The sequence below is a fragment of the Drancourtella sp. An12 genome (assembly GCF_002160935.1).
Classification (GTDB): domain Bacteria; phylum Bacillota; class Clostridia; order Lachnospirales; family Lachnospiraceae; genus Sellimonas; species Sellimonas catena.
On the sequence record NZ_NFLO01000013.1, the window covers coordinates 1 to 56,290 of the forward strand.

Genomic DNA, 56,290 nt, shown 5'->3' on the forward strand with positions numbered 1-56,290 from the left:
TTACTCACCCGTCCGCCACTCAGTCACAGTCTTCTTCATCCGAAGAATCTAAAGAAAGTGCTTCGTTCGACTTGCATGTGTTAGGCACGCCGCCAGCGTTCATCCTGAGCCAGGATCAAACTCTCGTTAAAAGTGTTTGTTCCGGTCAAGATCAACTCTCGCTAATCCATCCCGTTACTGTTGTCTGGTTTGTGGAACTTGAAGTTCCTTGTTCTGAATAATTCTCATGAATTTTCAGGGATCGTTGTCTATTGTTCAGTTATCAAAGTTCTTAGTTTTCGTTGCCGCTCTCTCGCGACAGCTATATTAGGTTATCACATCCGCTCGTTTCTGTCAAGCACTTTTTTTATTTTTTTCAAGCACGCTCGTCAGTAAACTGTTGTGATTCCGCTTTTCTGCATCAGCAGTGTAAGCTTGTTTATTTTACCATCGCAGTTGTGTAATGTCAAGAGTTTTTTGACATTTTTATTCCTGCGAAACGGAGAAAGAGGGATTTGAACCCTCGCGCCGCTATTAACGACCTACTCCCTTTCCAGGGGAGCCCCTTCAGCCTCTTGGGTATTTCTCCAGGACTGTCTGTATAAAGCGGAGAGGGTGGGATTCGAACCCACGCGCCCTTGCGGACAAACGGTTTTCAAGACCGCCTCGTTATGACCACTTCGATACCTCTCCATACTGCCGTATTTACAAACATTTTCTGTTCGCTCAGCGAACAATGATTATTCTATCAGAAGTGATTCTCCTTGTCAACAAATAATTTACATATTTTGCAACTTTCTTTTCCGGCCTGAAAATGTCTTTCTTCTCAGGGCGCAAACACGTTTTATTTTAAAAACACTTTCGCAATTTTCAGATCTTCCGGCGTTGTTATTTTAATATTTTTATAGGATCCTTCCACCATCTTTACAGGGTGCTTCATCACCATTTCCACAGCCATGGCATCATCTGTCACATGACTGTGCGGGACAGCCATCATCTTCCGATATGCTTCTATAATCAGCGGCGCCTTGAAAACCTGTGGTGTCTGTATCATCCACATCTTTTTTCTGTCAGGTGTTTCTTCTGTTTCCAGATTCTCATTAACAATTTTGATCGTGTCTTTTACCGGCATTCCCGCTACACATGCCCCGCTTCGTCTCACCTCTTCATAGGTACGTTTTAATATAGAATCGTCTACAAGAGGTCTGGCTCCGTCATGGATAAATACATAGCTCTCTTCCTTATCTTCCATCTTGTCAACTATCTGAAGCGCATTCCAGACAGAATCATACCGTTCTTTTCCGCCTTCTGTAATCTGTGTCACTTTCTGAAATCCATAAAAGTCTACAATTGATTCTCTTACCTGGTCTTTTTCTTCTTTTCCTGATACAAGTATGATCTGATCGATCACTTCTGATTCTTCAAACGCCTTCAATGTATAATAAAGTACCGGTTTCCCGCACAAATCCATATACTGCTTTTGAATGGTTCCGCCCATTCTCTTTCCCTGTCCTGCCGCAAGCACGACCGCAATCCCTTTTGCTTTCATGGCTCCTCCTGCTTTCTAACGCTCTCCCAGTTTCAGATTCGGCACTGCGTTGAGATCCCATCCGCTTCGGATTCCGTTTTTATAATCATAATATCCCGCTGCTCCGATCATAGCCGCATTATCCGTGCAGAGAATCGGAGAAGGATGGTAAAATTCGATTCCTCTTTCCTGACATGCCTGACCCATAGCTGCGCGCAGAGCAGAATTGGATGCGACGCCGCCTGCAATCGCCAATTTCTTCAATCCATAGTTTTCGACTCCGATCATGGCATGGTCTACCAGCACATCGGTCACCGCTTTCTGGAAGGATGCCGCAATATCTGCCCGGTTATATTCAATCTGTTTCATTTTACACCCATTGATATAATTAAGCACTGCAGATTTTACTCCGCTGAAACTGAAGTCGTATACCGAGTCTCCGACATGCGCTCTTGGAAATTCAATAGCATTCGGATCTCCCTCTTTTGCAAGCTTGTCGATTTTCGGGCCTCCCGGATAGCCAAGATCAATGGCACGGGCTACTTTGTCAAACGCTTCCCCTGCCGCATCATCCTTCGTTTTTCCGAGAATTTTATATTTTCCATAGTCTTCCACACATACAAGATGTGTATGCCCTCCGGATACCACCAGACACAGAAACGGTGGTTCCAATTCTTTATTCTCAATATAGTTTGCCGAGATATGCCCTTCAATATGGTGCACTCCGATCAGAGGAAGGTTTCTGGCGTAGGCAATCGCCTTCGCTTCAGCCACTCCCACAAGCAGTGCTCCGACAAGTCCCGGTCCGTATGTTACCGCTACCGCGTCAATATCATCCAGGGTACACTTTGCTTCAGAAAGTGCCTCTTCGATTACCTGGTTGATTTTCTCTATATGTTTTCTGGAAGCAATTTCCGGCACAACTCCTCCGTACAGCTTATGCAGGTCAATCTGAGAGGAAATGATGTTGGAAAGAACTTCTCTTCCATTTCGCACAACTGCCGCGGCTGTCTCATCACAGGAGCTTTCTATTGCCAGTATTGTAATATCTTTTTCTTCGCTCATCTTCCTACCTCCATTACGATTCCGGGAAATCCAGATCTACGCTCATCCGGTCTTTTCCCGCCTTTGCGTAAGGAAAAATCTTCCGTACTTCGTCCATGTATTCTTCCGGTCTTGTCAACGACGGGCTGTAATGTGTCAGCCACATCTCCTTTACCTCTGCCTCCCTGGCGAGTTTCGCCGCCTCGTAAAATGTCATATGCTTATATTCCACTGCCTTTTTCGCCTTCTCCGGCTCACCGTACATTCCCTCACAGATAAATAAATCCGAACCTTCGGCATTCTCACGGATCGATTTTGTCGGCCGTGTATCGGTACAATATGTAAGTTTGATCCCTTTCCTCGGTGGTCCAAGCACCATGTCCGGTGTGTAAATCCGGTCTCCGTCTTCGATGGTCTCCCCTTTTTGGAGAAAGCGCCAGAATTTCTGAGGAATCTCGTGACTCGCGGCACGTTCTACATCAAATCTGCCGGCCCGGTCAATCTCGATCGTATATCCGTAACAGGTCACGTTATGGTTTACCCGGAAAGCGCGGATCCGATATCCTTCCATCTCAAACGTCTGCTGCGCCTCTGTGATTTCCATAAAACGCAGCTCAAAAGGTAGTTCCGGTGCAATAATGCGCAGTGCATTCACTACCCGTTCCAGCCCTTTCGGCCCGATCAAGGTGAGGGGCTCCTGCCTGTCCGCATTCCCCATGGTAAGCAGAAGTCCGGGAAGCCCGCTGATGTGATCTCCATGAAAATGAGTAAAGCAGATCACATCAATCGGCTTAAAACTCCATCCTTTTTCTTTGATCGCTATCTGTGTTCCCTCTCCGCAGTCGATCAGAATACTGCTTCCATTATAGCGCATCATCAGTGACGTCAGCCAACGATATGGGAGCGGCATCATGCCGCCGGTTCCCAACAAACAAACATCCAGCATTTTTTCTCTCCTAACTGTCCTATCATTGACTTTTCTTCCACAAAAAGAGCAAGTCTTTTATTCTCAGTAAAGAACAGCTGCATACCGGGAGGGGACTGTCTGGTCAGACTTCATTTTCCTTCTCCACCGGAATCACAAACTGCGAAACCATCCTGTCATAGCATTCCTCGCAAAGATCAAAACGGTGCACCTCGTTGTCCTTATTAGAAAAATATCCCCATCTTTTTTCTACAGAAATAAGCCCTTCCCGTATTACGCCATCCTTTATCTTGATTTCTTTTCCACACCCGTTGCAGAAAATCGTTTCTGTTTCTCTTCTTTCTTTCATCGTATAGCGGCGCATACAAATCCCTCCACTTTCGTTTCGCTTTTGTTACGCCTTTATTATAGTCTGTCCCGTTCTTCCTGTACACCGGAAACGGTTTCCAGACTTCTTGTCATCAGAACCGCATCCTCTTTCGGATTATCGTAAAATCCTTTTCGGATTCCGACATCCCGGAACCCCTTCTTTTGATAGAGGGCGCGTGCTGCCATATTACTTTTCCGGACTTCAAGATGCCATACGGCAGTTCCTTTCAATGCGCCTTCTGAAATTACGGTGTCAAGAAGAAAGCCTCCTGTTCCTCTTTCCCTGAATCCGGTGTCAACGGCAATCCGAACAACTTCACTTTCATCAAGCACTGTATAAATCACAATGTACCCGACAATTGTTTTCCTATCCTCTGCCACGTAGATTTCCGCCGTTTTCTGGCACATCGTCTCCCTGACTGCATCTTCACTCCACGCATCAGAAAAAACAGCCCGTTCTATCTCTGCAATCCGGGCTGCATCTTCTTCATTGGCCTTACGGGCAATCATGTTGTTGTTCCTTTTCTCGTTCCAGTCTCTCCCTCTCCGCCTGGGACATCCTGAGATAGTCCGGTTTGTGATCCCGCGCATGCTCTGTCTTTCCCTTTTTCGCATAAACCAGTCCAAGCGCGCCGACTGCCGCCGCACTCTGCCTGCACATATGAGGCGGTGCAAAAACATACGGCACTTTTACTGTCTCCTCAATTTTCTCCCGGTATACAGGCACTCCGTCCCCGAGAAATACAACGCGTTCTCCAAGCTCATTGAGCATTCCGGCAAGGACGGTAATGTCCTCCGCCAACTGCTCTTTTACTGTTTCAAACTTCTCTTCAAACCGGTAGATTCCTGTGTACACCTGATTTCTTCTTGCATCCATGATCGGACAAATCAGCCCGCTGCATCCGAACATTCGGTATGCCATGGCATCGACCGTCGGCACATGGATGAGCGGCTTATCAAGTGCAAGTCCCAGTCCTTTCGCAGTCGCAGAACCGATCCGAAGTCCGGTAAAAGACCCCGGCCCTCCTGCCACAGCAATCGCATCCACCGATCCGAGAGAAAGTCCGGTCATCCGGACCGCCTCATCAAGCATCGGCAGCAATGTCTGAGAGTGTGTCTTTTTATAATTCATCGTATATTCAAACAGGATCTGTTCGTCTTCCACAACAGCCACACTTGCTGTCAGGCCCGAACTGTCCAGTGCCAGTATCCGCATAATAACGCCCCTTCTATTTCTGGAATCGCTCTGCCTGCTCTCTGATCAGCTCGGCATCATCGAAATAATTGATCTTCATGGCAGCCTTCACTTCAGAGAGTGTCTTTGCCGCTACTTCTTCCGCTTTCTCGCTTCCCTTTTTCAGGATCTCGTAGATTGCCGGAATGTCTTTTTCGTATTCTTTTCTCCGTTTTCTAATCGGCTCCAGTTCCTCCTGGATCACTTCATTGAGGAAGCGTTTTACCTTCACATCGCCAAGGCCACCGCGTGTATAGTGGGCTTTGAGTTCATCCAGATTTGCATATTCCGGAAGGAATTCTTCAAAATGACGGTCTTTACAGAATGCATCCAGATAGATAAATACCGGATTTCCATCCACTTTTCCAGGGTCAGAAACCTTCAGGTGGTTCGGATCGGTAAACATATTCATAATCTTCTTTTTCACATCGTCCGCACTGTCGGAAAGGTAAATACAGTTATGCAAAGACTTGCTCATCTTTGCCTTTCCGTCTGTACCCGGAAGTCTCAGACATGCCTGATTGGATGGGAGCAGAACTTCCGGCTCTACCAGCGTCTCTCCGTAAACGGAATTAAACTTCCGCACGATCTCCTTTGTCTGCTCCAGCATTGGCAGCTGGTCTTCACCGACCGGAACTGTCGTTGCCTTAAATGCGGTGATATCCGCTGCCTGGCTGATCGGATAGGTGAAAAATCCGACCGGAATGCTCGCCTCAAAGTTTCTCATCTGAATTTCGGATTTTACCGTTGGATTTCTCTGGAGCCTTGATACGGTTACCAGATTCATATAATAAAAGGAAAGCTCACAAAGCTCCGGAATCTGTGACTGAATCAGAAGCGTTGCTTTTTCCGGATCCAGTCCGCAGGAAAGGTAATCAAGCGCAACCTCAATAATATTCTGGCGCACCTTCTCCGGATTGTCCGCATTGTCTGTCAGAGCCTGAGCATCCGCAATCATGATAAACACTTCATCATATTTTCCCGAATTCTGAAGCTCTACTCTCCCTTTCAGAGAACCGACGTAATGTCCGACATGAAGCTTTCCAGTCGGTCTGTCCCCTGTTAATATAATCTTTGACATTATTATCCCTCCAGTTTATTGATAGAAATTTTTCTGTAATCAAATCCTTTTTCCAGATCTTTTTCAATCACGATCCGGATTCTTGTTTCCGGTAGAATCTCCTCAATCAGATTCGCCCACTCAATCAGACATACGCCTTCACCGTGAATGTAATCTTCATATCCGATTTCATCCATCTCTTCCACGTCTCCAATCCGGTACACGTCAAAATGATAGAACGGAAGACGCCCGTCTTCGTATTCCTGCACGATCGTAAAGGTCGGACTTACAACATCCTCACGTACTCCAAGTCCGTACGCAAGCCCTTTTGTAAAAATCGTCTTGCCGACGCCAAGATCCCCTTCCAGAGTAAAGACATCTCCGCTTTGGGCCGATTCGCCGATTTCTTTTCCGAGCTCAAACGTCTCCTGCTCTGAATATGTCTCTCTTACCATAGTGTCTCCTCCCTATTTTTTCTTTTTCTTCTTTCTTGAAAACAGAAACGGAAGGATCTTACCGGAATTATCCTCAATCAGCTCCTCCGGGAACAATGTCCGCAATGTCTTCTTCAGAGGATCCATCTGCGGTCCGATATCACTGTTCGGGAAAATAAATGCCGCATACGGTGTCTGATAAATCGCCACCAGATTCGGTGTCATCATAACGCGGTACATATCTTTCCACGGAGTGATTTTATTTTTTCCGGCACGCTCTACTCTGAGCCCGTCTTTTTCCAGCGTATAGCGGATCGGCGTGTTGTAGATTTTACTTTTCTTTAACTGACTGGCTGCACTGAACTTTAAGATCGATGGTACAACAAACAAAAGAGTTGCAAAAACAAACACAAGCCCCAGCCCCCAGGAAACCCTGCCCATCGCAAAACTTATAATCGCACCGATCCAGCAGGCAACTCCCACTACGAGGTATAAAATTCCCTTGATCCCGTGATATGTATGAAACATAAGAAATTCAAAAAGTGCTTCCTGTGTCATTTTCACTTCAAAACTTGGTTTCATCTGTATTCCTCCATATTTCCGAATATTGAAATTATAACGCATCCTGTCCGCGGTTACAACAGCAAGTTTGCGAAGAATCTCCTGATTTTTCCAGGATCAGAAAAACCTCTGCGCACAGCAGAGGTTTCGGTTTAGTAATTTTCTGTCATTTTTACTCATTTACTCTATGGAGGACCGGACTGACTTTCTTATAGATCAAAAGCAGAATTGCCGATACCAGAATACCCTTGATCAGATTAAACGGTGCCACTGCAAGGATCACAAAAGTTGCAACTCCGTCAATTGCCGGATTCAATGCATGCCCCATCTGAACAATCGTATCAAGCGGCATTCCAAATGCTGCAGCATAGGTCGGAAGCAGGATATAGGCATTGAGCACGCATCCGATCAGCGTCATGAATACTGTTCCTGCTGCAAGTCCGATCATCGCTCCCTTTTTTGTGTGCATCTTCTGATAAATCAGACCCGCCGGCACACAGAGACTGCATCCGATCAGGAAGTTTGCGATCTCTCCCACACCGCCTGTTGTAGTCCCATTAATCACGAAATTCAGAAGAATCTTGATACATTCTGTCATAACTCCCGCCACAGGACCCATCGCAAATGTTCCAAGAAGGACCGGGATTTCACTGATATCCAGTTTGTAAAAGCTCGGTACAAAAGGAAGCGGAAATTCAAAAAGCATCAGGACGGTAGCTACCGCTGCAAGCATGCCGACCTGGGCCATCGATCTGACTTTCGTACTGCTTCTTCTTCTTATTTGTGTGTTTTTCTGCGTGTTTTCCATGTTTCTTCTCTCCTTTTTTTGAATGATAGACTCAATTCAGAAAAGAAACTCTTCCTGCCATAAAGTTTCCCTTATGGAAATGGGAATGTACAAAAAAATCCCCGGAACCATATGTTCCGGGGTTTGATGCTCTGCTTCAGATACAGATATCTGACGATTCGTACATTTCTTCTCTCATCCAGACTGTACTGTCGGTTCCGGAATTGCACCGGATCAGCTGCCAATGGCAGGTCGCGGACTTTCACCGCCGGTTGGGACTTTCACCCGACCCCGAAGAATTTTTTCCTGTTAACATTTAGTATAGAACAGTCTTTTGGAAAATTCAATACCTTTTTGTCTTTTACATTCAGGGTAAGCAGCATTCTTTACCGGATTCCTTTCATAGTAAGCTGAATCCGTTTTTTCTTGAGGTCCACACTCAGTACTTTAACATCCACGATATCACCCACACTGACCGCTTCCAACGGATGTTTGATAAACTTTTTGTCGGTGATTTCGGAAATATGTACCAGACCATCCTGATGAACGCCGATATCCACAAACACCCCGAAGTCAATGACATTGCGAACCGTTCCTTTCAGAACCATCCCTTCTTTTAAGTCTTTCATTTCCAGAACGTCGGTCCTGAGAATCGGTTTCGGCATCTCTTCTCTTGGATCTCTGGCCAGCTTTTCCAGCTCTTTTACAATATCATGCAGAGTGATCTCACCGATTCCAAGCTCTTCTGCCAGTTTCCGGTAGTCGCGGATGGTGGCCGGAAGGGCTGCAAGATTTCCTGCTTTTAAATCCTCTGTTGTGAATCCCTGCTTTTTCAGAAGTTTTTCTGCCGCTTCGTAGGATTCCGGATGGACGCTTGTCCTGTCAAACGGATTATCCCCGCCTTCGATCCGCATAAATCCCGCACACTGCTCATATGCCTTCGGTCCAAGTTTCGGCACCTTTAAAAGCTGCTTTCTGTTTGTAAATCTTCCGTTTTCTTCTCTGTAAGCCACAATATTTTTTGCGATTGTGTTTGAGATACCGGAAATATAGGATAAAAGCGGAGCAGATGCCGTATTCAAATCTACACCGACCTTGTTGACACAGTCTTCCACCACGCCATTCAGCGCTTCCGTCAGCTTTTTCTGGTTCATATCATGCTGGTACTGGCCGACCCCGATGGATTTTGGATCAATCTTTACAAGTTCTGCAAGCGGATCCTGAAGCCTTCTTGCAATTGACGCGGCACTTCTCTGTCCCACATCAAAATTCGGAAATTCTTCCGATGCCAGCTTGCTTGCGGAGTACACTGACGCTCCCGCCTCATTTACAATCACATACTGTACGTGCTCTTCCGGGATTTCTTTTAACAGTTCCACAATAAACTGTTCCGATTCTCTGGATGCTGTTCCGTTTCCAAGAGAAATCAGGCTGATATGATACTTCGGAATAATCTTTTTGAGAAGGTCCTTGGATGCCTTGATTTTGGCAGGGGTAGTCGGCGCTGTCGGATAAATCACTGTCGTTCCGATCACTTTTCCGGTCGGATCCACAACCGCAAGTTTACATCCGGTCCGGAATGCCGGGTCCCAGCCAAGCACAACCCGTCCTGTAATCGGAGGCTGCATAAGAAGCTGTGTCAGATTTTTCCCGAACACAGCAATGGCCCCGTCCTCCGCCTTTTCCGTAAGTTCATTGCGGATTTCCCTCTCAATGGCCGGCGCAATCAGACGACTGTAGCTGTCCTTGACCGCCTCTTTTAATACAGGTTCTGTATATGGATTATCCCCATGAATAATCTGTTTTTCCAGATAGCGGAGGATTTCTTCTTCCGGCGCTTCCATTCTGACCGTCAGAATTTTTTCTTTTTCTCCCCGGTTCAGAGCCAGAATTCTATGACCGGCAATCCTGGATGCTGCTTCCTCAAACTCATAGTACATCTCATAGACCGATTCCTGCTTTTCATCCTTTGCCTCTGAAACAATCTTTCCTTTCTGGAACGTCATCTTCCGGATTCTCGTCCGGTATTTTGCCTCATCGGAGATCATCTCAGCCAGAATGTCCTGTGCGCCGGCAAGTGCCTCTTCAGGGGAGGCAACATTCTTTTCCTCCGATACATAGGCTTTGGCCGCCTCAATCGCCGGCTCTTTCAACTTCTGTAAAAGGAGAAGCGCCGCAAGCGGCTCCAGTCCTTTTTCTTTTGCGATTGTCGCCCTCGTTCTTCTTTTCGGACGGTACGGGCGGTACAGATCGTCCACCGCCACCTGGGTCTGCGCCTCCTGAATCTGAGCTTTCAGTTCTTCGGTAAGCTTTCCCTGCTCCTCGATGCTTGAGAGCACCTGCGCTTTCTTCTCCTCCAGATTCCGAAGATAAGTAAGTCTCTCATGGAGTTTTCTGAGCTGCTCGTCATCCAGTGTTCCGGTTGCTTCTTTTCTGTATCTTGCAATAAACGGGATCGTGTTTCCTTCATCAATCAGTCCGACTGCCGCTTCGACCTGCCATTTTTTTACATTCAGTTCTTCCGTAATCTTCTGAATAATATCCATTTTTTGATTCCTTTCCAAAAAAGTACTTCCCTGTCATTATAGCGGAAGGTCTTTTTCTGCGCAACTTCATAAAAACAGAGTTTGCTCTGTTTTTCTTGAAATCTGACTCTTCCTATGTTATATTTTGGATGATAAGGAGGGCACTGATTATGAAAGAAACGAACGGACAGACTCTGTCAAAGCAGCAGCAAAAATCTCTTGAAACGAAAAACCGGATCTTTTCCGCCGCGAAGAGTATTCTTCAGAGGAAAGGGTACGATGCACTCTCCATCAAAAACATCTGTGAAGAAGCAGGCGTATCCAACGGAAGCTTTTATCATCACTTTAAAACAAAAGATGACCTGCTTTCCTATTATATAGAAGAACAGCCTACGATCGATCCGGACTGTCTGGAACTCCCGGAAAATGCCGCCGAGGCAAAAAGGGCAATCATTCTTGTCTATCTTAATTATGTCAGCTACTGCAAAGAGCTCGGTGTCGCTTTTATATCCAACTATTACACGCCAAAAAACCAGGCTCTAAATCCGGCCATCCGCACAAAGCGGCCTTATCCGATCGTAACAGTAACGGATTACCTGGCTCGTGCACTGGAAGCCGGCACTGTATCTGCCAGCCTGTCCCTGGATGAGATCTCCACCGATATCCGGATGATTGTCATCGGAAATGTCTTTGAATGGTGTCTGCGGGACGGAAATACAGACTTTGACGGAAATATGGAGCGTTCACTCGGGAAATATCTGGACAGTGTTCTGAAATAGTGTGGTTTCGCTTCCCGTCAGGGAACAAAACAGTTTAGAAATGGCAAAAACCTTTCAGATAAGCGTTTCTGAAAGGTCTTTTCATTTTAGAAGGGAATTTGTAATTCTTACTTTGGTAACTGTTTACCTTTGATGCTTTTATTATATCCCCGGCCCCCTGCAAAATCAAATCGGTTATCCTGATATATTTCTTCATTTATAGGCATTTTCTATGTTTTGTACATTCCTCCCAATTTCATTGTCTATTTTTTAACTTCTATTGTGTATTTTTCTGACATGTTGTAAAATAGAAGTATACGTGATTCGTAAAATGAAATTGTGAGGTGAAAAGATATGAGCAGACTAGAACTCCCTACCCCGAGCAAAGCGCAGCTGGTCGTTGAGGGATTATACAAAGATTTAGAGCGGCGGATTGAAGCAAGCCCGCCGGGACTCTGCCCTGTAGATATCTCGAGGGCGTTCCTCGAACTGTGCCATGCTCAGACATGCGGCAAATGTGTACCATGCCGTATTGGTCTTTTACAGTTGAAACATCTGATCACAGATGTTCTGAATGGAAAGGCTACAATGGAAACCCTTGACCTGATGGAGCGTACCGCCCGTTCAATTATGGAGACCGCGGACTGTGCCATCGGATATGAAGCTGCCAATATGGTTTATAAAGGCTTGATCGGTTATCGTGAAGACTATGAAGAGCATATCCGGAACGGACGTTGTACATGTACCTACAACCAGCCTGTTCCATGTGTTGCACTTTGCCCTGCCCACGTTGACATCCCGGGCTATATCGCTCTCGTACGCGAAGGACGCTACGCCGATGCTATCCGGCTGATCCGGAAAGACAATCCGTTCCCGACCACGTGCGGATTTATCTGCGAACATCCGTGTGAGGCAAGATGCCGCCGTAATATGGTCGATGATGCTGTCAATATTCGCGGTTTGAAGCGGATGGCTGCGGACTATGCCGGAAAGGTACCTCCGCCGGAATGTGCTCCTTCCACCGGAAAGACTGTCGCAGTCATCGGAGGCGGCCCTGGAGGATTAAGTGCCGCATACTATCTGCAGCTTATGGGACATCAGGTAACTGTATATGAGATGCTTCCGGAACTTGGCGGTATGCTCCGTTATGGTATTCCAAACTACCGTCTTCCGAAAGACCGTCTCAACGAAGACATTCAGGCAATTCTTGATACCGGCGTCGAAGTAAAATACGGTCTCCGTATCGGGCAGGACATCACCGTACAGGAACTGCGCGCTTCCTACGATGCAGTCCTGATCACTATCGGAGCCAGCACAGATAAAAAACTCGGCATCGAAGGCGAGGACGCCGAGGGCGTAATGTCCGCAGTCCGTTTCCTCCGTGATGTAGGAAAAGGTATTAACCCGGATCTTACCGGACAGGAAGTTGCCATTGTCGGAGGCGGAAATGTGTCCATGGACGCTGTTCGTTCTGCTGTCAGACTTGGTGCGAAAAAAGTCAGCATCCTGTACCGCCGCCGTACCGCAGACATGACTGCGCTTCCGGCCGAAATTGAAGGTGCCATTGCAGAAGGCGTGGAAATCCGCACATTACGCGCTCCTTCCCGCATCGAGACGGATGAAAACGGACATATCCGCGGTATCTATGTGACACCGCAGATGATCAGCCAGATCAAAGGAGGACGCGCAAGTGTCAAACCGTCCGGACTTCCGGATGAGTTTGTTCCATGTACAACCCTGATCGTTGCCATTGGGCAGAACATTGAAACAGAACATTTTGAAAAAGCCGGGCTTCCTGTAGAAAGAGGAAAAATCATGGCTGAAAAATTCGGCGGATTCAGCAATCTTCCTGGAGTTTTTGCCGGCGGAGACTGCGCTACCGGTCCTGCTACCGTAATCCGCGCGATCGCGGCCGCAAAGGTTGTTGCCGCAAATATTGATGAATATCTGGGATACCATCACGAAATCACTTGTGATGTCGAGATTCCGGAGCCGAATCTGGATGACCGTGTACCGTGCGGACGTGTTGAGCTTCCTGAGCGGGAAGCCTGTGAGCGTATCCACGACTTTGACGGTGTAGAACAATGCATGACCTGTCAGGAAGCACAGCAGGAGGCAAACCGCTGCCTGCGCTGCGACCACTTTGGTTTTGGAATATTTAAAGGAGGCCGCGAGAAAGTATGGTAAATCTTAAAATCGACAATAAAGAAATCTGTGTACCGGAAGGTACCACGATTATGGATGCGGCAGCTCAAAACGGAATCATCATTCCGAAACTCTGTTATCTGAAAGATATCAACGAAATCGCTGCCTGCCGTGTCTGCGTAGTAGAAATGGAAGGTAAGGACCGCCTGATCACCTCCTGTAACAACACTGTTCAGGAAGGCATGGTTCTTTATACAAACAGCCCGAAGGTACGTGCGGACCGCCGTAATACCGTGCAGCTCATTCTTTCCCAGCATGACTGCAAATGCGCGACCTGTGTCCGCAGCGGCAACTGTTCTCTTCAGAAGATTGCCAACGACCTGAATATTCTGGAGCTTCCATTCGGCGAGCGTATCGAACGCCAGCCATGGAACAAGGATTTCCCGCTGATCCGGGATTCCGCAAAATGTATCAAATGTATGCGCTGTATCCAGATCTGTGACAAGGTTCAGAGCCTGCACATCTGGGATCTGGAAGGAACCGGCTCCCGCTCTACAGTCAATGTATCAGGCGGCCGTAAGATTGAAGAAGCAGACTGTTCCCTCTGCGGACAGTGTATTACTCATTGTCCGGTTGGTGCTCTGCGCGAGCGCGACGATACAGAAAAAGTCTGGGATGCAATTGCAGATAAAGACACAATCACAGTAGCACAGATCGCTCCGGCTGTCCGTACTGCATGGGGCGAGGCTCTTGGTCTTTCACGTGAAGATGCTACAGTCAACAAAATCGCTGATGCTCTTCACAAGATCGGAGTTGACTATGTGTTTGACACCAGCTTCTCCGCCGATCTTACGATCATGGAAGAGGGAAATGAATTTCTGGAACGTTTTACTAAAGGAGAGACGAAATTACGTCCGATGTTTACATCCTGCTGTCCTGGATGGATCCGTTTCATCAAATCCCAGTTCCCGCATCTGGTGCCTCAGCTTTCCACAGCCAAATCTCCTCAGCAGATGTTTGGCGCAGTGATGAAGACTTACTTTGCAGATTCCATCAATGTAAGTCCGGATCGTATTTTTACAATTTCCATCATGCCTTGCGTCGCGAAAAAAGGAGAGCGCAATATGGAGCTTTTCTATGAAGAATACGCCGGTCATGATACCGATGTGGTTCTGACCACACGTGAGCTGACGCGCATGATCCGTTCTGCCCACATTCCGCCGCATTCTCTTGAGAATCGGGAATTTGACAGACTGATGAAAGAATATACAGGCGCCGGCGTTATCTTTGGTGTAACAGGCGGTGTTATGGAAGCTGCTCTTCGTTCCGCTTACTATCTTGTAACCGGAAGAAATGCGGATCCGGACGCATTTAAGGCTGTACGCAATGACGGAAAAGGCGTGAAATCAGCAGAAATCCAGATTGGCGATGCCGTTGTGAAAGCTGCTGTTGTAAGCGGACTTGGAAATACAAGACGTCTGCTGCAGCAGATCGAACACGGAGAAGTCCATTATGATTTCGTGGAAGTCATGGCATGCCCTGGCGGCTGTGTAGGCGGAGGCGGACAGATCATCCACGATGGCGAAGAACTTGCCTACGAAAGAGGACAGAGCCTCTACTTCCTGGACAAGAATGCACCACTTCGTTTTTCCCACGAAAATCCTGATGTACAGAAGCTGTATGCGGACTTTATGGGACAGCCGCTGTCTCACCGTGCCCACCAGCTGTTACATACTGATCATCAGGCATGGGCGATGCCTCGTTCTGACAGATAATATGCACTGATTTTATTTCTGCCTTCGGAGATCCGGCTGTTTCTGCCATTCTCCGAAGGCGGTTTTTATTTCAGAAAATTTCAGGAGGAATTATGTACACTTTTATCATCAATCCGCACTCCCGCTCTGGAAAAGGACTCACAATCTGGCACACCGTTGAGGCTCAGCTAGAACAGCGCCAAATCTGTTATACCGCCTTTTTCACAAAATATCAAAGGCAAGCCACCACATATGTCCGGGAGCTTACCTCCGACGGATCTTCCCGTGTTCTTGTGGTTCTCGGCGGAGACGGCACTTTGAATGAAGTCATTAACGGGATCTGCTTTCCGGAGCGGGTTACACTCGGTTATATCCCAACCGGCTCCAGCAACGATTTTGCCCGCAGCTTTGGTATCCCAAATGATCCTCTGCGCGCTCTGGAAATTATCCTGAATCCAGGACGGACCGTACACATGGACGTTGGAACCATGTCATACGAAGGGAAACACCGGCGTTTTGCAGTCAGTGCCGGCATAGGTTTCGATGCCGCAATCTGCCACGAAGCGGTTGTTTCAAAGTGGAAGCGGATACTGAACCGGATTCATCTCGGGAAATTTACCTATGCCGTCATTGCGCTTCACCGGCTTTTACTTACATCCACCTGCCCTTTCCATATCGTCCTTGATGATGAAAAAGAGGTGTCCTTTCCAAAAGGATGGTTTGCTGCAGTGATGAACCACCCTTGTGAAGGCGGCGGATTTTATTTTTGTCCTGATGCCCGGCCGGACGACGGACAACTTAATGTTCTGGTCGTATCCGGCCTGAAGGCTCCGGCTCTTCTTCTTACTCTTCCATTCGCGCTTTTCGGGAAACATACAAAATTTCACGGTGTCCATTTATTCCGCTGCAAAAAAGTTTCCATCCATACAGCCAGTGCCCTTCCCGTACATACAGACGGCGAACCTGTTTTTTTACAACGATGTTTTACAGCTTCTATCGAGGCCTGTCCTTTAAAAGTGATCGTATCTTAAAATATTTATAAAATATTCAATCTCTTTTCACAGAATTGTGGTATACTAAGATTTACTGATGGTATAATATAGTGACTGTCATCAGATGATGGACATACAAATGAAAAGGGGAGAAACGCTATGAAATGTCCGAAATGTGGTAATGAACTGCGGGAAAGCAAAAAAACTCCTGGCTATTTTTTATGTGATTCCTGCAAAAAGAAATTCAGCCAGGAAACTCTGGACCGGTTTCAGTCTGCCAGACCTGTCCGCAGGAAAAAACCTGCACCGGTAAAGCCGGAAGAGCCAGATGAAACAACTCAGACAGAAACTAACCAGACAGAAGAAATTCAGGCAGAAGAAGCTCAGACAAGCATGACTCCAGAAGAAAATGTTCAGGAAGAGCCGGTTCAGGCAGAAGCCGATCAAACAGAAACATCTCCGGAAGAACCTGAAGAAGAAACTGTTTCGGAAGAATCTATTCAGGAAGAATCTGTTCAGGAAGAATCTTCTGAAACAGAAACGGCAGAACCGGAAGGACAGACCTATTCCAACATCCCTCCGGAAGAGGTAAGGAATGAGCGTGAAAAAGAAATGAAGGCCAATTATGAGGCCATGCTGAATATAAAAGACGAAACTTCTGATGACTCGGAAGCTGATGATGTAATTCCGGTTTTCGGTGGTTTCCGTGTTCTGATTGGAATTGTATCGATCCTATGCGCCGCTTTTCTTGCTTACCAGGCTTATGATTCAGGTATCTTTACTACCTTTATACATACGCCGGGACTGACAGGAATTGCCGGTATGGTACTTGCAGTCTGCTTCCTGATCGGTGGTCTTGTGGTATTAATTACTCATCGCAGGAACAGCGTGCCGGCATTTATTGTACCTTGCATTTTTTATCTTGGAGGAGCCGTAGGAGGATTCTTTATCCCGGGTTCTGTCATGACTGTACAGATTCTGCTCTTTGTGTCTGCTTTGTTTGGAGCATTTCTGCTCTTTGCACTTGGCTGTGCCAAAGAGATCCATGTTGCCCTCCGGGTACTTGTTTTCATCGTTGCAGTTGCGGTTGCAGCCGGTGCCTACTATGCGGCTCAGTATGTGGTTCCGCAGAGTTCGGCAAGTTCCGGTAAAAATCTTCGTCTGACCACGGATGATTTTACCGTCTCATTTGAAAAATCTGATATCGGAACAGATTATGAGGGCGAACAGGCTCTTATGGTTTATTACACAATTACAAATAAAGGTTCCGAAACCCTGGTTCCATCTGTTGCCGTTACTTTCAAGGCACTGCAGGATGATACCACTCTGGATCCTACGATTGTCTCGGATGAACCACTGTCAGAAAATGAAAGCGCAGAAGTCAGTCAGGGCGACAGCGTGCGTGTGTGCACCTCCTTTATTCTTCTTGATCAGTCCGATGTGACTCTTCAGCTTTATGAAACTTTCGGTTCAAACAATAATATAGCTGAGACAACATTGAATCTGGATTAATCCGGTTCACTTACTTTCATCATTTTCGTTAAAAGGAGAAATCCGAATGTTTTCAAGAAGTAAATGCAAAGCTTTGATTTACCGATATAAACATGCCTGGGTATTTTTGTATATTTTTCTTTATTTACCCTGGTTTTACTATCTTGAGCAACACGTAACAGCAAATTCCGATTTTCACGTGATTCACGCAGCGGTCGATGACTATATTCCTTTTATAGAATATTTTATCGTCCCGTATCTTTTGTGGTTTGCGTTTATTGCGGTCACTTTTCTCTGGTTCTTCTTTCACGATGTATCCGGATTTTACAAAATGGCCGCTTTCCTTTTTACCGGAATGACCATATTTTTAATTATTTCGACCCTCTATCCAAACGGTCTTGATCTTCGCCCGGTTCAATTCGAGCGGGACAATATTTTTGTGGATATGGTCAAAACGCTGTACAAGGCAGACACTCCGACAAATGTTCTTCCAAGTATTCACGTATTTAACTCTATCGGTGTCTGCATTGCCATCTCACACAACAAAACACTTTCGAGCCGCAAGGTGATCCATTACGGATCTCTGGTTCTCGGAATATCCATCATCCTTGCCACGATGTTTTTAAAGCAGCATTCCGTAATCGATGTGACACTGGCAGGCTGCATGGCAACTCTGCTTTATCCAGTCGTATACGTCAGAGAATCCAGAAAGGTATTCCGCCCGAAAGTCACAAAGCATTCTGTTAAAAAAGCCATGGGTGATTAATAAACCCGAAATAAAAATATCCCCTTTGGAGTCCATGCGGTAAGGCACGGATCCTGAAGGGGATAGTTTATTTGGGTTCTCTTTCCGATTCCTGTTTTAAAGCATTTCAATAAACGCAGCGATACGCGTGTTGAGCTGTCCGATGTCTGCCTGAGAATAGTCTGTCTCAACGCTGATGTACGGTTTTCCTTTTTCCTCATTTACGAATCTGCGGATTCCAAGACTCTCTACATTGTATGTATGGCATGCCTGAAGAATCATCTCTACCACTCCGTCTACCTGATACTCGTCCATCAGTCTTCCAAGGAGTTCCAGACGGTTCGGGTTCGGTGTCATGACAGAGCATCCGATGCTTAAATATCTCTCAGCGATTGCCTGATAGATATCGTCTGTATCTTCATCCACAAGCTTGTCAATGGATTTTGCTCCGGAACAGTTTTCAAAAGTAACAACGATTCCGCCGTTGTCCTCGATGGCTTTGATCACTTTCTCTGTCGCTCCGCCGATCGGGCATCCTGTCACAAGAATACGAGGCTTCTTTTCTTCCATCTTTCCTTCTGCGTATTCCTTTTCGATCTTGTCAGCGATCGCATTCACTTCTGCCGGAATCTTGGATCTGTCCGGTTTGAATGTACTTCCGTATAACACTTTAAACAGATCCTGTCCTTTCATCGGAGCCGGATCCAGTTTCATCAGCTCATACAGACGCTTCAGTGCCACTCTTCCTTCATTCTGCACTCTGACAGCATCTCTGATCTGCTCTTCCGTGATTGTCACTTCAAACTTCTGCTCCAGATATTCTTTGAAGCGGATGATTTCATTTTTCCAGAGCTGAAGTCCGTCCTCTGTCTGTCGGTTCGGAAGCTCCATTGTGAAGACATCCTTGAACTGGCTTAAGTATTCGTACATCTTCTTTTTCCCGTCACAGGTTGTCTCTCCTACAACCAGATCGGAAAAATAGAAAAACGGGCACTTCTTTGTTGCCGCAAAGCCGTAGCTGGATTTGATCAGCGGGCACAGGTTCTTTGGCAGATCCTTCTCAGCCGCCGGAATCGTCTCGTCGGATGTGGAGCAAAGACTCACTGTAGCTGCTCCCATTGCCATCGCGATTTCCTGTGGAAAATATGTACAGAATGTGCCTACAATCGGCACGCCCTTGTCTTTTAACTCCTTAATGCCCAGAAATGACTGTTGTCTCTGTTCAGCAAATTCTTCAAATACATCTGGTAATTCTTTAATCAGTTCCATTTTTTTCCTCCTGTCTTCGCCTATCTACCTTATATGGTAACATTTTCTGACAGGATGGGGCTAATTGATATTTGTCATGTATCTATAGTTTTATTATGTTTTTCTATAGGTTTTCCTGCTCATATTTTTCCTGCCCGATCAGAATGCCGATCTGGTCTGTATAGGCTTCAAATGCTGCCGGAACAGGGTATTCTTTCTGAATTTCTTCCGGATGCGCAAAAACCAGATTCTTTGCGGATATTTTCTCCAGCTCGTCCACTCTCACCGCATATCCGGTCATGTGCCACTCCACATGGCTGAAAATATGTTTTGCCTCTCCAATGTTTTGAATCCGAAGCGGTGAAAGTCCAAGCTCCGCAATATGATGGATTGCTTCCTCCTGAGTCAGTTTTCCTTTTACATTCGGGAACTCATAGAGTCCTGCCAGCAGGCCGGATGACGGACGTTTATGAAGAGCAATGTTCTCCCCGTCTTTTAGTATAAAGACGGTTTTCTCCTCAATCCTTCTTGCTTTCGCCTTTTTCTTAACAGGGTAGGAAAGCTCTGCTCCTCTCTGATGCGCCAGACAGAACTCCTCTACCGGACATTTACTGCATTTCGGCTCCCCGTTCGGGACACAGACGATGGCACCCAGCTCAATCAGGCCCTGGTTAAAATCGCTTGCCGCATCTGCGGGAATAATTTCTTCCAGCAGTCCTTCCATCCGCTTTTTGACGGAGGCTTTCATAATATCCTCTCCATCCGCCAGAATCCTGGTCAGGACACGGAGGACATTTCCGTCTACCGCAGGCTTTGGAATTCCATATGCGATGGAACTGATGGCTCCTGCCGTATAGCTGCCGATTCCGGAAAGAGAAAGAATCTGGTCATAATCTGCCGGCATTTCCCCTTCATAGAGCTCCACGATCTGTCTGGCCGCTTTCTGCATATTACGCACACGATTGTAATACCCAAGTCCTTCCCACAGTTTCAGAAGCTTCTCCTCCGGCGCGTCCGCCAGATCCTGTATGGTCGGCAATGCGTCAAGGAAACGGGCATAAAACGGCTTTACTGCCTCTACCCTCGTCTGCTGCAGCATGATTTCAGATACCCACACATGGTAGGCTGTCGCATCCTTTCTCCACGGCAGATCCCGCTGCTCCTTCCGAAACCATGCAGTCAACGGCTCCGGCAGATGTTTTAGACGCTCCTGCGGTTTCTCTTCTTCCATCTCCTCCGGGAACCGGACCGGGATCTCCTGATCGATCCGGATCTCATCTTCTGTGACAATGCAGTCCCTTGCAATCAGGTGCACGCCCTTTTCCCTCGCTTTCCACAGTGCCCGTGCAAATTCCGGATGAGTATCCACATTCGGCAGGATCTCTTTCACACCTTTCATCTGAATCACGAAAAAAACATAAGCATCCCATCCTTCATCCACAGCACGCATCAGTTCTTCCAGATGCTTCACCGCCCGTTCGCTTGGCGCATCCGGGAATTTCGCTGTCTCTCCTTCTTTCAGGGTGACTCCTTTGACTTCAATCAGGATCTTCTTCTCTCTGGTCTCCACGCAGAAATCAATTCTGGAATTTCCATACTGATATTCCGGCTTGATCCGCACCATATCCGCGAAAAGGTTTCCTTCCCGGATCCACTCTCCCGCTGCCTTGTTCGGCACCTGAGAGTCCATGTTGATGATCTGACCGTCCTTTTTCACCGCGATCAGATCCCATTTCGTCTTCCGGTTCGGATTGTCCGAATGCTGCACGTACACTTCCGCATTCGGAAGCAGCAGCTCCCGGCATCGTCCTGTATTTTTGACGTGAACTGTCTCTGTCACTTCCTCCTGTCCCCTGATGCCGTTGACATAGGCAATAAACCGGTTCGGCCTCTCAAGAAAGACCGCCTTTTCTATCCCTGTATATTTCATGCGTTCTCCTCCGGACTGCTGCCTTCGTGAGCCTGCTGTCCTTTCTGGATCGCCTGATGCTCCTTGTCCAGCTCCTCATACAGTTCGATTGTGTTCCAGTATACATTCGTCGGTGTCAGAATCGCCTTGTGATCCACCTTTTTGATACCGTTTTTACGCATCTCAGCCAGCATCCTCTGAAGCTTCGCATCCGGCACGCCGGCAAACACCAGAATCTCATGCTCCGGAGCTTCTCCCTGAAATACTTCGTCTGACGGTTCAATTCCTTCCACTCCCGCCAGATATCCGAGCGGCTGAAGGAAATCCTTCTCTTCTACCATCCGGATTTTCAATTTCAACAGAAAGGCCGTCATCTGAATCCCTTTCATCTGTTTTTTATCTTTGAAATTCATTAATAAAATCGATTCTCTCATTATGATCTCCTTCTTTTTTTCTGTCCCTCTTACAGTAACACGAATCGGAAAAAGAAACAAGAAGCAGCCGCTTCCATCTATAGAAACGACTGCCTCTCCTTTTCATTTAAGATACAATCTTACGAAAGACCGGTTTCAATGCAGGGTAAATTTTCCGGAATTTCTGATAACATTCCTCATACTTCTCTGTCAGATCCTCATCCGGCTCCACGGTTTCCACCACTTTTACGAGTTTCGCGGCCGCTTCCTCAACACTTTCAAACTCACCGCATCCGACTGCCGCCAGAATTGCTCCTCCAAGCGCCGGCCCCTCCTCGCTTTCAATCACATCCACTTTCAGATTCATGATGTTGGCTACCATCTTTTTCCAGAGCAGGCTTTTTGCCCCGCCTCCGCAGATTTTCGTCCGTTCAATCTGAATTCCAAGATTTCTCGCCACTTCCAGAGAATCCCGCAGTCCGAATACAACACCTTCCAGTACCGCCTGCGTCATCTCTTCTCTCGTCGTGTCCATCGTCATCCCTGTAAATGTTGCCCGTGCCATCGGGTCATTGTGCGGGGAACGCTCTCCCATGAGATACGGAAGATAGAACACCTGATTTTCTCCCAGCTTTACGATCTTTTCCTGCTCTTTTGTAAACTCCGATGTTCCAAGAATATCTTGCATCCACCATTTATTACAGGATGCCGCGCTGAGCATGCAGCCCATCAAATGATAGTATCCATCCGCATGGGCAAAGGAGTGAAGCGCATTATACCGGTCTACCTGAAACTTCCGGCTGGAAATAAAGATGGTACCGCTCGTTCCGAGGGAAATATTGCACATTCCCTCGCCGACAGTTCCGGTTCCCACAGCCGCAGCCGCATTATCCCCGGCTCCCGCAATGATTTTCACGCTCTCCGGCAGTCCGAGTTTTTTAGCCTCCGCCTTTTTCAAAGTGCCGACCACATCATAGCTTTCATAAAGATCCGGCAACTGCTCCCTGCTGATTCCGCAGATTTCCATCATCTCTTTGGACCAGCACTTGTTCTTCACATCCATCAGAAGCATACCGGACGCATCCGAATAGTCGCTGCAAAACGTCCCGGACAGCCGGTACGCAAGGTAATCTTTCGGAAGCATGATTTTCCTGATCCGCGCAAACTTCTCCGGCTCATTTTCTTTCATCCAGAGAATTTTAGGCGCTGTAAATCCCGTAAACGCAATGTTGGCCGTATATGCAGACAGCTTTTCCCGTCCGATCACTTCATTTAAATAATCCGTCTCCTTTGTCGAACGGCCGTCATTCCAGAGGATCGCCGGACGGATTACCTCATCCTTCTCATCCAGCACGACCAGACCATGCATCTGTCCGCCAAAACTGATCCCTGCCACTTCCGACCTGTCCACATCTTTAGTCAGCTCCCGGATTCCCTCAATACTCTTCTCGTACCAGTCTTCTGGATTCTGCTCCGACCAGCCCGGATGCGGAAAGGAAATCGGGTATTCTCTGGAAACAATCTTCCGGATCTCTCCCTGTCCGTCCATCAGCAAAAGCTTCACCGCCGATGTTCCAAGATCCACACCAAGATATAACATAGGCTCTGCCTCCTTTTTCTCTTCCTATTTTCATTGGGGACGTGTTCCGGTGCATCGGAACACGTCCCCGTTAAACAAAAATGTTTAAGCGAATGGGTTTTCTGTTCTGTATCTTACGCCTTTTGGCTGGTTGTAGCCTATTTCGTCAACGTCGACACCGATGTATTTGAATACTTCGTACAGTTCTTTTCCGTAGTGTCCGAATGCGACTGCGCCGTGGTGCGGGTAGTTGCCTTCGATGAGGACGTGGCGGTAGAATCTTCCCATTTCCGGAATTGCGAAGATTCCAATGGATCCGAAGGATCTGGTTGCCACCGGAAGAACTTCTCCCTGAGCAATGTATGCGCGCAGTTTGTTGTCTGCGGTGCTCTGGAGGCGGTAGAATGTAATGTCTCCAGGTACGATGTCTCCTTCGAGTGTTCCCTGTGTCACCTCTTCCGGAAGGGTTCTTGCCATAATCATCTGATATTTCATCTCGCAGGAGGTGAGTTTTCCGGATGCGGTGTTGCCGCAGTGGAATCCCATGAATGTATCTTTCAGTGTATAGTCGTATTTTCCTTTGATGTCTGCTTCGTACAGATCTTTTGGTACGGTGTTGTTGATGTCAAGCAGCGTTACGGCATCCTGGCTTACGACGGTTCCGATGAATTCGCTGAGTGCTCCGTAAATATCAACTTCACATGATACCGGGATGCCCTGTGCGGTCAGACGGCTGTTGACGTAGCATGGCACAAAACCGAACTGTGTCTGGAATGCCGGCCAGCATTTTCCTGCGATGGTCACGTATTTTCTGTATCCTTTGTGATCCCGGATCCAGTCTTTTAATGTCAGTTCATACTGTGCAAGTCTGGTGAGGATTTCCGGTTTCTTGTTGCCTGCTCCGAGTTCTTCTTCCATTTCTTTTACAATGGCCGGAATCCGTTCGTCTCCCTCATGTTTGTTGAATGCTTCAAACAGATCCAGTTCGGAGTTTTCCTCGATCTCCACACCGAGGTTATAAAGCTGTTTGATCGGCGCGTTGCATGCAAGGAAATTCAACGGACGTGGTCCAAAGCTGATGATCTTCAGATCCTGAAGGGCAATCACAGCTCTTGCAATCGGCAGGAATTCGTGGATCATATCCGCGCAGTCCTCTGCATCGCCTACCGGGTACTCCGGAATATAGGCTTTGATATTGCGAAGTGCCAGGTTATAGCTTGCATTCAGCATTCCGCAATATGCATCTCCTCTTCCCTGGCAGAGATCATCTCCTGTTTCCTCTGCTGCCGCCACGAACATTTTCGGTCCATCGAAATGTTTTGCAAGAAGGGTCTCGGAGATTTCCGGTCCAAAGTTTCCAAGGTATACGCAAAGCGCATTGCATCCTGCTTTTTTAATATCCTCCAGTGCCTGTACCATATGGATTTCACTTTCCACGATGCACACCGGGCATTCATAAATATCTTCCGCATCATATTTTGCCGAGTAGGCTTTTACAAGGTTTTCCCTTCTTGTCACGGAAAGGCTCTCCGGAAAGCAGTCTCTGCTCACCGCAACGATTCCTAATTTTACTTTTGGCATATTCATTTCCAGACTCATCTTTTCTTCCTCCTGAATTTCGGCTCTGTTAAAATGATTATAGCAGTTCTTTTTTGTCCTTATCCACCAATAATTTAGCTAATCCATGGCACTTTTTTGTCTTTTTCGGTATTCGCTCGGAAGAATCCCGTACTTCTTCCTGAATTCCCTTGTAAATGCCTTCTGATTCGGGAAGCCGTGATTCATGGCGATCTCCCCGATGGTGTGATCCGTGTTGGCAAGTTCCTGAAAACCGTACTCTACCCGGACATCTTGGAGGAAAGTCTTATAATTTGTCCTGGCATATTTCTGGAACATGCGGGAAAGGTAGGACGGCGAGTAGCCGAAAATCTCTGCCACCGTCTCCAGGGACAGATCTTTTGTATAATTATCCCGGATATATCCGGTAATCATGGAAAGCCGGTTCAGCTTCCGGTAATGCCGGATCTCCTCCGGAAGAATCTCCTGTTTCCGGTACTTTGTGACCAGCAGATAAATCAGCATGAAAAAATCGCTCTGCACCTTCCACTCGTATCCGGTCTCTTTTATCTGAATGTCCCGGTACATGCTCTCCATCAGCTCCATAATCTTCTGATCCTGCCTTCTCGGACTGTGTGTAAAAAGAATCATTCCATCCTGAGCATAATAATTCCGAAATACATTCATGGGAATCTGCAGAACAATCGTATGATTTGGAAGGGGTGATACAACTGAATGAATCTCATTGGAATTCAGAAGAATAAATTCTCCCGGTTTCAGCGGATACTTCTCCTCATTGATAAAAAAGGTCAGCGTCCCTTCAAACACTGCAAAAATCTCGATGGAGCGGTGCCAGTGTTTCTCCCGCACATAATGTCCGTCTTTCCCTTCAAACCGGAACAGTTTAAACGGAAAGCCTTCATTTGGAATAATCAGTTCATGCTCATATCCCATCCTGTTTCTCCTTTCTGTTTTTGTATTCTGTCAAAACTGCGAAAGTGGATTCCATGCCCGGCGCATCAAATCCACTTTCTCCGTCTCGCATTATGATTTTAAGTAAAAATCAGGAAATATCCCAGCACAACGACACCCAGAATAATCCGGTAGTATCCGAACACGGTAAAGTCGTGCTTCTTAATGTATCCCATGAGGAATTTGATCGCAAAGACTGAAACGAGGAACGATACGACACATCCTGTCAGCAGAACCGCAATCTCATGTCCCGTATAATTGAATCCGAATTTGATCAGTTTCAGTCCGCTTGCCGCTACCATGGTCGGAATCGCAAGAAAGAAGGTAAACTCCGCTGCCACCGGTCTTGCCACACCAATCAAAAGGGCTCCCACGATTGTCGCACCGGAACGTGACGTACCCGGAACCATCGCAAGTACCTGGAAGCATCCGATTCCAAATGCGGTCCAGTAGGTGAGCTCTTTCAGCTTTGTCACTCCCGGTTTCCTGTGTTTGTTCCACTTTTCAATAACGATAAAAAGTACACCGTAAATGATAAGCATCAGGGAAATCACAACATAGTTGGACAGCTTTTCATCCACAATGTCATCGATGAACAGTCCGACTGCTGACGGAATGCACGCAACCGCCACCTTCATCCAAAGCTCTATCGTGTTCCACCGCTGTTTCGGCGTCTTCCGTGATGAAAACGGATTCAGCTTGTGAAAATACAAAACAATGACTGCAATCACCGACGCAAGCTGAATCACCACTTTAAACATATTTACAAATTCATTGCTGACACTCATATGCAGAAACTCTTCTGCCAGAAGCAGATGTCCGGTACTGCTGATCGGCAGCCACTCGGTAATTCCCTGTATGATTCCAAGTATAATCGAAATAATAATGTCCAATCTCTGAACCTCCCCTACCTCAGTACAAACTTCTCTATTGCCTTTGCCACGCCGTTCTCTTCGTTGGTAAGCGTAATATAATCCGCATGCTTTTTGACTTCCTCATGGCCGTTTGCCATGGCAACCCCGAATCCCACTGTCTGAAGCATCACCAGGTCATTGAGTCCGTCCCCGCAGGCCATAATCTCATCTTTTGTAATTCCAAGAAGCTTTCCAAGCTCCAGAAGCCCGTTTCCTTTATTGACACCTGCCGCATTGACTTCGACATTATTGACCAAAGCTCCGGTAACAGCAAGATTTGTCGTCTCTTTCAGCCGTCTCATTGCCTCTTTTCTCTCATCCAGATCTGCAAACACAGCCTGGATCTTATCCATTCCAAAGGAAAACTCCTTCATCTTGTCCCTGACATTGTCCACCCGTTTTCTCGTCTTCCTGATGTACTCACGCATGCCCGGCTCGGGATAATATTTTTCCACCTGTTCAATCGCGGCACGATTCGCGTACCCGACTCCGTCATAATAGACATCTCTCAGTGTGTCGTATTCTTCAAATATGTCCAACACTCTAGATGCATCTTCGTTGGACAAAAGATGCGAAAAAAGAAGCTTCTCTCCATCTTTTCTGTCATAGATTCTGGCTCCGTTTGCAGTCAGAATATACCGCATCCCCGGAAACTCTCTCATAAACTCCGGCACTCCGGACAGTGGCCGTCCGGTTGCCACAAGGACCGTTACCCCCTGACGGATCGCCTCTTTGAGTACTTCTTCTGAATATTTCGTCACCTTTTTCTCACTGTTGAGCAGCGTACCGTCCAGATCCAGCCCGATCATCTTAATCTCTCTCATAACCTGTCAATTCCTTTCTTTCTCTGGAATATTGATACAGCCGCTTTGTCAGCCTGTGCTCACTCTGCAGCCATCCCTGCTCCCCAAACTGAATCATGGACTGCACGGTCTTTCTATCCGACTTTGGCGCAAATAAAAGCAGATCCCTGGAAGGTGCCATGATCACCACATCATCCTGCAGCTTTTCCGTACAGACTTCCCAGACGTGACGCAGACACAGCGCACTTGCCTCGTGTACTCCGTCCGCAATCACGCCGAATCCTCCAAACAGGGTATTGGAAAAGACAAACTCCACATCCCTTGCCAGATTCTCGCAGGCAGTCCGGTAAATCTCTTCCGGTGTCATCCCTTCCGGGAGCATCGAATCTTTCAAAATTTCAAAAACCTCTTCTTCTTTCTGTATTACAAATACCGTCATCAGACCGTCCACAAAAGACAGAAGCGGGGTGTCTTCCGGCGAACAGCCCTCTTTCTCCCATCCGGCCGCATCCCCCGGGATTTCCCGCACCCATGGATAAATCCGGAGCCTGTATTCTTCAAACTCTGCTTCTTTTGTCCTGCTTCCCATTTTCGTTATCCTTTCTTCATAAATGACTCTTGGCCTACATAATTATTTATATTCTATCAAAATTTGATTAATTCCGCAATTTATAGTATACTCTATCTGTATTTAATTTTACGAAAGGATTCGGTATGATGAAAGCAAAACTTAAACCTTTACTGCGTGCATGTACTGCTTTTACCTGTGCCGCCGTTCTGATGGCTTCCCCTGTTCTTGTATATGCAGAGGATTCCGTAGCTGATCTGGAAAAGGAAACACAGGATCTCCAGTCCGAATTACAGGATTTGAATGAGCAGCTTTCTTCTATCAGCGGGGAAATCACCTCCCTTGCCGCGAAGATTGAAAGCACGAATAAAGAAGCCGAGCAGACAGAGCTTGATCTGGCTGCCGCACAGGTGAATGAAGATCTGCAGTATCAGTCGATGAAGAAACGTATTCAGTACATATATGAAAGCGGGAATGTTTCTTTTCTCGAAATTCTTCTTACTTCAGACAGCATGGGCGAATTTCTGAACCGTGTGGACTTTGTATCAAGCGTTACGGAATACGACCGTAAAATGCTCAAGCAGCTGCAGGATCTGCGTCAGGATATCGATCAAAAAGAGAAAAATCTGAAGAAACAAAAAGAAGAACTGGATGCCATGAAACAGCAGATGACATCCAAGCAGGCTGAATTGAATTCCCGGATTGAATCAACCAACGGACAGCTTACTGCTTCTTCCCAGGCACTTGCTGCTGCAAAGGCCGCTGAAGAAGCTGCAAAAAAAGCACTGGAAACGACAACAGACTCTTACAATGCAGCCGGTACGAGCGAACTCGAATCAGATACTTCTTCTGACAAAGACTCCGGCAAAAGCGAATCATCTTCTGACAATAAGCAGGAGGCATCTGCTCAGAAACCTTCGGATACCCAGAAGCCTTCCGGCGGAAATTCCTCCGGCAGCTCAAATAACAGCAGCAATAACAATACGTCTAATTCAGGAAATCAGAAGCCGCCGGCCGATAATTCAACTACCCAGAAGCCTTCTGCTCCTGCCGAAACAAGCGACCTCGTTCTGTTTGCGGCAATTCTGGAATGCGAGGCAGGCGGAGGCGGATACGACGGGCTTCTCGCTGTTGCTACCGTCATTATGAACCGTGTAGAGAGTCCAAGATATCCTAATACATTAAAAGGCGTCATTTACCAGAGCGGACAGTTTTCCCCGACCTGGAACGGAAGTCTCAGTAAAGTTCTGAACCGGGGACCAAGCTCCATCTGTTATCAGGTAGCAAGAGATGCCCTCAACGGCAAACGGCTTGCATCTGTCAGCGGATGTTATCAGTTCCGCGCCGCATCTACCGGTCACAGTGGAACTGTCGTAGGAGGAAATGTATTTTTCTAATAAGTTTCTGACAACACATCCTTGCTGACCCGGCATTACGCCGGCGGATTTTTAATACTTTGCATATGAAAACGCTATGCAGATCAGGATCTCTCCCGATTTCTGCATAGCGTTTCTTTTTTTCTTTATTCCTGCACCGGACCTCCTGCCTGTTCCGGTCTGCGATTCAGTATTTCCATAAACTCATCGCCGGTGATGGTTTCGTGTTCATAGAGATATTTTGCAATATCATGAAGCTTCATGATATTCTCCTCCAGAATTCTTCTTGCTTTCTCATGCTGTGTCCGTACAAGTTCAACTACCTTTTTATCAATGTAGGATGCTGTCTCATCGGAGCAGGCAAGGGATGCGTCTCCACCCAGATACTGATTGCTGATATGCTGAAGAGCCACCATATCAAACTCATCTGACATACCATACTGAGTAATCATTGCTCTTGCAAGCTTTGTCGCCTGTTCAATATCATTGGACGCTCCTGTGGAGCTGGAGTGGAAAATCAGCTCTTCCGCCGCACGTCCTCCTGTGAAGGTTGCGATTTTATTTTCCAGTTCCTCTTTTGACATCAGGAAATGCTCTTTCTCATCCACCTGCATCGTATATCCAAGCGCGCCGCTTGTCCTTGGAATAATCGTGATCTTCTGAACCGGCGCGGAATGGGTCTGCAACGCGGCCACCAGAGCATGTCCTACCTCGTGGTATGCCACCTGCAGCTTCTCCTTGTTGGACAGCACACGGGTCTTCTTCTCATATCCTGCGATAACTACTTCCACGCTCTCTTCCATGTCGGCCTGGGTCGCAAATTTCCTGTGCTCTCTTACCGCCTTTAAAGCAGCCTCATTGACAATATTGGCAAGCTCCGCACCGGAAGCACCTGCTGTCATCTTGGCAATCTCGTTAAAGTCCACATTATCAGCGATCTTGATCTTCTTTGCATGGACTCTCAGAATATCCGCTCTTCCCTGCATATCCGGAAGCTCAACCGGAATCCTCCGGTCAAAACGCCCCGGTCTTAACAGCGCCGGGTCCAGAGAATCCGGACGGTTCGTCGCCGCCAGAATCACAACACCTTTGGAACCGTCAAAACCATCCATCTCTGTCAGAAGCTGGTTCAGCGTCTGTTCCCGTTCGTCATTGCCGCCAATCTGTCCGTCCCTCTTTTTACCGATGGTATCGATCTCATCAATGAAGACGATACACGGCGCCTTCTCGTTCGCCTGTTTGAAGAGGTCACGCACTTTGGCAGCGCCCATTCCGACAAACATCTCTACGAACTCCGATCCGGAAATGGAGAAGAACGGAACATTTGCCTCTCCGGCTACTGCCTTGGCAAGCAGCGTCTTACCGGTACCAGGAGGGCCTACGAGAAGGGCTCCTTTCGGCATGGAAGCACCGATCTCTCTGTATCTTGCCGGATTATGAAGGAAATCAACGATCTCACTTAAAAGCTCCTTGGCCTCCTCCTCACCTGCCACATCCGAAAAGTGAATTCCGGAGTCGGACTGAACATAAATCTTGGCATTGCTCTTTCCCATTCCGAACGCCATGGAATTCGGCCCGCCCATCTTGCTTGCCATTTTTTTCGAAAGCCAGTTCCCGATAAACAGAAAGATGGCAATCGGAATAACGTAGGAAAGCAGCAGGCTCATCCATACCGGCATCTGCTCTTCGATATTCTGGGAGAATTTCGCTCCCGCATCATGAAGACGCTCCACCAGTCCGGGATCATTCATCACACCGGTCTTGTAGACATGTTCCTGATTCTTGTCCGTAAAAACGATTTCTGTATCCTGAACCTCCACAAGTCCAATCTCTTTATTTTCTGTCATCGTCATAAATGTACCGTAATCGACTTCTTCCGTCCTCTGCTCCAGTATGTTCGGGAACAACAGCCCGTTCAGCAGAAGGATGACTACCGCAACCACGAGCGCATATATGATAAAAGGTTTTCTAGGTGATTTAACTTCTTTCATTGCGTATCTCCCTTCATTTTCTTGTTTTAGTATAGCATGGCGTCTGTGTAGAAACCATGGAAGAAATCTAAAGCTTTTCTAAAAAAAGTATATACTTTCTTACCACTTTATAACAACTTTTCATAGGCATAGCGCAGATCTCCGGTTACAAGCCAGATCCATCCACAGTAGGAAAAACCGTTCTTTTTCAACCAGTTCTGCATGATCCGGTTGTCCGGATGCGTATCAATCCGAATACTCCCGGCTCCATGTTCTCTGCCCAGATCCTCGGCTTTTTTCAAAAAACTGCCGGCTGTTCCGCGCCTTTTGTAATCGCTGTGTGTCGCGATTCTGTGAATGACGACATAGTCCGCATCCGGTCCCGTCAACCATTCTCCTTTCTCTATCTTTTCATATGTACTCTCTCTTTCAGGAGAAAGCACCGCTGTACCGATCAGTCTCCCCTCTTCTTCTGCCACGTAGCTCTGTCTCTTCCGGATATCTCCCAGAAGAACTTCTTTGTTTGGATAGCCATCCTGCCACTGATTGATCCCGCTCTCTTTAAAAAGCTTTTGAGCCATCCTGATAATTTCCATGACCTGTTTCAGATCCTCCTTTTTTGTTTCTCTGATTATCATATTTCGTCCCTCTTTTATGTCTTTCCATTTTATCACGTTTTTCCTCCGGATAAAACCAGTCTTTCTAAAGGTCCCGACCGAAATAAATACGCCGGACCCGCAAGGTCCGGCGTGTGTAAATTCATAATCATTTACTGATAATCGAAGATATCGATCCATTTCATAAGGAAATCTTGTTCCATCGTATGTTTCTTTGTAAGCTGTGCTGCCGCAACGATCGGAAGCCACTGCTGTACGTACTGTTTTGCCGTATCGCTCTTCCTGCAGAACAGATCCATGTATTTGTCAGCGAGCTTCTGATCCTTCAGTGCAAACAGAAGGTAGGTCATGGCTGCATCCGCACTTGCGTTTCCCTGTGTGGCATGAGCCCAGTCAACCACATAGAGGGATCCGTCTTCTCCTACGATCACGTTGCTTGGATTGAAATCACCATGGCATACTTTGTGATGCTTTGGCATGCTGTCCAGTCTTGTCAGGAGTTCATATCTGGTCGTAGCATCCACCACATCTTTCAGACTGTTGATCTGGCGGTTCAGTTTGTCTTTGAGTTTTCCTAAAAGCGGTGCTGTCTTGCTGTGAATCTCAAGCTGAAGATCCACAAACTGCTCCATGTACTCGTCCATCTTATCCGGATTTTCCTGCATCAGCTCTTCGAGTGTCTTTCCCTCTTTATAATCAATGACAAGTGCCCATTTTCCATCAATTTCATTTACACTTTTTACCTTTGGAATATTTAACCCTGTCGCCTCGACTCTTGCCTGATTGAGCGCTTCATTAAATACATCTTCCTTTGGATGAGATGGTTCAAAAACTTTCGCGATCCCCTCGTCGCAACGGTATACTTTTTTGTATGGGCGTTCTACGATTACATTTTCCAGTTTCATAAGATTACCTCCTGTCTGTCAAAACTGATCTTCGATTTATCCTTATTATACCATAACATTCTTATATTGGTAAATTTTTTAACAAACTTTTCGTTATTTTATATATTGACTGCACATTTTATACGATTTTTTTACAAAATATGCAAGGTGCGCAATTCCTGCCACACCTTGCATATGAAGTACGAATATCATTTAGTTGCCGTAGTAGGATTTCAGGTAAAGCTCTTTGATTTCGCTCATCAGCGGGTATCTCGGGTTTGCTCCTGTACACTGGTCATTGAATGCCTGTTCTACCATTTCATCCAGTGTAGCGAGGAAGTCTTCTTCTTTGATGCCCCATTCTTTGATCGTTTTCGGAATTCCGATTGCTTTCTTTAATTCTTCCAGTTTTTCACAGAATAATTCTACTGTCTCTGCATCATCTTTGCCGCAGATTCCTGCAAATCTTGCCGCCTCAGCATATCTTGCCTGAGCGTGCGGATACTGGTACTGTGAGAATGTTCCCATCTTAACCGGTACTTCTGCAGCATTGTAGCGGATTACGTTTGTCAGAAGCAGCGCATTTGCCACACCGTGCGGAATGTGGTGGAACGCACCAAGTTTGTGAGCCATGGAGTGGTTCAGTCCAAGGAATGCGTTGGCGAATGCCATACCTGCCATACAGGAAGCGTTTGCCATCTTCTCTCTCGCAATCGGGTCTGCTGCTCCCTTTTCATAAGCTGCCGGTAAGTAGTCAAATACTGTCTTGATTGCCTTTAATGCAAGACCGTCTGTATATTCTGTAGCCATGATGGATACATATGCCTCGATCGCATGTGTCATAACGTCGATACCGGATGCACTTGTCAGTCCTTTCGGCTGTGTCATCATGTTGTCAACATCAACGATCGCCATGTTTGGAAGTAATTCGTAGTCAGCCAGAGGCCATTTTACACCTGTGTCAGCGTCTGTGATGATCGCAAACGGTGTCACCTCGGAACCTGTACCTGAAGAAGTCGGGATTGCTACAAAGTAAGCTTTCTCTCCCATCTTAGGGAATTTGTATACTCTCTTACGGATATCCATGAAGTCCATAGCCATGTCTTCAAAGTTTGCTTCCGGATGTTCATACATTACCCACATGATCTTTGCTGCGTCCATTGCGGATCCGCCGCCGAGTGCGATGATTGTATCCGGCTCGAATGCTCTCATCTGGTCTGTACCTTTGAGTGCGCACTGTAAAGTCGGGTCCGGTGCCACTTCGTAGAAGCATGTATGCTGAATTCCCATCTCATCGAGTTTCTCTTCGATCGGTTTTACATAACCATTTTTGTATAAGAATGTATCAGTAACGATAAATGCTTTCTTCTTGTGCATCTCTGTTCCGAGCTCGTCGAGAGCCACCGGCATACATCCTTTTTTAAAGTAAACTTTTTCAGGTGTTCTGAACCAAAGCATATTCTCTCTCCTCTCGGCAACTGTCTTAATGTTGATCAGATGTTTCACTCCTACGTTTTCGGATACGGAGTTGCCTCCCCAGGATCCACATCCAAGTGTCAGAGACGGAGCAAGTTTGAAGTTGTATAAATCACCGATACCACCCTGGGAAGAAGGTGTGTTGATCAGGATACGGCAGGTCTTCATTGCTGCAGCATGTTTAGCCATTTTTTCTTTCTCTGCTGTATTGACGTACAGGGAAGAAGTATGTCCATATCCACCGTCTGCAACAAGCTGCTCTGCCTTTGCGATAGCCTCGTCAAATGTCTTCGCTTTATACATTGCAAGTACCGGAGAAAGTTTCTCATGAGCAAATTCTTCAGAGATATCTACGGATTCTACTTCACCGATCAGGATCTTTGTATTTTCAGGAACGTCTACTCCTGCAAGTTTTGCAATTGTGTATGCGCTCTGTCCTACGATCTTCGCATTCAGGGCACCGTTGATAATGATCGTTTTTCTTACTTTTTCGATCTCATCCTTCTTTAAGAAGTAGCATCCGCGATAAGCGAATTCTTTCTTTACTTCTTCGTATACACTCTCCAGAACAGTTACGGACTGTTCAGAAGCACAGATCATACCGTTATCAAACGTTTTAGAATGAATGATGGAGTTTACAGCAAGTTTGATGTCTGCTGTCTCATCAATAATTGCCGGTGTATTTCCTGCACCTACTCCAAGTGCCGGTTTTCCGGAGGAGTATGCAGCTTTTACCATTCCAGGGCCGCCTGTAGCGAGGATAATATCAGCATCTCTCATGACTTCATTTGTCAGTTCCAGAGACGGAACATCGATCCATCCGATAATGCCTTCCGGAGCACCTGCTTTGACAGCTGCGTCAAGCACAACTTTGGCTGCCGCAATCGTACATGCTTTTGCACGTGGATGCGGGCTGATAATGATTGCATTTCTTGTCTTTAACGCAATCAGTGTCTTGAAGATTGCTGTAGATGTCGGGTTTGTCGTAGGAATAACAGCGGCAATCAGACCGATTGGCTCTGCAATCTTTTTGATTCCGTATGCCGTGTCTTCTTCGATCACACCGCATGTCTTTGTATTTTTATATGCATTGTAAATATATTCAGCCGCATAGTGATTTTTAATAATCTTATCTTCGACAACGCCCATTCCGGTTTCTTCCACTGCCATCTTTGCCAGCGGGATACGAGCCTTGTTAGCTGCCATTGCTGCTTCAAAAAAGATCTTATCGACCTGTTCCTGTGTAAAAGTAGCAAATACCTTCTGAGCTTCTTTCATTGCTTTGATTTTTTCAATAAGAGCTTCCACATTGTCAATAATTGCTGGTGCTTCTTTTTTCTTTGTCGCCATGCTTATCTTCCTCCTAAACTCTAAAACGTTTTTATCGTTTCACTGTGCTTAGTATAGTTCATCGTTAATTATTTGTCAATTCATTTTTGATAATTTTTTAACGAAGAAAACTCTTTCTACTTTTTGCATAAACGAATGCCTGATTTTATGATTGTCTTCGTCATTTTTCCGATTACTTTATGACTGTAACTCATTTCTAAAACATAAAAAACGGCTTTCCATAAAAGGAAAACCGTTTATGTTCTCAATATTAAACTAACTCGATGAATACTTCCATCGCAGCGTCACCTTTACGCTGTCCAATCTTTACGATTCTTGTGTAACCACCGTTACGTCCTTCGTATTTCGGAGCGATCTCTGTGAATAATTTTTCAACAAGATCTACTTCCTTCGGAGCTTTCTTCTTTCCGTCTACAACTTCTTTAACCGGAACGAGAACTTTCAGCATCTGGCGGCGTGCATGCAGTCTGGATGGAAGATCTTTTTTGATCTTCTTCTCAACTTCATCGTAAACGGTTACTTTCTTTCCGTCTACAACTTCTTTCACGCGCTTTCCGTCAGCATCTTTACGTGCAACTTTTGCTGTTACAGTTACTTCTTCGAAGTTATCTTTTTCTTTTACAGCCATTGCAATCAGACCTTCAGCGATTTTGCGGATTTCTTTCGCTTTCGCTTCTGTTGTTCTGATTCTTCCATGATTTAAAAGAGCTGTAACCTGATTTCTTAACAGAGCCTTTCTTAAATCACTTCTTCTTCCAAGCTTTCTATACTTTGCCATTGTTCTTTTCCTCCATTATTTACATCTGATTATGCATCTTCGGGCTTACTAGTCAAATGCCCTGCCGCGCACATCGGGCTTACCGGCAGGAAATTATCTTATTCTCTATTCCTCTCCCTGGCTGAGTTCGAGGCCGAGTTCTTTCAATTTTGCTAACACTTCTTCTAAAGACTTACGTCCCAGATTACGTACTTTCATCATATCCTCAGGAGTTCTGTTTGTCAGCTCTTCCACGGTATTGATTCCAGCTCTCTTCAGGCAGTTGTAAGAACGAACAGAAAGTTCCAGCTCATCGATACTCATCTCAAGAACTTTTTCTTTCTCATCATCTTCTTTTTCGATCATCACTTCAGCAGCCTGAGCCACTTCGGAGAGATCAATAAAGAGCTTCAGATGTTCGTTTAACACTTTTGCCGCAAGGCTGACTGCCTCATCCGGAAGCAGGGTACCGTTTGTATATACATCCAGCGTCAGCTTATCGTAGTCTGTAATCTGTCCGACACGAGTATTCTGTACAGTCAGATTTACACGCTCTACAGGAGTGTAGATAGAATCAATCGGGATCACGCCGATCGGAAGATCTTCCTTCTTGTTCTTATCCGAGCTTACATAACCTCTTCCTTTTGTGATGGTCAGCTCCATGTAAAGCTTGCTGTCTGCTCCACCGTTCAGTGTAGCAATGACAACATCCGGATTCATGATTTCAATATCAGAATCCACCTGAATATCAGCGCCTGTTACAACGCCTTCTCCTTCAAATTCGATATAAGCTGTTTTTGGTTCGTCTGTTTCTGAAGTGTTTTTAATCGCCAATGTCTTCAGATTCATGATAATCTCAGTAACGTCTTCCTTCACTCCCGGAATGGAACTGAATTCATGAAGTACACCATCGATCTTTACCTGGCTAATTGCAGCTCCAGGCAGAGAGGACAGCATAATTCTTCTCAGACTGTTTCCGAGTGTTGTTCCGTAGCCTCTTTCCAGCGGCTCCACAACAAATCTGCCGTATCTTTTATCTTCTGACATTTCTGTGATTTCGATATTCGGTTTATTAAAATCAAACACTATAAGTTCCCTCCTGCTATCAGCACGTTTTACGGGTTATTATTTAGAATATAATTCGACGATCAGCATTTCATCAACCGGTACATCGATCTCATCGCGTGTCGGAAGTTCCTTTACTGTTCCTTTTAAGCTTTCTGCATCTACATCTAACCATGCCGGTACAAGACGTCCTGCTGTTACCTCAAGGATATCTTTATATCTCTGAGAACCTTTGCATTTCTCTTTGATTTCGATTACATCGCCGGCCTTTACAAGGTAGGACGGAATGTTCACCTGCTTGCCGTTTACGAGTACGTGCTTGTGATCAACGATCTGTCTTGCTTCGCGTCTTGTTCTGGCAAATCCCATACGGAAGATGATGTTGTCAAGACGTGTTTCAAGAAGGATCATCAGGTTTGTACCTGTCATACCGTTCATCTGTTTTGCTCTCTTGTAGTAGTTACGGAACGGTTTTTCTAATACGCCGTAGATGAATTTTGCTTTCTGCTTTTCACGTAACTGAAGTGCATACTCGCTCATTTTTCTATTAGATCTTTTTAACTGTCTTTTGGACTTTTTATCAATTCCTAAATAAATCGGATCCATTCCGAGGGAACGGCATCTTTTCAGAACCGGAACTCTATTTACTGCCATGCTCTTTTCCTCCTAATTAGACTCTTCTACGTTTTGGTGGGCGGCAACCATTGTGTGGTACCGGAGTTACATCTTTGATGCTTGTTACATCAATTCCGCATGCCTGAAGCGCACGGATTGCTGCTTCTCTTCCTGAACCTGGTCCCTTTACCATAACGTCTACTGATTTCAGACCATGTACTAATGCTGCCTTAGCTGCCGTCTCAGCTGCCATCTGTGCTGCATATGGAGTAGATTTCCTTGAACCTCTAAATCCCAGACCGCCGGCACTTGCCCATGATAAAGCATTTCCCTGTGCATCTGTCAGAGTAACGATTGTGTTATTGAAAGATGACTGAATATGTGCCTGTCCATGTTCAACGTTTTTCTTGACACGTTTTTTTGTTACTTTCTTTGCAACTTTCTTTGCCATTTAAACTAACCTACTTTCTTGAATATTGTGTACTATTTCTTCTTATTTGCTACTGTTCTCTTCGGACCTTTTCTTGTTCTGGCATTTGTCTTTGTCTTCTGTCCACGAACCGGAAGTCCTTTTCTATGACGGATTCCTCTGTAGCATCCGATTTCCTGTAATCTCTTGATGTTCATAGCGATCTCTCTTCTAAGATCACCTTCAACAACCTGAGTTTCATCGATAACAGAGCTGATTCTCTTAACTTCTTCGTCTGTCAGATCTCTGCATCTTGTGTCAGGATTTACTCCTGCTTCTGTTAAGATACGGTTGGAACTTACTCTTCCGATTCCGTAGATGTAAGTCAGACCGATTTCTACACGTTTGTCTCTTGGTAAGTCAACACCTGCAATACGAGCCATACTTGTTTTCCTCCATTTTTACATGTTTTGTTTCATATTGTCTTTAACTGGGGCATACCGTATTTGACGGAATACTGATGTGCCCAGGCATATCCGGTATGTTAAATATGCCCTTTCCGGCAACCTTTGGGTTCATGACTGCCGGTATTAGAAGCAATATACAATGGCCCATCCTGCGGTGCCTTGTATATTTAAAATAGCGCTACACACCGCCTGGCGTGTCACACTATCAGCCGCCTAATTCATGTTCCAAATCACTGCTTTGTCAGCCTGATTAGCCCTGACGCTGTTTGTGCTTCGGATTTTCGCAGATAATTCTGATACTGCCTTTTCTCTTGATAACTTTGCATTTTTCGCAAATCGGTTTTACTGATGATCTAACCTTCATGTCAAATCCTCCTTTCATACCTTGTAAACCTACTGTTGCTGCCGTTTGTGCGGACTTCGCCCACGAACGGCATCTAATATTATAGTTTTTCTCTCTTCAAAAGTCAATACTTTTTTTATTTATCTCTCCAGATAATTCTTCCTTTAGATAAATCATACGGTGAAAGCTCCAGAGTTACTTTGTCACCCGGTAAGATTTTGATAAAATTCATGCGGAGCTTTCCACTGATGTGTGCAAGCACCTGGTGTCCGTTTTCCAGTTCTACCTGGAACATTGCGTTTGGCAGTTTCTCAACAACAGTTCCTTCAATTTCGATTACGTCAGCCTTTGACATGCTGTTCCTCCTTTTTGAATCCCTTTTACATGTGTTCTTTCTGATATTTTTTTATGAATGAACGGATGGAAATATCCGTCATTTCCTTCTCCTCCAGCTTTTCTTTGATCAGCTGGACATGCATGACTTTCTTTGCTTTCGGTCTTGCCATAGTCCGGATCTCCCCGTCCGAAAGCAGAAGCATCTGATCTCTTTCTTCTATTATAATATAAAGCTTTCCTTTGTCATGCCCTGCAAGTGATCTCACAAGCATTCCCGGTTCATAACTTAACATCTAAGTCTCCTCTTTGCCCTCTTCTTCTGACAGCGTCAGAATTTTCGGTTCTCCCTCTGTAATCAGAATGGTATTCTCGTAGTGTGCAGAAGGCTTCCCGTCTTTTGTCACCACAGTCCAGCCATCCCTCATCCATTTGACATCCGCTGTCCCAAGATTAATCATCGGTTCAACCGCAAGAGTCATTCCTGCTTTCAGCTTCAGACCTCTGCGCGGCATTGCAAAATTCGGGATCTGCGGATCTTCATGCAGTTTCGTTCCGATCCCGTGGCCGCAGAGTTCCCTGACCACTCCATAGCCGAACTTTCCGGCGTATGTTCCGATTGCGCGGGAGATGTCATACAGATGATACCCCTCTTTTGCATATTTCATACCTTCAAAGAAACTTTGCCTCGTCACTTCCACGAGTTTTCTGACTTCTTCTCCCGCATCTCCCAGTATGTGCGTCCTGGCAGCATCGGAATGATAGCCTTTGTAAATAACCCCTGCATCCAGAGAAACGATATCTCCTTCTCTTATGATTCTGTGCCGGTCCGGAATTCCATGTACGACTTCCTCATTGACAGATACACAGATCGAAGCCGGATATCCATTATAACCGAGGAAGGAGGGAGTGCATCCGTAACTTCGGATGATCTCCTCCCCCAGATGATCAATATCAGCGGTTGACATCCCCGGCCGGATTCCCTTTCCAAGCTCCCTGTGAACTTCTCCAAGAATTCTTCCGGCTTCCGTCATCAACTCTATCTCGCGGGCTGATTTGATTTTCACGGACATTTTTATTCTCCAAGAATTTTTACAATTGCTGCGAATACGTCGTCAATGTCGACTGTTCCGTCTACTTCACGCAGAATACCTGCATTGTTGTAGTAGTCAATCAGCGGCTGTGTCTGCTCATGGTATACGTTCAGGCGCTTCTGAACTGTTTCCGGTTTGTCGTCATCTCTCAAAATCAGCTCTTTACCGCAAACATCGCAGATATTCTCCTGTTTCGGCGCAGCATAGACAATATGGTATGTAGCTCCACATCCGACACACGCTCTTCTTCCGCCCATACGGTTTACAATATTCTCATCCGGAACATCTACATCAATTGCATAATCCATTTTTTCACCAAGTGCGGCAAGTGCCTTGTCAAGAGCCTCTGCCTGCGGAATTGTACGCGGAAATCCGTCGAGTACATATCCGTTTTTGCAGTCATCCTGTTTTACACGGTCAATTACAAGATCTACTGTCAGTTCGTCCGGCACAAGAAGTCCCTGATCCATGTATTCTTTTGCTTTTTTTCCAAGTTCTGTTCCCTCTTTAATATTTGCCCGGAAAATGTCTCCCGTGGAAATGTGAGGAATCTGGTATTTTGCCGCGATCTTCTTTGCCTGGGTTCCTTTACCTGCCCCCGGTGCACCTAACATAATTACTTTCATACTGCGTACCTCCATATTATCTCTTTATAGAACTTTAACTCGCGAAAAAATTTTCCGCGAGCTAAAATCATCAGGTATTTAAAAATCCTTTGTAATTACGAACAAGCATCATGGATTCGACTTTCTTGATTGTTTCCAGAACGACACCTACGATAATAATCATGGATGTTCCTCCGAAAGAAACATTTGCACCGAATACTCCGTTGAAGAAGAACGGAATAATCTGTACAATTACAAGACCGCACGCTCCGATGAAAATGATATAATTCAGGATCTTTGTCAAATATTCGACCGTCGGTTTTCCTGGTCTGATACCAAGGATAAAACCTCCGCTTTTTTTCATATTGTTTGCAATTTCCATCGGATTGAATGTAATACTCGTATAGAAATATGCAAAAAATACTGTCAGGAGGATATATACAATTAATCCCCATGAATACTGAAGATTTGATGGATCACACCAGTTGTTTGAATTCAGGCCTCTCAGTATTTCACTTCCGATACCGTCCCCGTCTCCTTTTCCAAGGAAAGAAGCGATGACAACAGGGAACTGCATCAGAGAAGATGCGAAGATAACCGGGATTACTCCTGCTGTGTTAACCTTCAGTGGAATATTGGTAGACTGCCCGCCTATTGTTTTTCTTCCGACAACCTTCTGAGAATACTGTACCGGAATCTTCCGAACCGCATCCTGCAGAATGATAACAAAAACAATCACTACAAGCAGAATCAACAGGATAATAACAGCCGCGAGAGCTGCATTAGCAAGACTTTTACCGCTTATAAACTGACTGTATAACGTCACGAAGTCCTGTGGAATTCTGGAGAGAATGTTGATCAGAAGTACGATGGAAATACCGTTTCCAACACCTTTTTCTGTAATACGTTCACCAATCCACATCAACAAAGTAGAACCGGCTGTCAGTGTCATGATGACAACAGCTGCATTCACAAAATTAAACTCTACAAGAAGACCCTGACGTCCAAATCCAATTGCCATTGCAGCAGACTCGATTAATGCGAGCGCAACTGTAAGATAACGCGTAATCGCCGTCATCTTCTTTCTTCCTTCTTCTCCTTCTTTCTGGAGCTCTTCCAACTTCGGAATCGCAATTGTAAGAAGCTGAACGATAATTGAGGAAGTGATGTACGGCGTAATGCTCAACGCAAAAACGGACATCTGGGTAAAGGAACCTCCGGTAAATGCATCAAAAAAGTTAAATGCATCTCCGGTCTGGCTCGCAAAAAAGTTCTGGATGTATGTCGGATCCACCCCCGGTGTCGGGAGTTCGGATCCGAGTCTTACAACAATCAGCATCAAAAATGTGAAGAACAGTCTCTGTCTGATCTCTTCAACCTGAAATGCCCTACGGACTGTCTGAAGCAATTAGATCACCTCTGCTTTTCCACCAAGAGCCTCAATTTTAGCTTTTGCGCCTTCGCTGAAAGCATTAGCCTGAACTGTAAGCTTTTTGGTTAACTCTCCATTTCCAAGAATCTTAACGCCATCTTTCGGGTTCTTAATGATTCCTTTTTCGATTAAAGCTGCTACTGAAACAACTGCATCATTTTCAAATGCTTCTAATGCGCTTACATTGATACCAACGATTTCCTTTGTGTTTCTGTTTGTGAAACCTCTCTTCGGAATACGTCTGTATAATGGCATCTGTCCACCTTCAAATCCCGGTCTTGTTGCTCCGGAACGTGCTTTCTGACCTTTGTGGCCTTTTCCGGCTGTCTTACCATTTCCAGATCCGTGTCCACGGCCTCTTCTGAAATTATCGCTGTGTTTTGAACCATCAGCTGGTCTTAAATTTGATAAGTCCATTATGACACCTCCTTATCTGATATTAAGCTTCTTCTTCCACTTTTACTAAATGTCTTACCTGCTGTACCATACCTCTTGTTGCAGCATTGTCCGGAAGTACAACTGTTTTGTGCATCTTCTTTAAACCTAATGCTTCAACTGTTTTTTTATGCTTCGGAATGGCACCGATTGTTGATTTCACTAATGTGATTTTCAAATTTGCCATGTTAACCGTCCTCCTTAGCCTACGATCTCTTCAATAGATTTGCCGCGAAGTCTTGCAACGTCCTCCGGTGTCTTTACATTCTTCAGGCCGTTCAGAGTAGCGAGTACTACGTTCTGTTTGTTGTTGGAACCTAAAGATTTTGTACGGATATTCTTGATTCCTGCCATCTCGATCACGGCACGGGCCGGACCGCCGGCAATAACTCCGGTACCTTCCGGAGCGTTTTTCAGAAGTACTGTTGCGCTTCCGAATTTTCCATACATATCATGAGTGATACTTTCTTCATCATTCAGTGCAACTGTGATGATGTTTTTCATTGCGTCTTCTTTTCCTTTGCGGATTGCTTCCGGAATTTCTGCCGCTTTACCTAAACCTGCACCAACATGGCCTTTTCCATCGCCGACAACTACTAAAGCTGTGAATCTGAAGTGACGGCCACCTTTAACAACTTTGGTTACACGTTTAATTGATACTACTTTTTCATTTAACTCTAACTGACTAGCATCAATGTGATTACGTCTCATCTGTGTTTTCCTCCTCAACTTCTAGAATTCCAGTCCAGCTTCTCTAGCTGCGTCTGCTAATGCTTTGACTTTTCCCTGATATATAAAGCCGCCTCTGTCAAAGACAACTTCCTTGATTCCTTTTTCCAGAGCTTTCTTAGCAATAACCGTTCCAAGATATGCTGCTGCTTCTACATTGTTGGTTTTTTCCAGTTCTGCTTTCACGTCCTTCTGAAGAGTGGAAGCTGATACCAGAGTGTTTCCAACTGTATCATCGATGATCTGAGCATACATATGATTGTTGCTTCTGAATACAGCAAGACGTGGTCTTTCAGCTGTACCGCTGAAACGGTTGCGTAACTTTCTATGCTTGTTTAAACGAACTTCGCTTCTTGATTTTTTGCTAACCATTTTCACACTCTCCTTACTTATTTCTTACCAGTTTTACCAACTTTACGTCTGATAACTTCATCAGCATACTTGATACCTTTGCCCTTGTAAGGTTCCGGTCTTCTCTTGTCTCTGATTTCAGCTGCGTATTGGCCAACTTTTTCTTTGCTGATACCTTTAACAATGATTTTGTTCTGTCCTTCAAGTACAGTTTCAATTCCTTCCGGATCTTCCATCTCTACCGGATGAGAGTATCCAAGGCTTAATGTAAGTTTCTTTCCGGCTTTTGCCGCTCTGTAACCAACACCGTTTACTTCAAGAACTTTCTGGTATCCTTCAGTTACACCGATCACCATGTTGTTGATCAGCGTTCTTGTAAGACCATGTAAAGATTTCATTTTCTTTAAGTCGTTCGGTCTTGTAACCACGATTGTATTGTCTTCTTTTTTGATTTCCATTTCAACTGGAAGTTCTCTTACGAGAGTTCCTTTTGGACCTGTTACAGTCACTTTATTGTTCTCTGCAATTTCTACAGTTACTCCTTCCGGGATTGCAACCGGAAGTCTTCCGATACGTGACATAACGTATACCTCCTACACTTAAATTTTCGGAACGGACCTGATCCGCTCTGTTTTCAGTTTCATGGGGATCATATCCCTATATACATGCCTCGCTCCGTGCACCTAAGCTCAAACTTCGCCTGCGGCTCGTTTTCGCTAACGCTTGGGAGCAGCCTTCACACTAACCTCGCACTGCGCTTGCGCTTGTGCTCGCCAAGTGTTCAGTGCTTACCATACGAAGCAGAGTACTTCTCCGCCAACACCGAGTTTTCTTGCTTCTTTGTCTGTTACTACACCCTGGTTTGTGGAGATGATTGCTGTTCCAAGTCCACCAAGTACTTTCGGGAGCTCTTCCTTGCCTGCGTATACACGAAGACCCGGTTTAGAGATTCTCTTTAATCCTGTAATAACTTTTTCGTTCTTATCAGCGCCGTATTTTAATGTAATTCTGATTGTTTTGAAGCTTCCTTCATCAATCAGATCATATTTTGTAATATATCCTTCGTTTACAAGGATGTCTGCGATAGCGACTTTCATTTTGGAAGCCGGTACATCTACTGTATCATGTTTTGCAGTGTTTGCGTTACGAATTCTTGTAAGCATATCTGCGATTGGATCACTCATAGTCATTTTCAATTTCCTCCTTATGGAATGGTTCATTTTGTTTCCTGACTGCGGATATCCTTTTTCAAGGAGTTCTCCGGAACATGCCGGAGAGCAGCCTTTCGCCCCGCACATCCCGGTCAGGGATGAGCGTAAAGCAGTTAACGGGCCTACCAGCTTGCTTTCTTTACTCCCGGAATTTCTCCTTTGTAAGCTAATTCACGGAAGCAGATACGGCAAATACCATATTTTCTTAAATATGCATGCGGACGGCCGCAGATTTTACAGCGATTGTATTCTCTTGTGGAGAATTTCTGTTTGCGCTGCTGTTTGATTTTCATTGCTGTCTTTGCCATGATTTTCCTCCTTTACTACTTTGCGAATGGCATGTTGAACTGTTTCAGTAATTCACGAGCTTCTTCGTCTGTCTTTGCAGTTGTTACGAAGATTACGTCCATACCGCGAACTTTGTCAACCTTATCGTATTCGATTTCCGGGAAAATCAGCTGTTCTTTGATTCCAAGGGCATAATTTCCTCTTCCGTCAAATGCGTTCGGATTTACACCTCTGAAGTCACGTACACGAGGAAGTGCAAGGTTGATCAGACGATCAACGAACTCGTACATTTTTTCACCTCTTAATGTAACTTTACATCCGATCGGCATACCCTCTCTGATTTTGAAGTTAGCCACGGACTTTTTAGCCTTTGTTGTAACTGCTTTCTGACCTGTGATTGTCTCCATGTCAGCAATAGCAGATTCCAGAAGTTTGTGGTTTTCTTTAGCTTCACCTACGCCCATGTTGATAACAACTTTGTCGAGCTTCGGTACTTCCATAATGTTTTTATATCCAAATTTCTTGATCAGAGCGTCTACGATCTCGTTCTGATACTGTTCTTTTAATCTACTCAAAGCGCTGGACCTCCTTTCTCGAATTAATCAATCACTTCGCCTGTTGATTTAGCGTAACGTACTTTCTTGTCTCCGTCCATCTTGAAACCTACTCTTGTAGCTTTTCCCTTGTGAACGTACATTACGTTAGATGCATCAATAGGTCCTTCCTGATGGATGATGCCGCCTTCCTGATTAGAAGCACTTGGTTTTGTGTGCTTTGTCAGCATGTTGACACCCTCTACCAGAACTCTTCCGTTCTTTCTATCAACGGAAATTACTTTGCCTTCTTTGTCTTTATCTTTTCCAGCGATAACTTTAACAGTGTCGCCTTTTTTAATTTTCATAGTTGACATTCTCAGGTACCTCCTTATAATACTTCCGGAGCCAGAGATACGATCTTCATGAACTGTTTCTCACGAAGTTCTCTCGCAACTGGTCCAAAAATACGAGTTCCTCTTGGGTTCTTGTCGTCTCTGATAATAACAGCAGCATTTTCATCGAATTTGATGTAGGAACCATCTTTACGACGTGCGCCTTTTACTGTACGAACAACGACAGCCTTTACAACGTCACCTTTTTTAACAACGCCGCCTGGTGTTGCGTCTTTAACAGAAGCAACGATCACATCTCCGATATTTGCATATCTTCTTGTAGAACCGCCCATAACACGGATACAAAGTAATTCTTTAGCACCTGTGTTATCTGCTACTTTTAATCTGCTTTCTTGCTGAATCATGCAGGTAACCTCCTTATATTCTGCTCCATCGTGAAATTATTTCACTTTTTCCATTATTTCCACAAGTCTCCATCTCTTGTCCTTGGACAGCGGTCTTGTTTCCATAACTTTTACTTTATCTCCAATGTTGCATTCGTTGTTTTCGTCATGTGCTTTTAATTTGTAAGTTCTCTTCACGATTTTGTTGTAAAGCGGGTGTTTCACATGGTCTTCAACTGCAACTACGATTGTTTTGTCCATTTTGTCGCTGACAACCTTACCAACTCTTGTTTTTCTCAGGTTTCTTTCCACGTTCATTCCCTCCTTACTCAGCCTTTGCCATCTCAGTCATCACTGTCTGGATTCTGGCAATATTCTTTCTTACTTCTTTGATCCTGCTTGTATTTTCAAGCTGATTCGTTGCGTTCTGGAATCTCAGGTTGAAGAGTTCCTTTTTAGCAGCTACTAATTCTTCATTCAATTCTGAAACTGATTTTTTTCTTAAATCTTCTACAAATGCATTAATTTTCACTGTTATCACCGCCTTCTAAGTCTGCGCGAGAAACGATTTTACATTTACAAGGTAATTTGTGCATTGCAAGACGCAGCGCTTCACGTGCAACTTCTTCCGGTACTCCGGAAAGTTCGAACATAACACGTCCTGGTTTTACAACTGCTACCCAGTATTCAAGAGTACCTTTTCCGGAACCCATACGCGTTTCAGCTGGTTTCGTAGTTACAGGTTTATCTGGGAAAATCTTGATCCAGACTTTACCACCACGTTTGATATAACGAGTCATAGCAACACGGGCAGCTTCGATCTGGTTGGAACGGATCCAGCAAGGTTCCATTGCCACAAGACCATATTCACCGTTAGTAATCTTATTTCCGCGTAAAGCCTTACCTCTCATGGAGCCACGGAACTGTTTACGACGTTTTACTCTTTTTGGCATTAACATTATTTATCGCTCCCTTCCTGATTAGCCTTTGTTGGAAGAACTTCGCCTTTGTATACCCAGACTTTCACACCTACTTTTCCGTAAGTTGTGTCTGCCTCAGCGAATCCATAGTCAATGTCTGCACGAAGTGTCTGAAGCGGAATTGTTCCTTCGCTGTAGAACTCTGTACGAGCCATATCAGCTCCGCCAAGACGTCCGGAAACGGATGTTTTCACACCAAGCGCTCCTGCCTTCATTGTTCTGCTCATGCAGGACTTCATAGCACGTCTGAAAGAAATACGGTTTTCAAGCTGAAGTGCGATGTTTTCAGCAACGAGCTGAGCGTCTCTGTCCGGTTTCTTTACTTCTTTGATGTCAACGATAACTTTCTTGTCTGTCATCTTCTGAAGTTCTGCTTTTACTTTCTCGATTTCAGAACCGCCTTTACCGATTACCACACCCGGTTTTGCTGTGTAAACGATGATTTTTACACGGTCAGATGCTCTTTCGATCTCGATCTTTGCGATTCCGGCACTGTATAATTTATTCTTAAGAAATTTTCTGATTTTGTGGTCTTCAACCAGATTGTCGCCGAAGTCTTTTTCTGCATACCATCTGGAATCCCAGTCTTTGATGATACCGACTCTCAATCCGTGTGGATTAACCTTCTGTCCCATGATTGCCCTCCTTATCTTTCATCTAACACAAGTGTAATGTGGCTCATTCTCTTTTCGATTCTGTAAGCTCTACCCTGTGCTCTTGGTCTGATACGTTTCATTGTAGGTCCTTTGTTCGCATAGCATTCTGCGATGTAAAGGTTTTCTGGTGACATACCGTTATTGTTTTCAGCGTTTGCGATTGCTGATTCTAATAATTTCTTAATCAAGCTGGAAGCATATCTTGGGTTGTATGTTAAAATTCCAAGTGCTGTTGTTACATCCTTACCTCTGATGGCATCTAATACGAAGCATGCTTTCTGCACAGAGACTCTTGCGTAGGATAACTTAGCTGATGGTCTTGTGTCTTTGTTCGCATTTCTTTCTCTTTTAATCTGAGATCTATGTCCCTTAGCCATGGATGAACCCTCCTTTCGAATACACGTTTATTATCTTACTCTGGATTTCTTTTCGTCTTTTCCATGTCCTCTGTATGTTCTTGTTGCAACAAACTCTCCAAGTTTGTGTCCAACCATATCTTCTGTGATATATACCGGGACATGTTTTCTTCCGTCATGAACGGCGATTGTATGACCGATCATCATCGGGAAAATTGTAGAACGGCGGGACCATGTCTTGATAACAGACTTGTCTCCGGATTCGTTCATAGCTTCTACTTTTTTCAGTAAACTCGCATCTGCGAATGGTCCTTTTTTAAGTGAACGAGCCATTAGGTTTAACCTCCTTCAAAACTGTTTATTTGATAGCTTTTCCGTCACGTCTTCTTACGATCAGCTTATTAGACGCTTTGTTTTTCTTTCTTGTCTTAAGACCAAGTGCCGGTTTGCCCCAAGGTGTAGACGGGCCTGGACGTCCAATACCAGTCTTACCTTCACCACCACCGTGCGGATGGTCATTCGGGTTCATAACAGAACCACGAACTGTAGGTCTGATGCCCATATGGCGTTTACGTCCTGCTTTACCGATGTTGATCAGGTTGTGTTCGCCGTTTCCAACAACACCAACTGATGCACGGCATACAAGCGGTACCATTCTCATTTCGCCTGAAGGAAGACGAAGTGTAGCGTATTTTCCTTCTTTAGCCATTAACTGAGCGCTGTTACCAGCGGAACGAACGAGCTGTCCGCCTCTTCCTGGATAAAGCTCAATGTTGTGAATCTGTGTACCAACCGGGATTTCAGAGAGCGGCAGGCAGTTTCCTACTCTTACTTCCGCTTCCGGTCCATTCATAACTGTCATTCCGTCTGTCAGTCCCTGCGGTGCAAGGATGTAAGCTTTTTCGCCGTCTGCGTAGCAGATCAGAGCGATGTTGGCTGTTCTGTTCGGATCGTACTCGATACCGATTACCTTTGCCGGAATTCCATCTTTATTTCTCTTAAAATCGATAATTCTGTATTTTCTCTTAGCTCCGCCTCCGCGGTGTCTTACTGTAATTTTACCCTGAGCGTTACGGCCGGCTGTTTTGCTCTTGGATGCAAGCAGAGATTTCTCTGGAGTTGTCTTTGTGATCTCAGCAAAATCAGATCCGGTCATCTGTCTTCTGGAAGGTGTATATGGGCTGTATGTTTTAATTCCCATTACTGTATCTCCTTTCGTTATCTAATTATTGGTTTCACGGATTTGCACCGTTTATTTTCTCTATATCCTAGAGTCCCTGGAAGATTTCGATCTCTGCGCTTTCTTCTGTAAGAGCTACGATCGCTTTCTTCGTCTTAGCAGTTTTTCCGTATGTCATGCCACGGCGTTTTGTCTTTCCGTCCTGGTTCATTGTATTAACACTCTTTACTTTTGTTCCAGCGAACATTTTTTCAACTGCTTCTTTGATCTGAGTCTTGTTAGCTTCCGGATGAACAAGGAATGTGTATTTCTTGTCAGCCATAAGCCCCATGCTTTTTTCTGTAATCACCGGTTTCAGGATTACGTCATAATACTGAATGTTTGCCATTATGCGTACACCTCCTCGATTGCCTCTACAGCTGCTTTTGTAGCAATCACTGTATTGTATTTCAGGATATCATACACATTGATTGTATTAGTGCGTGCAGTCTTAACATCGGCAATGTTTCTTGCAGAAAGCTCAGCCTTTGTGTTGCCGTCTTCTAATACCACTAATGCTTTGGATACGTTTAAGTTGCTTAATACATTCTGGAATTTCTTTGTTTTGATTTCATCGAAATTCATTTCATCTACTACGATGAACTTGTTCTCTTCTACTCTGGATGTCAGAGCGGATTTCAGAGCTGCTCTCTTTTCTTTCTTGTTTAATTTGAAAGAGTAGTCTCTCGGTGTCGGAGCAAATACCACTCCACCGCCTGTCCACTGCGGAGCTCTTGTTGATCCCTGTCTTGCATGACCTGTTCCTTTCTGTCTCCACGGTTTTCTTCCGCCGCCGGATACTTCAGAACGAGTCTTTGCTTTCTGTGTTCCCTGACGTTTATTTGCAAGCTGCTGTACAACTGCCATGTGCACAAGGTGTTCGTTAACTTCAACACCGAAAATAGCATCATTTAAGTCAATCGTACCAACTTCTTTACCTTCGATATTGTAAACAGCTACGTTTGCCATTACTATGTTCCTCCTTTCCTCTCAAAAACCTAAATACTCTTTACTGTTTCTTTGATTGTTACTAAAGATTTTTTAGGTCCTGGCACGGAACCTTTTACTAAGAGCAGATTGTTTTCCGCATCAACTCTTACTACTTCAAGATTCTGAATTGTGATCTTCTTGCTTCCCATGTGTCCCGGCATTTTCTTTCCTTTGAATACCTTGCTCGGATCGGAAGCCGCACCGTTGGAACCTGCGTGACGGTGGAATTTGGAACCGTGTGTCATAGGTCCTCTGTGCTGATTATGTCTCTTGATTGCACCCTGGAATCCTTTACCTTTGGAGATTGCTGTTGCATCTACCTTATCTCCTACCGCGAAGATATCAGCTTTGATTTCCTGTGCAAGTGCATATTCTTCTGCATTGTCAAATTTGAATTCTTTTACGAATCTCTTTCCGGATACTCCAGCTTTGTCGAAGTGTCCTTTCTCAGCTTTTGTCACACCATTTCTGTGGACAATTTCTTTCTTGCCGCTCTTGTCTACATTGACAATCTTTTCTTTCTTGTCAACGAATCCAACCTGAACAGCCTTGTAACCATCGTTCTCAACTGTCTTGATCTGTGTTACAACACAAGGACCAGCCTGAAGAACAGTTACCGGAGTTAATACTCCATCTTCGTTGAAGATTTGAGTCATTCCGACTTTTGTTGCTAAAATAGCTTTCTTCATTATGTTTACCTCCTGTGATTTACAGCGGAACGGACATGCATCCGTTCATCCTAAATTTTAGGAATACTGCTTTCTTATTTTTGTTTCATTTTGATATCGATGTACACACCTGCCGGCATTTCCAGTCTGGATAATGCATCAACTGTCTTCTGTGTTGGTGTGATGATATCAATCAGTCTTTTATGAGTTCTCTGCTCGAACTGCTCTCTGGAATCTTTGTATTTGTGAACAGCTCTCAGGATTGTAACTACTTCCTTCTTTGTCGGAAGCGGTACCGGTCCGCTCACCTTTGCTCCATTTTTCTTTACAGTTTCGATAATTTTCTTGGCAGATGCATCAACCAGCTGATGATCATATGCCTTCAGTGTGATTCTCATTACTTGACTTGCCATAAAAAAAGTCGCCTCCTTTTCGTACTTTCAAACTCAGTACGACAAGCGGTGACTGTACACTCTCCCGTGCGTGTCCACATCGACTCACACGTTGTTACCATGTTTCAATGGATGTTATTGATTCGTACAGTGACTTGTCGCCAGTTTCCTAACTTGACATTCGCTCCGCGGAAAAACCTGCCATTTCCAGGCAGCAACCTCACGTTTCATCGCTATCATGTCACAGCTTTTTCAGTATATATGAAACAATATAAATTTGCAAGCCCTTTTTACATTTTTTTGTATTTTTTTTGATACACGCAGCCCGGAACTGAAGCGCGTCTGTGCGACGAGCGCGCATGCGGGCGGCGGTTCGGCGCGAACAGCAACAATACTTTTTTTACTTTTTTCCGTTAAACTCTTGACAGTTTCCTTTTGTTCATGGTATAGTGATAGCGTGTTAGTACATTAAAGTACTAAACGATTACATTGTAGTGTCCCTGATATTCCCCCAAAGTATCAGCGACGTCTCCAATTCTTATATACATCCTCTATTTAAGAGATTCCCCAGTTTTGTATATGTAGAAACTACAATGTAATCAGGAAAACCTCTCAATGACATACCAAAATGAAAGGGCGGATGCGATCGCGTATCCGCCTTTTCATTTTCTTCTATATTATGCAGGTAACTCTTTCCCCGCAAACCGGGTGTACTTTTCCAACAGTTCCGCGGCCCCCATCGCTGCGATCTCCCGGAGATCATTCTCTTTCATCATCCATCTCACGAACCGGCATCCCAGATAATAGCCTACATCCGAATAGCCGCAGAAATCGCACCAGTCTCCAAAGAAATCCTGCGTACTTTCCTCCTGCTCCAGGCGTCTCCCGTATTCCTCCTTAATCATCGGCTCCTGCTCCTGACACCATGCAAGCCATCCATTCTCATCCTGATGGTAATACCTCTCATCTTTGCTTAAGATCTGCTCGCATACCATGGCAATTCCCTCCTGCCAGAGCTGGAGCATCGACTGCCTGCTCTGTGTATGCGCCGGGAACTCCAGGTTCCCGTATATCTCATGCCAGATATGTCCGATCTCATGGTACAAAAGTGCCTTCAGCTTCTCCTCGCTGTCCCAGTTCAGTTCCAGAACCTTTTCCACGCCCAGCAGAACGACCTTCTTCCCTCCAAGGAACGTCACCCGTCCCGCCGCATTGCAAAGTCCCAGATATAAAACAACCGTCACTTCACATTCCTTGTCAAACAGGACCGGAAGGCGCTCCTGAAGCTCCGCCACAACATGCTCAAACCTGCTGCCAAGATGCCGGATCCGCTCTGGTTCCCCCAGTACTGTCTCAATTACCGGGAGGACATCCTTTTCAAACTCATACTTTGCCGTATCTTCTTCACAGAGTTTAGGAAGTTCCGGATGGATTGCTCCTGCATAGTCCCGCCATCTTTGCTTGTCAAAATGAGAATCCGGAAATGTTGAAAGAATCTCCGGAACAGTATTGACTGTTTTCATATGCTCCGCCTCCTGTCTTTCATCAAACAGAACGATCTGTTTCTTCTATTATAATATAGTAAACGGACAGGTGAGGGAGTGCAAGTGGTTTCCGTTTATTGCCGGTTCAATAATTCCACTTAATCAAGGACAAATTCTTTCACATATCCCATTTTCTCAAACGAATTCTGATCCGTCCGGAAATATTTCCGTTCCACCGTACCGTCATTATGATTGATTTCAACTACATAGACCTGCTCTGCTTTCAGTTTCATCGGGAATGATTCCTGATCCCACATTTCGCCGCTAAGTGGAGCTTCTTTGAAATCCTGATACGCTCCTTTCAGTCTCCAGCATTTCATAGAATGCCATCCATCCTGGTCACTGAAAACACTGTTCTCGCCGAAATAATCTGCCTTATAGTTCTTTCCATCTACTTCTATCGTTTCTGTTTTCAAAGGTTCTGTTATCCAGGCATATTCTTCCAGACTTTCTGTATGAAGTTTGTCTCCATATTTTTCATACAGCTGATTAGCCATACACGGGACTGTTCCGGTCACATAATCCATTGCATCGATATCTGTATGGGCACCTCCATAAATTCCCATAATCGGAATATCTCCCAATGTTTCATATGCCTCAACAAAATTCTCTACCATCTTATTTTCCCGGTATGGAGCATCCTCAGAATGATCATAATAGTATTTTCCCTGTTCCATATTTTCCTGAGTTTTTTGATAATCCTCGGAGTCTTTTTGTCCATGCTCTTCCAGATAATCGAGATACCACTGCCCCGATGTCTTATAATCATGCCCAATATCTGTACCGTGTAAAATTGTTTCCGGATAGTCCCTCTTCAGTTTTTTCCAAAAATTCTGATACTCCGAAGTGCCCCCTGCCGTTCCCTGGACATTTTGAAAAAACATGTCAAAAATATCATCATCATCTGATTGCATCCAGATGTTCATTATTTGTGCATCAAAATACGGCAATTCAACAAACAGATCCCTCATCCCCTTATCATAGTACCCTCCCCACAATTCCAGTTCTTTCTTCATGATATTTGTATTGGCATGCATTTCGCCATACAGGTAGATACCATCTGGTTTTGTGATTTCTTCCGTCTTTTTATCCTCTTGCTGTCCGCAGCCTCCTAAACCAATCACAAAACTAACAACTACGATGCAAATGGTTAATAAAACAAAAATACTTCTTTTATTATACGACTGTTCCATTCATTTTTCCTCCCGAACCCATTTAGCAATCTATTTCAATTCATATTAATGATTTGATCTGCAATCGAGCATGCATCTATATCATGACTTACAAAAATGATAATTTTCTCCCGTTTTAACCCATATAAAAGTTTAAACAGTTCTTGTTTACTTTCTTGATCTAGCGCAGAAGTAGGCTCATCCAATATCAAAACCTCGCTTTCTTTCGCTAATGCTCTTAGTAGTCCTATTTTTTGCTTCTCTCCACCAGATACGCCATTTCCTTTATAGACTACATTTTCATTATCTTTCTTTAAAAATACGTTCTGCGACTGATATTTGCAATGAAATGGTGTTAAATAGATGTTTTCTTCAATATTTCCATCAATCAGTTGTGGGAATTGTTCTAATATAGATATTCTTTGTAATCGTATTTTTTTCATATCCAAACTTTCTATATCAATATGATTGTAATATATCTTTCCTTCATACTCTCCAATAAACATCCCAGTTATCAAATCTAAAAGCGTTGTTTTCCCGCTTCCGTTTTCTCCTTGCAAGCAATAAATTTGACCTTTTTTAAAATCATAATTAAAGTCTTGAATAATTATTTCATTATTCCTAACGAAACAAAGATGCTCACAAGAAATTTCTGTAATATTTTTCAAAAATATAGTACCATTTCTTACGCCTTAAAAATGAATAATGCAAAGATGGCAGTTCCCGCTACAACTAGGAGCCTTATCGCACCCAATACCTGGACCTTCACCTGGTGTTGATCTTGGCTTAATTACCCATTCCATATTCAATACCTCCTCGTTTAATTACTTTTCCACTCTTCAAATTATCGATAATTTCAAATGGCATTTTAATCATACTCCTTATATTGTAAAATTTATAGCAATCACTCTTTGCATCTCCATTTTTATCATTTAGCAAG

General features: G+C 45.0%; 66 protein-coding genes, 2 tRNA genes, 1 rRNA gene and 1 riboswitch. Of the genes, 7 read left to right on the forward strand and 62 right to left on the reverse strand.

What is annotated here, in order from left to right; translation table 11 throughout:
* From B5E64_RS11390 to B5E64_RS11455, 14 genes are all read right to left on the reverse strand, one after another.
* Positions 1-131: ribosomal RNA gene (locus tag B5E64_RS11390) — 16S ribosomal RNA — on the reverse strand; the annotation flags it as partial.
* 348 nt (positions 132-479) lie between these two features.
* Positions 480-568: transfer RNA gene (locus B5E64_RS11395), tRNA-Ser, on the reverse strand.
* 18 nt (positions 569-586) lie between these two features.
* Positions 587-672: transfer RNA gene (locus B5E64_RS11400), tRNA-Ser, on the reverse strand.
* Between the two features lie 151 nt (positions 673-823).
* Positions 824-1,528 (reverse strand): 2-C-methyl-D-erythritol 4-phosphate cytidylyltransferase, encoded by a 705-nt coding sequence (gene ispD / locus B5E64_RS11405; protein ID WP_087168632.1) that lies wholly within the window; start codon positions 1,526-1,528, stop codon positions 824-826.
* A 15-nt stretch (positions 1,529-1,543) separates the two neighbouring features.
* Positions 1,544-2,572: a tRNA (adenosine(37)-N6)-threonylcarbamoyltransferase complex transferase subunit TsaD gene (gene tsaD / locus B5E64_RS11410; RefSeq protein WP_087168633.1), complete on the reverse strand. Its 1,029-nt coding sequence runs from the start codon at positions 2,570-2,572 to the stop codon at positions 1,544-1,546.
* 13 nt (positions 2,573-2,585) lie between these two features.
* Positions 2,586-3,497, reverse strand: a complete 912-nt coding sequence (locus B5E64_RS11415) for a ribonuclease Z (protein ID WP_087168634.1) — start codon at positions 3,495-3,497, stop codon at positions 2,586-2,588.
* A 103-nt stretch (positions 3,498-3,600) separates the two neighbouring features.
* Positions 3,601-3,825, reverse strand: a complete 225-nt coding sequence (locus B5E64_RS11420) for a hypothetical protein (protein ID WP_343215518.1) — start codon at positions 3,823-3,825, stop codon at positions 3,601-3,603.
* Positions 3,826-3,881: 56 nt separating this feature from the next.
* The gene (rimI, locus tag B5E64_RS11425) at positions 3,882-4,355 is read right to left on the reverse strand and encodes a ribosomal protein S18-alanine N-acetyltransferase (protein ID WP_162610180.1); all 474 of its coding nucleotides are present in this window, start codon (positions 4,353-4,355) and stop codon (positions 3,882-3,884) included.
* Positions 4,342-5,061, reverse strand: a complete 720-nt coding sequence (tsaB, locus tag B5E64_RS11430; protein ID WP_087168637.1) for a tRNA (adenosine(37)-N6)-threonylcarbamoyltransferase complex dimerization subunit type 1 TsaB — start codon at positions 5,059-5,061, stop codon at positions 4,342-4,344. The genes rimI and tsaB overlap by 14 nt, the downstream gene beginning before the upstream one ends.
* Before the next feature lie 13 nt (positions 5,062-5,074).
* The gene (gene trpS, locus B5E64_RS11435) at positions 5,075-6,160 is read right to left on the reverse strand and encodes a tryptophan--tRNA ligase (protein WP_087168638.1); all 1,086 of its coding nucleotides are present in this window, start codon (positions 6,158-6,160) and stop codon (positions 5,075-5,077) included.
* A 2-nt stretch (positions 6,161-6,162) separates the two neighbouring features.
* Positions 6,163-6,594 carry a tRNA (adenosine(37)-N6)-threonylcarbamoyltransferase complex ATPase subunit type 1 TsaE gene (gene tsaE, locus B5E64_RS11440; protein ID WP_087168639.1) on the reverse strand — a complete coding sequence of 144 codons (432 nt, stop codon included), beginning with the start codon at positions 6,592-6,594 and terminating at the stop codon, positions 6,163-6,165.
* A gap of 12 nt (positions 6,595-6,606) precedes the next feature.
* On the reverse strand, positions 6,607-7,155 hold the full coding sequence (locus B5E64_RS11445; RefSeq protein WP_162610181.1) for a YcxB family protein: 549 nt from the start codon (positions 7,153-7,155) through the stop codon (positions 6,607-6,609).
* 151 nt (positions 7,156-7,306) lie between these two features.
* Positions 7,307-7,942 carry an ECF transporter S component gene (locus B5E64_RS11450; RefSeq protein ID WP_087168641.1) on the reverse strand — a complete coding sequence of 212 codons (636 nt, stop codon included), beginning with the start codon at positions 7,940-7,942 and terminating at the stop codon, positions 7,307-7,309.
* 162 nt (positions 7,943-8,104) lie between these two features.
* Positions 8,105-8,224, reverse strand: a riboswitch (FMN riboswitch).
* An 83-nt stretch (positions 8,225-8,307) separates the two neighbouring features.
* Positions 8,308-10,467, reverse strand: a complete 2,160-nt coding sequence (locus B5E64_RS11455; RefSeq protein ID WP_087168642.1) for a Tex family protein — start codon at positions 10,465-10,467, stop codon at positions 8,308-8,310.
* Positions 10,468-10,616: 149 nt separating this feature from the next.
* Between B5E64_RS11455 and B5E64_RS11460 the strand changes: the two genes are divergently transcribed.
* The 6 genes from B5E64_RS11460 to B5E64_RS11485 all read left to right on the forward strand — a co-directional run bounded on the left by B5E64_RS11460 (position 10,617) and on the right by B5E64_RS11485 (position 18,352).
* Positions 10,617-11,225: a TetR/AcrR family transcriptional regulator gene (locus B5E64_RS11460; RefSeq protein ID WP_087168643.1), complete on the forward strand. Its 609-nt coding sequence runs from the start codon at positions 10,617-10,619 to the stop codon at positions 11,223-11,225.
* 333 nt (positions 11,226-11,558) lie between these two features.
* Positions 11,559-13,391, forward strand: a complete 1,833-nt coding sequence (locus tag B5E64_RS11465; protein ID WP_087168644.1) for an NAD(P)-binding protein — start codon at positions 11,559-11,561, stop codon at positions 13,389-13,391.
* Positions 13,385-15,124, forward strand: a complete 1,740-nt coding sequence (locus tag B5E64_RS11470; protein ID WP_087168645.1) for a [FeFe] hydrogenase, group A — start codon at positions 13,385-13,387, stop codon at positions 15,122-15,124. The genes B5E64_RS11465 and B5E64_RS11470 overlap by 7 nt, the downstream gene beginning before the upstream one ends.
* Before the next feature lie 92 nt (positions 15,125-15,216).
* On the forward strand, positions 15,217-16,134 hold the full coding sequence (locus tag B5E64_RS11475; RefSeq protein ID WP_087168646.1) for a diacylglycerol kinase family protein: 918 nt from the start codon (positions 15,217-15,219) through the stop codon (positions 16,132-16,134).
* 120 nt (positions 16,135-16,254) lie between these two features.
* Entirely contained in the window at positions 16,255-17,607 is a 1,353-nt protein-coding gene (locus tag B5E64_RS11480; protein ID WP_087168647.1) for a DUF5067 domain-containing protein, read from the forward strand.
* Between the two features lie 178 nt (positions 17,608-17,785).
* Positions 17,786-18,352 (forward strand): phosphatase PAP2 family protein, encoded by a 567-nt coding sequence (locus B5E64_RS11485; protein ID WP_343284063.1) that lies wholly within the window; start codon positions 17,786-17,788, stop codon positions 18,350-18,352.
* Between the two features lie 96 nt (positions 18,353-18,448).
* On the opposite strand, the gene B5E64_RS11490 is transcribed toward B5E64_RS11485, so the two are convergent.
* From B5E64_RS11490 to B5E64_RS11530, 9 genes are all read right to left on the reverse strand, one after another.
* Positions 18,449-19,600, reverse strand: a complete 1,152-nt coding sequence (locus B5E64_RS11490; protein WP_087168649.1) for a double-cubane-cluster-containing anaerobic reductase — start codon at positions 19,598-19,600, stop codon at positions 18,449-18,451.
* A 103-nt stretch (positions 19,601-19,703) separates the two neighbouring features.
* Positions 19,704-21,509 (reverse strand): A/G-specific adenine glycosylase, encoded by a 1,806-nt coding sequence (gene mutY, locus B5E64_RS11495; protein ID WP_087168650.1) that lies wholly within the window; start codon positions 21,507-21,509, stop codon positions 19,704-19,706.
* Positions 21,506-21,922, reverse strand: coding sequence for a DUF3783 domain-containing protein (locus tag B5E64_RS11500; RefSeq protein WP_138373569.1), 417 nt, complete (start codon positions 21,920-21,922; stop codon positions 21,506-21,508). The genes mutY and B5E64_RS11500 overlap by 4 nt, the downstream gene beginning before the upstream one ends.
* A 106-nt stretch (positions 21,923-22,028) precedes the next feature.
* Complete coding sequence (gene xylB / locus B5E64_RS11505) at positions 22,029-23,501, reverse strand: xylulokinase (protein ID WP_087168652.1); 1,473 nt, start codon at positions 23,499-23,501, stop codon at positions 22,029-22,031.
* Between the two features lie 84 nt (positions 23,502-23,585).
* Complete coding sequence (locus B5E64_RS11510; protein WP_242960173.1) at positions 23,586-25,079, reverse strand: L-fucose/L-arabinose isomerase family protein; 1,494 nt, start codon at positions 25,077-25,079, stop codon at positions 23,586-23,588.
* 78 nt (positions 25,080-25,157) lie between these two features.
* On the reverse strand, positions 25,158-25,991 hold the full coding sequence (locus tag B5E64_RS11515; protein WP_087168653.1) for an AraC family transcriptional regulator: 834 nt from the start codon (positions 25,989-25,991) through the stop codon (positions 25,158-25,160).
* Positions 25,992-26,089: 98 nt separating this feature from the next.
* Positions 26,090-26,902 carry an undecaprenyl-diphosphate phosphatase gene (locus B5E64_RS11520; protein ID WP_087168654.1) on the reverse strand — a complete coding sequence of 271 codons (813 nt, stop codon included), beginning with the start codon at positions 26,900-26,902 and terminating at the stop codon, positions 26,090-26,092.
* Between the two features lie 14 nt (positions 26,903-26,916).
* Entirely contained in the window at positions 26,917-27,747 is an 831-nt protein-coding gene (locus B5E64_RS11525; protein WP_087168655.1) for a Cof-type HAD-IIB family hydrolase, read from the reverse strand.
* Positions 27,734-28,315, reverse strand: a complete 582-nt coding sequence (locus B5E64_RS11530) for a hypothetical protein (protein WP_087168656.1) — start codon at positions 28,313-28,315, stop codon at positions 27,734-27,736. Before B5E64_RS11530 ends, B5E64_RS11525 begins: the two co-directional genes overlap by 14 nt.
* A 125-nt stretch (positions 28,316-28,440) precedes the next feature.
* On the opposite strand from B5E64_RS11530, the gene B5E64_RS11535 reads away from it, so the two are divergent.
* Positions 28,441-29,691, forward strand: coding sequence for a cell wall hydrolase (locus B5E64_RS11535; RefSeq protein ID WP_087168657.1), 1,251 nt, complete (start codon positions 28,441-28,443; stop codon positions 29,689-29,691).
* A 125-nt stretch (positions 29,692-29,816) separates the two neighbouring features.
* On the opposite strand, the gene ftsH is transcribed toward B5E64_RS11535, so the two are convergent.
* The 39 genes from ftsH to B5E64_RS11730 form a co-directional block, all read right to left on the reverse strand.
* The gene (ftsH, locus tag B5E64_RS11540) at positions 29,817-31,661 is read right to left on the reverse strand and encodes an ATP-dependent zinc metalloprotease FtsH (protein WP_087168658.1); all 1,845 of its coding nucleotides are present in this window, start codon (positions 31,659-31,661) and stop codon (positions 29,817-29,819) included.
* Between the two features lie 107 nt (positions 31,662-31,768).
* Positions 31,769-32,278, reverse strand: a complete 510-nt coding sequence (locus B5E64_RS11545) for a GNAT family N-acetyltransferase (protein ID WP_162610182.1) — start codon at positions 32,276-32,278, stop codon at positions 31,769-31,771.
* 131 nt (positions 32,279-32,409) lie between these two features.
* The gene (locus B5E64_RS11550; protein ID WP_087168660.1) at positions 32,410-33,162 is read right to left on the reverse strand and encodes an aminoglycoside phosphotransferase family protein; all 753 of its coding nucleotides are present in this window, start codon (positions 33,160-33,162) and stop codon (positions 32,410-32,412) included.
* A 192-nt stretch (positions 33,163-33,354) separates the two neighbouring features.
* The gene (adhE, locus tag B5E64_RS11555) at positions 33,355-35,967 is read right to left on the reverse strand and encodes a bifunctional acetaldehyde-CoA/alcohol dehydrogenase (RefSeq protein ID WP_087168661.1); all 2,613 of its coding nucleotides are present in this window, start codon (positions 35,965-35,967) and stop codon (positions 33,355-33,357) included.
* Between the two features lie 250 nt (positions 35,968-36,217).
* A complete protein-coding gene (locus tag B5E64_RS11560) occupies positions 36,218-36,745 on the reverse strand; it encodes a bL17 family ribosomal protein (RefSeq protein ID WP_087168662.1) in 528 nt (175 codons plus the stop codon).
* A gap of 105 nt (positions 36,746-36,850) precedes the next feature.
* The gene (locus tag B5E64_RS11565; RefSeq protein ID WP_087168663.1) at positions 36,851-37,810 is read right to left on the reverse strand and encodes a DNA-directed RNA polymerase subunit alpha; all 960 of its coding nucleotides are present in this window, start codon (positions 37,808-37,810) and stop codon (positions 36,851-36,853) included.
* 39 nt (positions 37,811-37,849) lie between these two features.
* Positions 37,850-38,443, reverse strand: a complete 594-nt coding sequence (gene rpsD / locus B5E64_RS11570) for a 30S ribosomal protein S4 (RefSeq protein ID WP_087168664.1) — start codon at positions 38,441-38,443, stop codon at positions 37,850-37,852.
* A gap of 16 nt (positions 38,444-38,459) precedes the next feature.
* Positions 38,460-38,855 carry a 30S ribosomal protein S11 gene (gene rpsK, locus B5E64_RS11575; RefSeq protein WP_024731877.1) on the reverse strand — a complete coding sequence of 132 codons (396 nt, stop codon included), beginning with the start codon at positions 38,853-38,855 and terminating at the stop codon, positions 38,460-38,462.
* A gap of 32 nt (positions 38,856-38,887) precedes the next feature.
* The gene (rpsM, locus tag B5E64_RS11580) at positions 38,888-39,256 is read right to left on the reverse strand and encodes a 30S ribosomal protein S13 (RefSeq protein ID WP_087168665.1); all 369 of its coding nucleotides are present in this window, start codon (positions 39,254-39,256) and stop codon (positions 38,888-38,890) included.
* A 274-nt stretch (positions 39,257-39,530) separates the two neighbouring features.
* The gene (gene rpmJ, locus B5E64_RS11585; protein WP_003022746.1) at positions 39,531-39,644 is read right to left on the reverse strand and encodes a 50S ribosomal protein L36; all 114 of its coding nucleotides are present in this window, start codon (positions 39,642-39,644) and stop codon (positions 39,531-39,533) included.
* A gap of 115 nt (positions 39,645-39,759) precedes the next feature.
* Entirely contained in the window at positions 39,760-39,978 is a 219-nt protein-coding gene (gene infA / locus B5E64_RS11590; protein ID WP_004607275.1) for a translation initiation factor IF-1, read from the reverse strand.
* Between the two features lie 25 nt (positions 39,979-40,003).
* Positions 40,004-40,252, reverse strand: a complete 249-nt coding sequence (locus tag B5E64_RS11595) for a KOW domain-containing RNA-binding protein (RefSeq protein WP_087168666.1) — start codon at positions 40,250-40,252, stop codon at positions 40,004-40,006.
* Positions 40,253-41,029 carry a type I methionyl aminopeptidase gene (map, locus tag B5E64_RS11600; RefSeq protein ID WP_087168667.1) on the reverse strand — a complete coding sequence of 259 codons (777 nt, stop codon included), beginning with the start codon at positions 41,027-41,029 and terminating at the stop codon, positions 40,253-40,255.
* A 2-nt stretch (positions 41,030-41,031) separates the two neighbouring features.
* On the reverse strand, positions 41,032-41,676 hold the full coding sequence (locus B5E64_RS11605; RefSeq protein ID WP_087168668.1) for an adenylate kinase: 645 nt from the start codon (positions 41,674-41,676) through the stop codon (positions 41,032-41,034).
* 70 nt (positions 41,677-41,746) lie between these two features.
* Positions 41,747-43,063, reverse strand: a complete 1,317-nt coding sequence (secY, locus tag B5E64_RS11610; RefSeq protein WP_087168669.1) for a preprotein translocase subunit SecY — start codon at positions 43,061-43,063, stop codon at positions 41,747-41,749.
* The gene (gene rplO / locus B5E64_RS11615; protein ID WP_087168670.1) at positions 43,064-43,504 is read right to left on the reverse strand and encodes a 50S ribosomal protein L15; all 441 of its coding nucleotides are present in this window, start codon (positions 43,502-43,504) and stop codon (positions 43,064-43,066) included.
* A gap of 22 nt (positions 43,505-43,526) precedes the next feature.
* Positions 43,527-43,709 (reverse strand): 50S ribosomal protein L30, encoded by a 183-nt coding sequence (gene rpmD, locus B5E64_RS11620; protein WP_024731870.1) that lies wholly within the window; start codon positions 43,707-43,709, stop codon positions 43,527-43,529.
* Positions 43,710-43,723: 14 nt separating this feature from the next.
* Positions 43,724-44,233 (reverse strand): 30S ribosomal protein S5, encoded by a 510-nt coding sequence (gene rpsE, locus B5E64_RS11625; RefSeq protein ID WP_087168671.1) that lies wholly within the window; start codon positions 44,231-44,233, stop codon positions 43,724-43,726.
* Between the two features lie 21 nt (positions 44,234-44,254).
* Positions 44,255-44,623: a 50S ribosomal protein L18 gene (rplR, locus tag B5E64_RS11630; RefSeq protein WP_087168672.1), complete on the reverse strand. Its 369-nt coding sequence runs from the start codon at positions 44,621-44,623 to the stop codon at positions 44,255-44,257.
* Positions 44,624-44,640: 17 nt separating this feature from the next.
* A complete protein-coding gene (gene rplF, locus B5E64_RS11635) occupies positions 44,641-45,183 on the reverse strand; it encodes a 50S ribosomal protein L6 (protein WP_087168673.1) in 543 nt (180 codons plus the stop codon).
* Between the two features lie 207 nt (positions 45,184-45,390).
* Positions 45,391-45,792, reverse strand: a complete 402-nt coding sequence (gene rpsH / locus B5E64_RS11640) for a 30S ribosomal protein S8 (protein WP_087168674.1) — start codon at positions 45,790-45,792, stop codon at positions 45,391-45,393.
* 143 nt (positions 45,793-45,935) lie between these two features.
* Positions 45,936-46,121 (reverse strand): type Z 30S ribosomal protein S14, encoded by a 186-nt coding sequence (locus tag B5E64_RS11645; RefSeq protein ID WP_024731865.1) that lies wholly within the window; start codon positions 46,119-46,121, stop codon positions 45,936-45,938.
* 15 nt (positions 46,122-46,136) lie between these two features.
* The gene (gene rplE / locus B5E64_RS11650) at positions 46,137-46,676 is read right to left on the reverse strand and encodes a 50S ribosomal protein L5 (RefSeq protein ID WP_087168675.1); all 540 of its coding nucleotides are present in this window, start codon (positions 46,674-46,676) and stop codon (positions 46,137-46,139) included.
* Positions 46,677-46,699: 23 nt separating this feature from the next.
* Entirely contained in the window at positions 46,700-47,011 is a 312-nt protein-coding gene (rplX, locus tag B5E64_RS11655; protein ID WP_087168676.1) for a 50S ribosomal protein L24, read from the reverse strand.
* A gap of 14 nt (positions 47,012-47,025) precedes the next feature.
* The gene (gene rplN, locus B5E64_RS11660; protein WP_087168677.1) at positions 47,026-47,394 is read right to left on the reverse strand and encodes a 50S ribosomal protein L14; all 369 of its coding nucleotides are present in this window, start codon (positions 47,392-47,394) and stop codon (positions 47,026-47,028) included.
* A 36-nt stretch (positions 47,395-47,430) separates the two neighbouring features.
* Positions 47,431-47,685, reverse strand: coding sequence for a 30S ribosomal protein S17 (gene rpsQ, locus B5E64_RS11665; RefSeq protein WP_087168721.1), 255 nt, complete (start codon positions 47,683-47,685; stop codon positions 47,431-47,433).
* Positions 47,686-47,698: 13 nt separating this feature from the next.
* Positions 47,699-47,905, reverse strand: coding sequence for a 50S ribosomal protein L29 (gene rpmC / locus B5E64_RS11670; RefSeq protein WP_087168678.1), 207 nt, complete (start codon positions 47,903-47,905; stop codon positions 47,699-47,701).
* Entirely contained in the window at positions 47,895-48,332 is a 438-nt protein-coding gene (rplP, locus tag B5E64_RS11675; RefSeq protein WP_087168679.1) for a 50S ribosomal protein L16, read from the reverse strand. The genes rpmC and rplP overlap by 11 nt, the downstream gene beginning before the upstream one ends.
* Positions 48,332-48,988: a 30S ribosomal protein S3 gene (rpsC, locus tag B5E64_RS11680; RefSeq protein ID WP_087168680.1), complete on the reverse strand. Its 657-nt coding sequence runs from the start codon at positions 48,986-48,988 to the stop codon at positions 48,332-48,334. Before rpsC ends, rplP begins: the two co-directional genes overlap by 1 nt.
* An 11-nt stretch (positions 48,989-48,999) precedes the next feature.
* The gene (gene rplV, locus B5E64_RS11685; protein WP_048620766.1) at positions 49,000-49,386 is read right to left on the reverse strand and encodes a 50S ribosomal protein L22; all 387 of its coding nucleotides are present in this window, start codon (positions 49,384-49,386) and stop codon (positions 49,000-49,002) included.
* A gap of 30 nt (positions 49,387-49,416) precedes the next feature.
* Entirely contained in the window at positions 49,417-49,698 is a 282-nt protein-coding gene (gene rpsS / locus B5E64_RS11690) for a 30S ribosomal protein S19 (protein WP_024731856.1), read from the reverse strand.
* 25 nt (positions 49,699-49,723) lie between these two features.
* Positions 49,724-50,566 (reverse strand): 50S ribosomal protein L2, encoded by an 843-nt coding sequence (gene rplB, locus B5E64_RS11695; RefSeq protein WP_087168681.1) that lies wholly within the window; start codon positions 50,564-50,566, stop codon positions 49,724-49,726.
* A gap of 67 nt (positions 50,567-50,633) precedes the next feature.
* Positions 50,634-50,933, reverse strand: a complete 300-nt coding sequence (rplW, locus tag B5E64_RS11700; RefSeq protein WP_087168682.1) for a 50S ribosomal protein L23 — start codon at positions 50,931-50,933, stop codon at positions 50,634-50,636.
* Positions 50,933-51,553: a 50S ribosomal protein L4 gene (gene rplD, locus B5E64_RS11705; protein ID WP_087168683.1), complete on the reverse strand. Its 621-nt coding sequence runs from the start codon at positions 51,551-51,553 to the stop codon at positions 50,933-50,935. Before rplD ends, rplW begins: the two co-directional genes overlap by 1 nt.
* 29 nt (positions 51,554-51,582) lie before the next feature.
* Positions 51,583-52,263 carry a 50S ribosomal protein L3 gene (gene rplC / locus B5E64_RS11710; RefSeq protein WP_087168684.1) on the reverse strand — a complete coding sequence of 227 codons (681 nt, stop codon included), beginning with the start codon at positions 52,261-52,263 and terminating at the stop codon, positions 51,583-51,585.
* 74 nt (positions 52,264-52,337) lie between these two features.
* Complete coding sequence (rpsJ, locus tag B5E64_RS11715; protein ID WP_024731851.1) at positions 52,338-52,655, reverse strand: 30S ribosomal protein S10; 318 nt, start codon at positions 52,653-52,655, stop codon at positions 52,338-52,340.
* A 656-nt stretch (positions 52,656-53,311) separates the two neighbouring features.
* Entirely contained in the window at positions 53,312-54,157 is an 846-nt protein-coding gene (locus B5E64_RS11720) for a hypothetical protein (protein ID WP_087168685.1), read from the reverse strand.
* 119 nt (positions 54,158-54,276) lie between these two features.
* Entirely contained in the window at positions 54,277-55,371 is a 1,095-nt protein-coding gene (locus B5E64_RS11725) for a hypothetical protein (protein WP_087168686.1), read from the reverse strand.
* A 35-nt stretch (positions 55,372-55,406) separates the two neighbouring features.
* Positions 55,407-56,018 carry an ABC transporter ATP-binding protein gene (locus B5E64_RS11730; protein ID WP_162610183.1) on the reverse strand — a complete coding sequence of 204 codons (612 nt, stop codon included), beginning with the start codon at positions 56,016-56,018 and terminating at the stop codon, positions 55,407-55,409.
* Positions 56,019-56,290: the final 272 nt, after the last annotated feature.

Coding starts and splice junctions, on each gene's coding strand:
- ispD (WP_087168632.1), bottom strand. CDS start 1,528: ATGAAAGCAAAAGGGATTGCGGTCGTGCTTGCGGCAGGACAGGGAAAG.
- tsaD (WP_087168633.1), bottom strand. CDS start 2,572: ATGAGCGAAGAAAAAGATATTACAATACTGGCAATAGAAAGCTCCTGT.
- B5E64_RS11415 (WP_087168634.1), bottom strand. CDS start 3,497: ATGCTGGATGTTTGTTTGTTGGGAACCGGCGGCATGATGCCGCTCCCA.
- B5E64_RS11420 (WP_343215518.1), bottom strand. CDS start 3,825: ATGAAAGAAAGAAGAGAAACAGAAACGATTTTCTGCAACGGGTGTGGA.
- rimI (WP_162610180.1), bottom strand. CDS start 4,355: ATGATTGCCCGTAAGGCCAATGAAGAAGATGCAGCCCGGATTGCAGAG.
- tsaB (WP_087168637.1), bottom strand. CDS start 5,061: ATGCGGATACTGGCACTGGACAGTTCGGGCCTGACAGCAAGTGTGGCT.
- trpS (WP_087168638.1), bottom strand. CDS start 6,160: ATGTCAAAGATTATATTAACAGGGGACAGACCGACTGGAAAGCTTCAT.
- tsaE (WP_087168639.1), bottom strand. CDS start 6,594: ATGGTAAGAGAGACATATTCAGAGCAGGAGACGTTTGAGCTCGGAAAA.
- B5E64_RS11445 (WP_162610181.1), bottom strand. CDS start 7,155: ATGAAACCAAGTTTTGAAGTGAAAATGACACAGGAAGCACTTTTTGAA.
- B5E64_RS11450 (WP_087168641.1), bottom strand. CDS start 7,942: ATGGAAAACACGCAGAAAAACACACAAATAAGAAGAAGAAGCAGTACG.
- B5E64_RS11455 (WP_087168642.1), bottom strand. CDS start 10,467: ATGGATATTATTCAGAAGATTACGGAAGAACTGAATGTAAAAAAATGG.
- B5E64_RS11460 (WP_087168643.1), top strand. CDS start 10,617: ATGAAAGAAACGAACGGACAGACTCTGTCAAAGCAGCAGCAAAAATCT.
- B5E64_RS11465 (WP_087168644.1), top strand. CDS start 11,559: ATGAGCAGACTAGAACTCCCTACCCCGAGCAAAGCGCAGCTGGTCGTT.
- B5E64_RS11470 (WP_087168645.1), top strand. CDS start 13,385: ATGGTAAATCTTAAAATCGACAATAAAGAAATCTGTGTACCGGAAGGT.
- B5E64_RS11475 (WP_087168646.1), top strand. CDS start 15,217: ATGTACACTTTTATCATCAATCCGCACTCCCGCTCTGGAAAAGGACTC.
- B5E64_RS11480 (WP_087168647.1), top strand. CDS start 16,255: ATGAAATGTCCGAAATGTGGTAATGAACTGCGGGAAAGCAAAAAAACT.
- B5E64_RS11490 (WP_087168649.1), bottom strand. CDS start 19,600: ATGGAACTGATTAAAGAATTACCAGATGTATTTGAAGAATTTGCTGAA.
- mutY (WP_087168650.1), bottom strand. CDS start 21,509: ATGAAATATACAGGGATAGAAAAGGCGGTCTTTCTTGAGAGGCCGAAC.
- B5E64_RS11500 (WP_138373569.1), bottom strand. CDS start 21,922: ATGAGAGAATCGATTTTATTAATGAATTTCAAAGATAAAAAACAGATG.
- xylB (WP_087168652.1), bottom strand. CDS start 23,501: ATGTTATATCTTGGTGTGGATCTTGGAACATCGGCGGTGAAGCTTTTG.
- B5E64_RS11510 (WP_242960173.1), bottom strand. CDS start 25,079: ATGAGTCTGGAAATGAATATGCCAAAAGTAAAATTAGGAATCGTTGCG.
- B5E64_RS11515 (WP_087168653.1), bottom strand. CDS start 25,991: ATGGGATATGAGCATGAACTGATTATTCCAAATGAAGGCTTTCCGTTT.
- B5E64_RS11525 (WP_087168655.1), bottom strand. CDS start 27,747: ATGAGAGAGATTAAGATGATCGGGCTGGATCTGGACGGTACGCTGCTC.
- B5E64_RS11530 (WP_087168656.1), bottom strand. CDS start 28,315: ATGGGAAGCAGGACAAAAGAAGCAGAGTTTGAAGAATACAGGCTCCGG.
- B5E64_RS11535 (WP_087168657.1), top strand. CDS start 28,441: ATGATGAAAGCAAAACTTAAACCTTTACTGCGTGCATGTACTGCTTTT.
- ftsH (WP_087168658.1), bottom strand. CDS start 31,661: ATGAAAGAAGTTAAATCACCTAGAAAACCTTTTATCATATATGCGCTC.
- B5E64_RS11545 (WP_162610182.1), bottom strand. CDS start 32,278: ATGATAATCAGAGAAACAAAAAAGGAGGATCTGAAACAGGTCATGGAA.
- B5E64_RS11550 (WP_087168660.1), bottom strand. CDS start 33,162: ATGAAACTGGAAAATGTAATCGTAGAACGCCCATACAAAAAAGTATAC.
- adhE (WP_087168661.1), bottom strand. CDS start 35,967: ATGGCGACAAAGAAAAAAGAAGCACCAGCAATTATTGACAATGTGGAA.
- B5E64_RS11560 (WP_087168662.1), bottom strand. CDS start 36,745: ATGGCAAAGTATAGAAAGCTTGGAAGAAGAAGTGATTTAAGAAAGGCT.
- rpsD (WP_087168664.1), bottom strand. CDS start 38,443: ATGGCAGTAAATAGAGTTCCGGTTCTGAAAAGATGCCGTTCCCTCGGA.
- rpsK (WP_024731877.1), bottom strand. CDS start 38,855: ATGGCAAAGAAAGTTGCAAAGAAAGTAACAAAAAAACGTGTCAAGAAA.
- rpsM (WP_087168665.1), bottom strand. CDS start 39,256: ATGGCTCGTATTGCAGGTGTTGACTTACCAAGAGACAAACGTGTAGAA.
- rpmJ (WP_003022746.1), bottom strand. CDS start 39,644: ATGAAGGTTAGATCATCAGTAAAACCGATTTGCGAAAAATGCAAAGTT.
- infA (WP_004607275.1), bottom strand. CDS start 39,978: ATGTCAAAGGCTGACGTAATCGAAATTGAAGGAACTGTTGTTGAGAAA.
- B5E64_RS11595 (WP_087168666.1), bottom strand. CDS start 40,252: ATGTTAAGTTATGAACCGGGAATGCTTGTGAGATCACTTGCAGGGCAT.
- map (WP_087168667.1), bottom strand. CDS start 41,029: ATGTCCGTGAAAATCAAATCAGCCCGCGAGATAGAGTTGATGACGGAA.
- B5E64_RS11605 (WP_087168668.1), bottom strand. CDS start 41,676: ATGAAAGTAATTATGTTAGGTGCACCGGGGGCAGGTAAAGGAACCCAG.
- rplO (WP_087168670.1), bottom strand. CDS start 43,504: ATGGACTTATCAAATTTAAGACCAGCTGATGGTTCAAAACACAGCGAT.
- rpmD (WP_024731870.1), bottom strand. CDS start 43,709: ATGGCAAATTTGAAAATCACATTAGTGAAATCAACAATCGGTGCCATT.
- rpsE (WP_087168671.1), bottom strand. CDS start 44,233: ATGAGACGTAATCACATTGATGCTAGTCAGTTAGAGTTAAATGAAAAA.
- rplR (WP_087168672.1), bottom strand. CDS start 44,623: ATGGTTAGCAAAAAATCAAGAAGCGAAGTTCGTTTAAACAAGCATAGA.
- rplF (WP_087168673.1), bottom strand. CDS start 45,183: ATGTCACGTATCGGAAGACTTCCGGTTGCAATCCCGGAAGGAGTAACT.
- rpsH (WP_087168674.1), bottom strand. CDS start 45,792: ATGACTATGAGTGATCCAATCGCAGATATGCTTACAAGAATTCGTAAC.
- B5E64_RS11645 (WP_024731865.1), bottom strand. CDS start 46,121: ATGGCAAAGACAGCAATGAAAATCAAACAGCAGCGCAAACAGAAATTC.
- rplX (WP_087168676.1), bottom strand. CDS start 47,011: ATGTCAACTATGAAAATTAAAAAAGGCGACACTGTTAAAGTTATCGCT.
- rplN (WP_087168677.1), bottom strand. CDS start 47,394: ATGATTCAGCAAGAAAGCAGATTAAAAGTAGCAGATAACACAGGTGCT.
- rplP (WP_087168679.1), bottom strand. CDS start 48,332: ATGTTAATGCCAAAAAGAGTAAAACGTCGTAAACAGTTCCGTGGCTCC.
- rpsC (WP_087168680.1), bottom strand. CDS start 48,988: ATGGGACAGAAGGTTAATCCACACGGATTGAGAGTCGGTATCATCAAA.
- rplV (WP_048620766.1), bottom strand. CDS start 49,386: ATGGCTAAGGGACATAGATCTCAGATTAAAAGAGAAAGAAATGCGAAC.
- rpsS (WP_024731856.1), bottom strand. CDS start 49,698: ATGGCTCGTTCACTTAAAAAAGGACCATTCGCAGATGCGAGTTTACTG.
- rplB (WP_087168681.1), bottom strand. CDS start 50,566: ATGGGAATTAAAACATACAGCCCATATACACCTTCCAGAAGACAGATG.
- rplW (WP_087168682.1), bottom strand. CDS start 50,933: ATGGCAAACATTCAGTATTATGACGTAATCCTGAAACCGGTGATTACA.
- rplD (WP_087168683.1), bottom strand. CDS start 51,553: ATGGCAAACGTAGCTGTTTACAATATCGAAGGTAAAGAAGTTGGTACG.
- rplC (WP_087168684.1), bottom strand. CDS start 52,263: ATGAAGAAAGCTATTTTAGCAACAAAAGTCGGAATGACTCAAATCTTC.
- rpsJ (WP_024731851.1), bottom strand. CDS start 52,655: ATGGCAAGTCAAGTAATGAGAATCACACTGAAGGCATATGATCATCAG.
- B5E64_RS11720 (WP_087168685.1), bottom strand. CDS start 54,157: ATGAAAACAGTCAATACTGTTCCGGAGATTCTTTCAACATTTCCGGAT.
- B5E64_RS11725 (WP_087168686.1), bottom strand. CDS start 55,371: ATGGAACAGTCGTATAATAAAAGAAGTATTTTTGTTTTATTAACCATT.